The organism is Streptomyces sp. AA4 (assembly GCF_000158875.1).
Taxonomy (GTDB): domain Bacteria; phylum Actinomycetota; class Actinomycetes; order Mycobacteriales; family Pseudonocardiaceae; genus Amycolatopsis.
In genome coordinates this window covers 1,397,927-1,455,597 of sequence record NZ_GG657746.1, presented here as the reverse complement: position 1 = coordinate 1,455,597, position 57,671 = coordinate 1,397,927, and the positions used below count along the sequence as shown (strand labels likewise).

47 protein-coding genes and 1 riboswitch (2 of these 48 running past the window's edge) are annotated in these 57,671 nt (G+C 68.0%); of the genes, 16 read left to right on the top strand and 31 right to left on the bottom strand.

Annotated elements, in window-relative coordinates; translation table 11 throughout:
* Positions 1–767: the 5' portion of an HAD family hydrolase gene (locus tag SSMG_RS42950; RefSeq protein ID WP_009074062.1), read on the bottom strand. It extends 133 nt beyond the left edge of the window; only the first 767 of its 900 coding nucleotides appear in the window; the start codon lies at positions 765–767; the stop codon falls past the left edge of the window.
* Between the two features lie 1,275 nt (positions 768–2,042).
* On the opposite strand from SSMG_RS42950, the gene SSMG_RS06830 reads away from it, so the two are divergent.
* Positions 2,043–3,281 carry an FAD-dependent oxidoreductase gene (locus tag SSMG_RS06830; protein ID WP_037716719.1) on the top strand — a complete coding sequence of 413 codons (1,239 nt, stop codon included), beginning with the start codon at positions 2,043–2,045 and terminating at the stop codon, positions 3,279–3,281.
* A gap of 1,328 nt (positions 3,282–4,609) precedes the next feature.
* Here SSMG_RS06830 and SSMG_RS06825 read toward each other — a convergent pair.
* From SSMG_RS06825 to SSMG_RS06785, 9 genes are all read right to left on the bottom strand, one after another.
* Positions 4,610–5,380, bottom strand: coding sequence for a fumarylacetoacetate hydrolase family protein (locus SSMG_RS06825; RefSeq protein WP_009074058.1), 771 nt, complete (start codon positions 5,378–5,380; stop codon positions 4,610–4,612).
* Positions 5,381–5,645: 265 nt separating this feature from the next.
* Positions 5,646–7,307, bottom strand: a complete 1,662-nt coding sequence (cimA, locus tag SSMG_RS06820) for a citramalate synthase (protein ID WP_009074055.1) — start codon at positions 7,305–7,307, stop codon at positions 5,646–5,648.
* A gap of 210 nt (positions 7,308–7,517) precedes the next feature.
* Positions 7,518–8,498, bottom strand: a complete 981-nt coding sequence (locus tag SSMG_RS06815; RefSeq protein ID WP_234392805.1) for an ABC transporter substrate-binding protein — start codon at positions 8,496–8,498, stop codon at positions 7,518–7,520.
* A 16-nt stretch (positions 8,499–8,514) separates the two neighbouring features.
* On the bottom strand, positions 8,515–9,303 hold the full coding sequence (locus tag SSMG_RS06810; RefSeq protein WP_009074051.1) for an ABC transporter ATP-binding protein: 789 nt from the start codon (positions 9,301–9,303) through the stop codon (positions 8,515–8,517).
* Complete coding sequence (locus SSMG_RS06805) at positions 9,304–10,281, bottom strand: iron ABC transporter permease (RefSeq protein WP_286157028.1); 978 nt, start codon at positions 10,279–10,281, stop codon at positions 9,304–9,306. It lies immediately after the preceding gene.
* A gap of 1,381 nt (positions 10,282–11,662) precedes the next feature.
* Positions 11,663–11,742: riboswitch (cobalamin riboswitch) on the bottom strand.
* 31 nt (positions 11,743–11,773) lie between these two features.
* On the bottom strand, positions 11,774–12,814 hold the full coding sequence (locus SSMG_RS06800) for a 3-isopropylmalate dehydrogenase (protein WP_009074046.1): 1,041 nt from the start codon (positions 12,812–12,814) through the stop codon (positions 11,774–11,776).
* A 262-nt stretch (positions 12,815–13,076) separates the two neighbouring features.
* Positions 13,077–16,409 (bottom strand): S8 family serine peptidase, encoded by a 3,333-nt coding sequence (locus tag SSMG_RS06795; RefSeq protein ID WP_037712824.1) that lies wholly within the window; start codon positions 16,407–16,409, stop codon positions 13,077–13,079.
* Positions 16,410–16,659: 250 nt separating this feature from the next.
* A complete protein-coding gene (gene serA / locus SSMG_RS06790) occupies positions 16,660–18,258 on the bottom strand; it encodes a phosphoglycerate dehydrogenase (RefSeq protein WP_009074043.1) in 1,599 nt (532 codons plus the stop codon).
* An 80-nt stretch (positions 18,259–18,338) separates the two neighbouring features.
* Positions 18,339–18,938 (bottom strand): TetR/AcrR family transcriptional regulator, encoded by a 600-nt coding sequence (locus SSMG_RS06785; protein WP_037712819.1) that lies wholly within the window; start codon positions 18,936–18,938, stop codon positions 18,339–18,341.
* Between the two features lie 205 nt (positions 18,939–19,143).
* Between SSMG_RS06785 and SSMG_RS06780 the strand changes: the two genes are divergently transcribed.
* From SSMG_RS06780 to SSMG_RS46675, 4 genes are all read left to right on the top strand, one after another.
* Positions 19,144–19,977 (top strand): TIGR03620 family F420-dependent LLM class oxidoreductase, encoded by an 834-nt coding sequence (locus tag SSMG_RS06780; RefSeq protein ID WP_037712817.1) that lies wholly within the window; start codon positions 19,144–19,146, stop codon positions 19,975–19,977.
* Positions 19,978–20,353: 376 nt separating this feature from the next.
* Positions 20,354–20,980 (top strand): DUF1345 domain-containing protein, encoded by a 627-nt coding sequence (locus SSMG_RS06775; RefSeq protein ID WP_009074037.1) that lies wholly within the window; start codon positions 20,354–20,356, stop codon positions 20,978–20,980.
* 158 nt (positions 20,981–21,138) lie between these two features.
* Entirely contained in the window at positions 21,139–22,485 is a 1,347-nt protein-coding gene (locus SSMG_RS06770; RefSeq protein ID WP_009074035.1) for an ankyrin repeat domain-containing protein, read from the top strand.
* 43 nt (positions 22,486–22,528) lie between these two features.
* Positions 22,529–23,350, top strand: coding sequence for a nuclear transport factor 2 family protein (locus tag SSMG_RS46675; RefSeq protein WP_353611793.1), 822 nt, complete (start codon positions 22,529–22,531; stop codon positions 23,348–23,350).
* Between the two features lie 736 nt (positions 23,351–24,086).
* Here SSMG_RS46675 and SSMG_RS06760 read toward each other — a convergent pair.
* The 3 genes from SSMG_RS06760 to SSMG_RS46670 form a co-directional block, all read right to left on the bottom strand.
* Positions 24,087–25,115, bottom strand: a complete 1,029-nt coding sequence (locus SSMG_RS06760) for a MerR family transcriptional regulator (RefSeq protein WP_009074031.1) — start codon at positions 25,113–25,115, stop codon at positions 24,087–24,089.
* Positions 25,109–25,789 carry a HEAT repeat domain-containing protein gene (locus tag SSMG_RS06755; protein WP_009074029.1) on the bottom strand — a complete coding sequence of 227 codons (681 nt, stop codon included), beginning with the start codon at positions 25,787–25,789 and terminating at the stop codon, positions 25,109–25,111. Before SSMG_RS06755 ends, SSMG_RS06760 begins: the two co-directional genes overlap by 7 nt.
* A gap of 109 nt (positions 25,790–25,898) precedes the next feature.
* A complete protein-coding gene (locus tag SSMG_RS46670) occupies positions 25,899–26,438 on the bottom strand; it encodes a cupin domain-containing protein (protein WP_009074027.1) in 540 nt (179 codons plus the stop codon).
* A 105-nt stretch (positions 26,439–26,543) separates the two neighbouring features.
* Between SSMG_RS46670 and SSMG_RS06745 the strand changes: the two genes are divergently transcribed.
* Positions 26,544–27,104, top strand: coding sequence for a TetR/AcrR family transcriptional regulator (locus SSMG_RS06745; RefSeq protein WP_037712814.1), 561 nt, complete (start codon positions 26,544–26,546; stop codon positions 27,102–27,104).
* A gap of 221 nt (positions 27,105–27,325) precedes the next feature.
* Positions 27,326–28,150 carry a M55 family metallopeptidase gene (locus tag SSMG_RS06740; protein ID WP_078560720.1) on the top strand — a complete coding sequence of 275 codons (825 nt, stop codon included), beginning with the start codon at positions 27,326–27,328 and terminating at the stop codon, positions 28,148–28,150.
* Positions 28,151–28,325: 175 nt separating this feature from the next.
* On the opposite strand, the gene SSMG_RS06735 is transcribed toward SSMG_RS06740, so the two are convergent.
* The 4 genes from SSMG_RS06735 to SSMG_RS06720 form a co-directional block, all read right to left on the bottom strand.
* Positions 28,326–28,592 carry a DUF397 domain-containing protein gene (locus SSMG_RS06735; protein WP_009074021.1) on the bottom strand — a complete coding sequence of 89 codons (267 nt, stop codon included), beginning with the start codon at positions 28,590–28,592 and terminating at the stop codon, positions 28,326–28,328.
* Between the two features lie 112 nt (positions 28,593–28,704).
* Positions 28,705–29,718, bottom strand: coding sequence for a ketol-acid reductoisomerase (gene ilvC, locus SSMG_RS06730; RefSeq protein ID WP_009074019.1), 1,014 nt, complete (start codon positions 29,716–29,718; stop codon positions 28,705–28,707).
* 42 nt (positions 29,719–29,760) lie between these two features.
* Positions 29,761–30,267 carry an acetolactate synthase small subunit gene (gene ilvN / locus SSMG_RS06725; protein ID WP_009074017.1) on the bottom strand — a complete coding sequence of 169 codons (507 nt, stop codon included), beginning with the start codon at positions 30,265–30,267 and terminating at the stop codon, positions 29,761–29,763.
* The gene (locus SSMG_RS06720; RefSeq protein WP_009074015.1) at positions 30,264–32,150 is read right to left on the bottom strand and encodes an acetolactate synthase large subunit; all 1,887 of its coding nucleotides are present in this window, start codon (positions 32,148–32,150) and stop codon (positions 30,264–30,266) included. The genes ilvN and SSMG_RS06720 overlap by 4 nt, the downstream gene beginning before the upstream one ends.
* 324 nt (positions 32,151–32,474) lie before the next feature.
* Between SSMG_RS06720 and SSMG_RS06715 the strand changes: the two genes are divergently transcribed.
* Both SSMG_RS06715 and ilvD read left to right on the top strand, forming a co-directional pair.
* Positions 32,475–33,065 carry a PH domain-containing protein gene (locus tag SSMG_RS06715; protein ID WP_050788401.1) on the top strand — a complete coding sequence of 197 codons (591 nt, stop codon included), beginning with the start codon at positions 32,475–32,477 and terminating at the stop codon, positions 33,063–33,065.
* Positions 33,066–33,137: 72 nt separating this feature from the next.
* Complete coding sequence (gene ilvD, locus SSMG_RS06710) at positions 33,138–34,982, top strand: dihydroxy-acid dehydratase (protein WP_009074011.1); 1,845 nt, start codon at positions 33,138–33,140, stop codon at positions 34,980–34,982.
* A gap of 638 nt (positions 34,983–35,620) precedes the next feature.
* Here ilvD and SSMG_RS06705 read toward each other — a convergent pair.
* Together SSMG_RS06705 and SSMG_RS06700 are read right to left on the bottom strand one after the other, a co-directional pair.
* The gene (locus SSMG_RS06705) at positions 35,621–36,196 is read right to left on the bottom strand and encodes a DoxX family protein (RefSeq protein ID WP_009074008.1); all 576 of its coding nucleotides are present in this window, start codon (positions 36,194–36,196) and stop codon (positions 35,621–35,623) included.
* Positions 36,197–36,302: 106 nt separating this feature from the next.
* Positions 36,303–37,211: a 2-hydroxyacid dehydrogenase gene (locus tag SSMG_RS06700; protein WP_037716713.1), complete on the bottom strand. Its 909-nt coding sequence runs from the start codon at positions 37,209–37,211 to the stop codon at positions 36,303–36,305.
* Between SSMG_RS06700 and SSMG_RS06695 the strand changes: the two genes are divergently transcribed.
* The gene (locus SSMG_RS06695) at positions 37,210–38,478 is read left to right on the top strand and encodes a sorbosone dehydrogenase family protein (RefSeq protein WP_199785824.1); all 1,269 of its coding nucleotides are present in this window, start codon (positions 37,210–37,212) and stop codon (positions 38,476–38,478) included. The genes SSMG_RS06700 and SSMG_RS06695 overlap by 2 nt on opposite strands.
* A 661-nt stretch (positions 38,479–39,139) precedes the next feature.
* Here the strand turns inward: SSMG_RS06695 and SSMG_RS06690 are convergent.
* From SSMG_RS06690 to gatC, 4 genes are read right to left on the bottom strand one after another with little or no spacing between them, the layout of a single operon-like run.
* The gene (locus tag SSMG_RS06690) at positions 39,140–39,658 is read right to left on the bottom strand and encodes a hypothetical protein (RefSeq protein WP_009074002.1); all 519 of its coding nucleotides are present in this window, start codon (positions 39,656–39,658) and stop codon (positions 39,140–39,142) included.
* A complete protein-coding gene (gatB, locus tag SSMG_RS06685) occupies positions 39,659–41,164 on the bottom strand; it encodes an Asp-tRNA(Asn)/Glu-tRNA(Gln) amidotransferase subunit GatB (RefSeq protein WP_009074000.1) in 1,506 nt (501 codons plus the stop codon). It lies immediately after the preceding gene.
* The gene (gatA, locus tag SSMG_RS06680) at positions 41,161–42,678 is read right to left on the bottom strand and encodes an Asp-tRNA(Asn)/Glu-tRNA(Gln) amidotransferase subunit GatA (RefSeq protein ID WP_009073998.1); all 1,518 of its coding nucleotides are present in this window, start codon (positions 42,676–42,678) and stop codon (positions 41,161–41,163) included. The genes gatB and gatA overlap by 4 nt, the downstream gene beginning before the upstream one ends.
* The gene (gene gatC, locus SSMG_RS06675) at positions 42,675–42,974 is read right to left on the bottom strand and encodes an Asp-tRNA(Asn)/Glu-tRNA(Gln) amidotransferase subunit GatC (RefSeq protein ID WP_009073996.1); all 300 of its coding nucleotides are present in this window, start codon (positions 42,972–42,974) and stop codon (positions 42,675–42,677) included. The genes gatA and gatC overlap by 4 nt, the downstream gene beginning before the upstream one ends.
* 221 nt (positions 42,975–43,195) lie before the next feature.
* Between gatC and SSMG_RS06670 the strand changes: the two genes are divergently transcribed.
* Positions 43,196–43,849 carry an amino acid-binding protein gene (locus SSMG_RS06670; protein ID WP_037716711.1) on the top strand — a complete coding sequence of 218 codons (654 nt, stop codon included), beginning with the start codon at positions 43,196–43,198 and terminating at the stop codon, positions 43,847–43,849.
* Between the two features lie 246 nt (positions 43,850–44,095).
* Here SSMG_RS06670 and SSMG_RS42270 read toward each other — a convergent pair whose 3' ends face one another.
* From SSMG_RS42270 to SSMG_RS06645, 5 genes are all read right to left on the bottom strand, one after another.
* Entirely contained in the window at positions 44,096–44,491 is a 396-nt protein-coding gene (locus tag SSMG_RS42270; protein WP_009073992.1) for a PASTA domain-containing protein, read from the bottom strand.
* Between the two features lie 321 nt (positions 44,492–44,812).
* Positions 44,813–45,307, bottom strand: a complete 495-nt coding sequence (locus SSMG_RS06660) for a GNAT family N-acetyltransferase (RefSeq protein ID WP_009073990.1) — start codon at positions 45,305–45,307, stop codon at positions 44,813–44,815.
* On the bottom strand, positions 45,300–47,459 hold the full coding sequence (gene ligA / locus SSMG_RS06655) for an NAD-dependent DNA ligase LigA (RefSeq protein WP_037712809.1): 2,160 nt from the start codon (positions 47,457–47,459) through the stop codon (positions 45,300–45,302). Before ligA ends, SSMG_RS06660 begins: the two co-directional genes overlap by 8 nt.
* Positions 47,460–47,470: 11 nt before the next feature.
* Complete coding sequence (locus SSMG_RS06650; protein WP_009073986.1) at positions 47,471–48,181, bottom strand: hypothetical protein; 711 nt, start codon at positions 48,179–48,181, stop codon at positions 47,471–47,473.
* A gap of 73 nt (positions 48,182–48,254) precedes the next feature.
* Complete coding sequence (locus SSMG_RS06645; RefSeq protein ID WP_009073984.1) at positions 48,255–49,289, bottom strand: methionine synthase; 1,035 nt, start codon at positions 49,287–49,289, stop codon at positions 48,255–48,257.
* 374 nt (positions 49,290–49,663) lie between these two features.
* On the opposite strand from SSMG_RS06645, the gene SSMG_RS06640 reads away from it, so the two are divergent.
* From SSMG_RS06640 to SSMG_RS06625, 4 genes are all read left to right on the top strand, one after another.
* Positions 49,664–50,134: a hypothetical protein gene (locus SSMG_RS06640; RefSeq protein ID WP_199785823.1), complete on the top strand. Its 471-nt coding sequence runs from the start codon at positions 49,664–49,666 to the stop codon at positions 50,132–50,134.
* Between the two features lie 29 nt (positions 50,135–50,163).
* Complete coding sequence (locus SSMG_RS06635; protein ID WP_286156936.1) at positions 50,164–51,282, top strand: MBL fold metallo-hydrolase; 1,119 nt, start codon at positions 50,164–50,166, stop codon at positions 51,280–51,282.
* Between the two features lie 42 nt (positions 51,283–51,324).
* A complete protein-coding gene (locus SSMG_RS06630) occupies positions 51,325–51,777 on the top strand; it encodes a GNAT family N-acetyltransferase (RefSeq protein WP_037712803.1) in 453 nt (150 codons plus the stop codon).
* Positions 51,778–51,929: 152 nt separating this feature from the next.
* Positions 51,930–53,204 carry a DUF222 domain-containing protein gene (locus SSMG_RS06625; RefSeq protein ID WP_050788398.1) on the top strand — a complete coding sequence of 425 codons (1,275 nt, stop codon included), beginning with the start codon at positions 51,930–51,932 and terminating at the stop codon, positions 53,202–53,204.
* A 5-nt stretch (positions 53,205–53,209) separates the two neighbouring features.
* Here SSMG_RS06625 and mnmA read toward each other — a convergent pair whose 3' ends face one another.
* From mnmA to SSMG_RS06610, 3 genes are all read right to left on the bottom strand, one after another.
* Positions 53,210–54,304 (bottom strand): tRNA 2-thiouridine(34) synthase MnmA, encoded by a 1,095-nt coding sequence (gene mnmA, locus SSMG_RS06620; protein ID WP_037712797.1) that lies wholly within the window; start codon positions 54,302–54,304, stop codon positions 53,210–53,212.
* A 4-nt stretch (positions 54,305–54,308) separates the two neighbouring features.
* Positions 54,309–55,505 carry a cysteine desulfurase family protein gene (locus SSMG_RS06615; RefSeq protein WP_037712796.1) on the bottom strand — a complete coding sequence of 399 codons (1,197 nt, stop codon included), beginning with the start codon at positions 55,503–55,505 and terminating at the stop codon, positions 54,309–54,311.
* Positions 55,506–55,569: 64 nt separating this feature from the next.
* Complete coding sequence (locus SSMG_RS06610; RefSeq protein WP_009073972.1) at positions 55,570–56,934, bottom strand: MFS transporter; 1,365 nt, start codon at positions 56,932–56,934, stop codon at positions 55,570–55,572.
* A 420-nt stretch (positions 56,935–57,354) separates the two neighbouring features.
* Here SSMG_RS06610 and SSMG_RS06605 point away from each other — a divergent pair, with 420 nt between their 5' ends.
* Positions 57,355–57,671 carry the 5' portion of an NADP-dependent oxidoreductase gene (locus SSMG_RS06605; protein ID WP_009073970.1) on the top strand. The gene runs 589 nt beyond the window's last position, so 317 of the gene's 906 nt are visible here — the first part of the coding sequence; it begins with the start codon at positions 57,355–57,357; the stop codon falls past the right edge of the window.

Here is a 57,671-nt window from a genome sequence, read left to right as displayed (position 1 = left end):
GCGTACTCCGAAACCAGCAGCTCAGGAAGCTCGTCGAGCCCGGACACGGTGTGCACCCCGTCCGGAGCCCGCTCGCCGGTGCGGCTGGTCCCGTCGCGGTCGAGCCAGACCGCGCCGAGCCCGGCGTCGAACGCGCCGATCGCGTCGGTGTCGAGCTTGTCCCCGACGTGCACCGTGCGCTCCGGCGGGCACTCCAGCGCCAGGCAGACCGAGTGGAACATCACCGGATCGGGTTTCGCGACCCCGACCTCGCCCGCGATCGCGACGTGGTCGAAAAACGGCGCGAGCCCGAGCTCCGCGATTTTCCGCCGCTGATGAACCCCTGAGGCGTTCGTCACGGCGGCCAGGTGCAGCCCCGCGGCGCGCAGCCATTCCAGACAAGGAAGAACGTCGTCGAATAACCGCCAGGACCGCGCCAAAATCTCCAGCCGGCGCGCCTCGAACGCGCTCACTTGCGCGGAGTCCGCGGAGATCCCCAACTCGGCGAGGAAACATTCGGTGCGCCGGTGATGCATCACGTCGTAGCCCAGCTTCCCGGCGACGACCAGCGCGACGTGCTCCTCGGTGATCAAATCCCACAACGGCCAAAGATCGTCGCGCCCGGTGAGCGCATGCAAGGTACGGCGGATCGCGGCGGTGCAGTCGATCAACGTGTCGTCGATGTCGAGACAGACCAGGCTCAGCTCAGGAGGCGCCCACGGTTCACGACCGGCAGCGGCCGGCGGGGCAGTACGAGCACGCGACAGAGCGGCCGGGGCGAAATCCACCCCGTGAGGCTAGGGCACGCGCCGCGTTCGCAACGCGGCCAAAAAGGTGATTACCCCGAGCCCCTTGCCGCTGACCGGCTCTACTGCCGGTGCACAAAGTGTCCGCCCCGTGACGTTCACCACCGCCCCAGAGGGCCGAGCGGGTGAAAGACGCTTACTCCACGCTCGCCGCGAAAACTTGCCAATTCCGAACGATCTTCTCCGAGGCGCGTGCTGCCGTCCCCTCGCGCGGCCGTCGAGAAACCCCTTTCGCCACAACCCTTTCCCGCCTGTGGCCCTCTGTTCGGACCGTCCTCAAGCAACATCAACCACGCATAAGTTCCGCGGCCGAACTAACCGCCCGAAATCCTTTTCCGGAAAATGCCGCCACTCACCGCAGTTTCCGACCGGACGGCGGCGTCCGGTCATCCCCGCCCGAGATCCACATACGTGAACCACGCGCCATTACGCAAACTCCCCACATTCTGGTCCCGGCGAGGCAACATCAACTCCGCTGTCCGCACCAGCCAGCCGCTCTTTCCACTTCTTCCCGACGGCGGCCGCGCTCGCCAATCCCCGCCAGGATCGTGCGCGGGTAACCGCCTCATGAGCCGCCGTCGCTGTACGTCTCCTCCGGAGAAACCCCACTCGGGGCCCTTCCCTTCTGTTCACGCCTCACCCACCCTTTCCGACCTTTCCCTGCCCGCTTCCGCGGCTTCCCGTTCCGCCGCACCACCTTTTCTTCCCATGCCCTCCCCTGCCCCTTCCTTTTCCACGCCCCCTCGCTCGTCCGCTTCTGCCCGCCGCACCCGCCTCACTCGTCCGCTTCGTCCCACAGCACCCGCCTCGCTCATCCGCTTCCGCCCGCCGCACCCGCCTCACTCGTCCGCTTCGTCCCACAGCACCCGCCTCGCTCATCCGCTTCCGCCCGCCGCACCCGCCTCGCTCATCCGCTTCCGCCCGCCGCACCCGCCTGCCCGCTCCACTACTGCCACCCACCCCTTGGGCCACTTGCCAGTCCCCTGTGCCCCACATCGCTCTCCCGCCGCACCCCCTTCCCCGCCCCGCCTCACTCGCCCGCTTCTTCCGCCGCACCCGCCTGCCCGCTCCACTGCTGCCCACCGCCCCTTGGACCACTTGCCAGTCGCCTGCCCCACATCGCTCTCCCGCCGCATCCCCTTCCGCCCCCGCTCTGTCGGCAAAGAACCCACCACCCCATCGGCCGACTTGACGCACCCTCCGCCCGAGGTGCATCCTCACTGTTATTCAACAGCCGATGAATAAGGGGTGGGGAAGATGACCGAGCACACGGGCTGCGTCATCGTCGGCGGCGGACCAGCAGGCATGGTGGCGGGCTTGCTCCTGGCCCGAGCGGGCGTGGAAGTGACCGTCCTGGAAAAGCACGCGGACTTCCTCCGCGATTTCCGCGGCGACACCGTCCACCCGTCCACCCTCAGGCTCCTGGACGAACTGGGTCTCGGCGAAAAGTTCGAAGCCCTGCCGCACACCAAGGTGACCGCAGTCGGACTCCCGACCCCGGACGGCGGCTCGCTGACCCTCGCCGACATGTCGTTGCTGCACGTCCCCCGCCCCTACGTAGCGATGGTCCCCCAATGGGATTTCCTGGACCTGCTCGCCGAAACAGCGCAGAAGGAACCGACCTTCACCCTCCGCATGGAAACCGAAATGACCGGCCTCCTCCGCTCAGGCCGCAAAGTCACCGGTGTCCGCTACCGCACCGCGAACGGCGCCGAAGGCGAACTCAACGCAAACCTGGTCATCGCCGCCGACGGCCGCTGGTCCCTGGCCCGCCGCTCGGCCGGCCTGACCCCGCGCGAGTACTACACCCCGTTCGACGCTTGGTGGTTCCGTCTCTCCCGCAAGCCCGAAGAACAGGAAGCCTCCCTGGTGCCGAGGATGCGCAACCACCGCTTCGCGGTGCCGTTGCCGCGCAAGGGCTACTACCAGATCGCCTACCTCACGCCGAAAGGCAAAGACCTGAACGCCGCCGGCATCGAAAGCTTCCGCCGCGACGTCACCGAGGTCTGCCCGGAATTCGCCGACCGCGTCCACGAACTGAAGTCGATGGACGACGTCAAGTTCCTCAACGTCCGTCTCAACCGCCTGCACCGCTGGCACGTCGACGGCCTGCTGTGCATCGGAGACGCCGCCCACGCGATGTCCCCAGTCGGCGGCGTCGGAATCAACCTGGCAGTACAAGACGCCGTCGCCGCCGCGAGGCTACTGGCCGACCCGCTCCTCCGCGGCAAGCCGACCGAACAGGACCTCACCGCAGTCCGCCGCCGTCGCCTCCTGCCGACCGTCGCCGTCCAGGGCCTGCAGCGTCTTCTCCACCGCCGAGTAATGGGCCCAGTAATGACCGGCCACGCCGACGGTCCGCCGCCTCAATTGATCGCCCTGCTCAAGCGCTTCCCGAGCCTCGCCCGCGTCCCGGCCTACCTCATCGGCGTAGGCATCCGCCGCGAATCCGCCCCCGCCTTCGCCCGCCGCCCAGCAGAACCGGCCACCCGCTAACCCACCCCCAGGTCAGCCACCACCCGGCAACGCCAGCCCCCGAACCCACCCAACGCTCGCCCGTCGCCCACTGGCAAACACCCGCCGGTCGGCCACAACAATGCCGACGCGTCCTCGCCTCCTCGGCACCGCTCCATAGACCACCGACACAGCCGCCTCGCCGCTAAACGGCAACCGCAAGCCAGCTCCTCCCCCACGCGAACCGCTCATCCAGCGGCCGACGCCCCTCGCCACTGAACGGCAAAACTCCCGACCGCTCAGCACCCGGGCACCCAAACGCTCTAGCCCTTCACCGGCACGCCAAGGATCACTTCCGTCGAGCACCTTCGCAGTACCCGACCAGCACACTCCGCAGCATCGATGCACAGCTAAACGGAACTCATTCATTCGCCGCTGAACGGCAACACGACCAGCTCGCCAACCGCCCACCAGCGAGCCCCTCGCCACCGACCGGCAACAACACCGACCAGCCCAACCACCAGTCGCCCAGCCGCCCACGCGCCACTCCGCGGCAACGGCACCGACCGCTCACCAAACGAGCCTCAAAACCATTCGCCACTCAACGGCAACAGCCACCGCTGTCACCCACCCAAGCGGCAATCAGCTGTCGCCGCTCAACGGCGACAGTCACCCTGCCATCGCGCCCAAGCCGCAAACCCCTGTCGCCACTTAACGACAACAGCCATCCGCAGCCAACCCAAGCTGCAATCACTTCTCGCCACTCAACGGCAACGGCAGCCACGGCTTACCAACGCCAGGACAACTCGCTTCTCGCCACTAAGCGGCGACAGCAGCGTCAGCTCACCAACGCGAACACCAATCACCTTTCGCCACCAAGCGACGACACCGTCAACTCACCAACACAGACGCCAGTCGCCTCTCGCCACCAAGCGGCAAACAGCATCGCCAGCTCGCCAACAAGAAGGCCAAGCCTTCTTTCGCCACCCAGCGGCGACAGCACCAACGACTCGTCCCTCTCCGCCCAGCGGCGACAGCGCTGCCGACTCTTCTCTCGCCACCAACCGGCGAGGGTGCCGCCGACTCACCGACCAAAGCGCCAGCAACCATTCGCCGATAAACGGCAAGAGCCATCCACAGCCACCACACAAGCGGCAAGCACCTCTCGCCGCTCAACGGCAACGGCCCCGCCTACCCGCCAACCCAGACACGAGCCGCCAGCTCGCCACCAACCAGCAACAGCCCAAGCCACCGCCCCGGCCTCACCCCGACGGCCGAAAACAACCCCCGACCAGGGATTCGCCACTAAACGGCAACGCCCGAACCCACCCCCACCAAGCCACCGTCGCCGCAAAACGGCGACGGCCAGCTCAGAGGTCCTGCACCGGATTCGTCAGCGTCCCGATGCCGTCGATCGTGATGGACACCGACTGCCCGTCGACGATCGGCCCGACCCCCTCCGGCGTGCCGGTGAGGATCACGTCTCCGGGAAGGAGCGTCATCACGCGCGACACGAACTCGACCAGTTCGGGCACCTTGTGCACGAGGTCCGAAGTCCGGCCGTCCTGCTTCAGTTCGCCGTCGACCTCGCTGCGGAGCGCCAGGTCGGACGGGTCGATCGACGTCTCGATCCACGGACCGAGCGGGCAGAAGGTGTCGAACCCCTTCGCCCGGCCCCACTGGCCGTCAGACTTTTGCAGGTCACGCGCGCTCACGTCGTTGGCGACCGTGTAGCCGAGGATCGCGCTGGCCGCGCGCGCCGCGGGCACGTTCTTCACTGGCTGTCCGATGACGACTGCGAGTTCGCCCTCGAAATCGACGCGCCCGACGTCCGACGGACGGCGGATCGGAGCGTTCGGCCCGACCACCGTCGTGGACGGCTTGATGAACAGCATCGGCGCGGACGGCACCTCATTGCCGAACTCCGCCGCGTGCTTCGCGTAGTTCCGGCCGACGGCGATCACCTTCGACGGCAGGATCGGCGCGAGCAGCCGGACGTCGGCCAGCGGCCACCGCTTGCCGGTGAAGTTCGGCTGGCCGAACGGGTGTTCCGCGATCTCCAGGACCTGAGCATCGTCGCCGTCCCCCTCGATCGAAGCGAACGCGACACCACTGGGATGAGCAATACGAGCTAGACGCACCGCACCAGTCTACGTACCCGCACCGACAGTCGCGCACCCCGAGCGGGCGCGAGAGTCCCCCTCGCCCAATCCACGCGAACACGACACTTCGCACCAGCGGATGAGCAGCCGCGACCGCACCGGCGCGAAAGGACCCTTCACGCCAGCCAGATACGACCACGCACCACAGGAACGGCCTCATCGACACGATCGTGAGTCGCGATGTCCATCGCAGGAAGGACCACCAGGCGCGAATGTCCCAACCCAGCGCACCCGTAGGCGCGATTCACCCCACAGCAGCCACCCCCAGCTCAGACACTGACTGCCCAGACGCGACCGTCAGGCTTTTGTGGACCAACGCGTCGCACAACGCCAGCCAGCTCGCCTCGACGATGTTGCCGTGCACCCCCACCGTCGTCCATTCGTGTTCGCCGTCACTAGTTTCGAGAAGCACCCGCGTGACGGCGTCCGTACCCGGATTGGACGGCAGGATCCGCACCTTGTAATCAGCCAGCTCCACGCTGTCCAACCAGGACAGATACGGCGTCAACGCCTGGCGCAGCGCCGCATCAAGGGCGTGCACCGGGCCGTTCCCTTCCGCGGTCGCGATGACGCGCTCGCCCGCGACGTGCACCTTCACCGTCGCCTCGGAAACGACTTCGCCGTCCGAACGGTGGTCCAGGACCACCCGATAGGACTCGAGCTCGAACGGCGGCGGATCCGACTTTTCGCCGGAAACCTCCTCGACCTCGCGGCGCAGCAACAGCCCCAGCGACGCGTCGGCCGCTTCGAACGACCAGCCTTCCGATTCGAGTTCTTTCACCTTTCGCACCGCGTTCGTCAGCGCGTCGGGCCGGCCGGCAAGGTCGACCCCGAGTTCACGTCCCTTGAGCTCGAGGCTGGCCCTGCCGGCCATCTCCGTGACCAGTACTCGCATGCCGTTGCCGACGGAGGACGGATCGATGTGGTTGTACAACAACGGATCCACCTTGATCGCGCTCGCGTGCAGCCCCGCCTTGTGGGCGAAAGCGGACAACCCGACGTAAGCCTGGTGGGTGTCGGGTGCGAGGTTGGCGATTTCGGCTAAGGCATGGGAGACGCGAGTGAGCTCGGCGGCTCCTCCGGTCGGGAGGACGTCCATTCCGAGCTTGGTCACGAGGTTTCCCGCTACGGCGAACAGGTCGGCGTTGCCTGCCCGTTCCCCGTAGCCGTTCGCGGTGCACTGCACGTGCGTCGCGCCGGCCTGCACCGCGGCGACAGAGTTCGCCACAGCACAGGAAGTGTCATCCTGGCAATGGATTCCGAGTCGGAATCCGGTCTTTTCCTTGATCTCGCCTACGGTTTCAGCAAGTCCCAACGGCAGCTGCCCGCCGTTGGTGTCGCACAGCACGAGGACGTCCGCGCCAGCGTGCGCCGCTGCGTCGAGCACCCGCAGCGAGGTTTCGGGAGAGAAGGCGTAGCCGTCGAAAAAGTGTTCTGCGTCAAGAAAAACTCGACGACCTTCGCCGACGAGGAACGCGACCGTGTCCCGCACCATCGCGCATGCCTCGTCGACGTCCACCCGCAACGCCCGCTCGATGTGCCGTAAGTCCGATTTAGCCACCAAGGTGATGACCGGTGCCTCCGAATCCAACAGCGCACGGACCTGAGGATCCTTGTCGGCCGCAGTGCCTGCCTTGCGCGTGGACCCGAACGCGACGAGCGCGGCGTGCTTGAGCGGCAACTCTCCCTTTGCCGCGCGGGAAAAGAACTCCGTGTCCTTCGGCAGAGCACCCGGCCAGCCGCCCTCGATGAACCCGACACCCAGCTCGTCCAACAGCCGCGCGACGGCCAGCTTGTCCGTGACCGAGTAGGTGATTCCTTCGCGCTGAGCACCGTCGCGCAAAGTGGTGTCGTAGAGGTGGAAGGCATCGCCAAGCGGCGTGCCGGCGGGTTCCGTGCGGGTCACGGTGTTCTCCTTGTGGCGGGGCAGAACCTGGTCCAGGCAACAAAAAAACCTCCCGCATGGGTGCGAGAGGTTGCGCGCCGGTAGCTCTTGTGGAGCGTCTATCCGGCGCGCAAGGCAATAATGACGGAGATGGCGGTCATGTCGGCCATCATGCCACAGCTTCGCCCGGCTTCCAAGCGCCGGGCGAAGCGTCCCACCTTCTGAGAGCCGTCAGCCGGGCAGCTTCGCCAGGTAGCGGCCGAATTCTTCGACCGCTGCGGCATTTCTCGGCCCTTCCACCAAAGCGGCGTACGGCAGCGCGAAGAAGCGTCCTTCCTTCACGGCCGGGATGTCGCGCAGGCCGGGGCGCGAGCGAAGGAAGTTCTCCTTGTCGGCCACGCTGCCGACCTCGCCGCCGTAGTCGTTGATGAGGATAACGTCCGGCGCGCGCTGGATCACGGCTTCCCAGCTGACGCTGGTCCAGCTGTCGTTGAGGTCCGCGAAGATGTTGGCACCACCCGATTTGGTGATGATTTCGTCCGGGCCCGCGTTCCGTCCGGAGGTGAATGGCTGGTCACGGCCGTCGTCGTAGAGGAACACCTTGGGTTTCGGCCGCCCGGCCGGCACCGCGTCCGTGACAGCGGCGACCCGTGAGCGGTACTCTTCGATCAAACGTTCTGCACGATCACTGATCCCGAAGATCTTCCCCAGATTGCGCACATCTGTGTACAGCGCGTCGAGCGGTCGCATGATCCCCCGCTGCTTGCCATTGCCGTTGCGGCACGCTTCGGTGAGCAAGTAGCTGGAGATGCCCAGCTTCGCGAGGGAATCCGGGGTGAACCCGGTTGCCTCGGAGAAGCCGTAGTTCCAGCCCGCGAACACGAGGTCCGCTCCCGCGCCCTGCACCACCTCACGGTTGATCTTCTCCGCGAGCTTGGGCACCTTGGCGAAATCGGCTTTCCACGGCGACGAGGCCACGCCGCTGGACTGTCCTTTGTCGACCACGTAACCGGCCATCCGGTCGCCCAAGCCGAGCGCGAACATCAGCTCGGTGATGCCGATGTCATTCGTCACGACTCGAGAAGGAGGTTTGGACACGGTCAACGACGAACCGCAATTGGTCACCGTCACGGGATACCCGGCCGGAGCTGCTCCACCGTCCCTTTCGGACACGTGAGCGCCGCAGCCGGTGGCGACGAGGGCGACCGTCACGAGCAACGCGACTGTCCTACGCATGACTGTCCTCCTGGGATTCGAGCAGGTCGAACAACAACTGCGGACGCCCCGTAGCGGGATGCGGCACGACATGCCCGCGCACTCCGAACACGTCGGCGAGCAAAGCCGGGGTGAGCACCTCGGCCGGGGTTCCGCTCGCGACGAGGCGGCCGTGGTCGAGCACGTGCACCACGTCGCACACGGCAGCGGCCAGGTTCAGGTCGTGGAGCGCGGCCAGCACCGTCGGTCCGCTGGCACGAGCGAGCGCGAGGACTTCGAGCTGGTGCCTGATGTCGAGATGGTTGGTCGGCTCGTCGAGCACCAGGAGCCGGGGCTGCTGTGCGAGGGCACGCGCGATCAGCACGCGTTGCCGTTCGCCGCCGGACAAGGTGAGCACGCCTCGCTCGGCCAGGTGCGTCAGGCCGACTTGAGCCAGTGCGTCGGCGCACAGCCGGTGGTCGGCTGCGCTCATGCGGTCGAGCAGGCCGTGGTGCGGCAGGCGACCCATCGCCACCACCTCGGCGACGGTGAAGTCGAACTCCGCGTGCGATTCCTGCGCGACCGCGGCGATCGCGCGCGCCCGCTTTCGCGGTGCCATCCCGTCGACCGGCTGACCGTCGACCAACACGGCTCCGGCTGAGGGCTTGAGCACTTGATAGACGGCGCGCAGAGTCGTCGACTTTCCGCTGCCGTTCGGGCCGAGCAGTCCGACGAATTGGCCTTGCCGAGCTTCGAGGGTCACGTCGTCGACCAGCTTGCGACCGGCCGCGGTCACGCTGACGCCGTCGAGCGAGAGGTCCATTCACGCACCTCCGAACACGTAGGCGCGGCGACGCATCAAGAGCAGGAACGCCGGTACCCCGACCGCCGCGGTCAGCACCCCGATCGGCAACTCCTCAGGCGCGGCGAGCACTCGCGCCGCGACGTCCACCCACACCAGGAAAACCGCGCCGGCCAGCGGTGCCACGGCAAGCACCCGGCGGTGATCGGCACCGACGACCAGCCGCACCAGGTGCGGAAGGATCAACCCGACGAAGCCGATCGCTCCGCTCACCGCGACCAGAACCCCCGTCATGGCAGCGCAAACGATGAACAGGAGAACCCGCAGCTTCCCGACGTCGACGCCGAGAGTCGTCGCCGCTTCGTCGCCCATGGCGAGCGCGTTGAGCCGGCCGGCCAGCGCCAGCAAGAGCAAAATCCCGCCGGCCACCACGATCGCGGCGATCGGCAGCGTGCCCCAATTCGCGCCGGCGAGACTGCCGAGCAGCCAAAACAGCGCCGACCGCGCGGCTTCGCCGTTCGGCGCTTGAAAGACGATGACCGTGGTGATCGCGAAAAACCCGTAAGACAACGTCGTTCCGGTGAGCACCAGACGCAGCGGCGTAAGTCCTTGCCGCGTACGGGCGACGAGATAGACGATCAAAGTCGCGACGAGCGCGGCCACGAACGCCCCGACCGACAACGCGTAGATCCCGAGCGACGCGAAGACGCCGAACAACGTCACCGCGGTCGCCCCGACGGAAGCGCCGGAGGAAATCCCCAGCACATACGGCTCGGCGAGTGCGTTGCGCACCATCGCTTGAATCGCGACGCCGACAGTCGACAGCCCAGCGCCGACGACCACCGCCAGCAGAACGCGAGGAAGCCGGAGATCCCAGATGATCCGGTACTCCCCGACCTCGTCCGGGCCGATCGTCCCGCCGAACAGCCCAGCGCGGAGAAAGGCCCACGTGTGAGTGACCGGCACCGCCACCGTCCCGATCCCGACAGCGACGACGATCGACCCGAGCAACACGACCACGAGCCCGAGCAGCACCGGCGTCAACGGCCGTCTCCGCTGAACGGCAACGGCCCCGACCTGGGATTCGCCACTCAACGGCGACGCGTCCGGCTGGCCCTGCGCAGTGCCACTCCGCGGCGACGCGTGCGGCTGGTCCTGGAATTCGCCACCCAACGGCGATACATCCGACTCGCCCTGCGCGATGCCAACCCGCGACGACGCGACCCACCGGTTCTGGAATTCGCCATTCAGCGACGACACATCCGGCTGTGCCTGCGAGGCGCCACTCCGCGACGACGCGACTCGCTGGTCCTCGGCTTCGCCGTTCAACGGCAATACATCCGGCTGCTCTTGCAATCCTCCAACCCGCGACGATGCGTGCGGCCGGTCCTGGAATTCGCCACCCAACGGCGACGCGTCCGAGTGCCCCTGCGAAGTGCCACTCCGCGGCGACGCATGCCGCTGGTCCTGGAGTTCGCCACCCAACGGCGATACATCCGACTCGCCCCGCGCGATGCCAACCCGCGACGACGCGACCCGCCCGCCCTGGGACTCGCCACTCAACGGCGACGCATCCGGCTGGCCCGGCGCGGTCTCAACTCGCGGCGACGTGACCCGCTGGTTCTGGGATTCGCCGATCCGCGGCAACGCAACCCGCTGAGTCGGGGATTCGCCAGCCCGCGGCGAAACGTGCTCCTCGCTCGAGGATCGGTCATCCAACGGCGAGCCAACGCCTCCACCAGAGCCAGTCAGATCACGGCTCTCCGCGGACTCGGCCCGCAGCTCGTCGATCGGCGACTCGGTGCCGTGCACTGCGTTGCCGCGAGATGGCGAATCCACCTTCGCCGCAGAACCACCCGGTCGGAACGAGTCGCGCGTACCGCCGTCGCCAGGAGATGGCGAACCACCCTCGCCATCCAGTGGCGAATCGCCCGAAGCACCGTCCCCGCGAGCACCAGAACCAGCCGACCCGCTGTCGCCACCAGACGGCGAAACACCCGAACCGCCCTCAGCGCGCGAATCTAAATCGGCAGCCTCGCCATCGCCGCTCGGTGGCAAAAGATCCGAGTCACCACGAGAACTCGAACCACCCGACACGCCCTCGCCACTCAACGGCGAGAGGCAACCGCCTTCCAGAAGATCCGGCGAATCACGGTCGCTAGCAGGCGGCGAAACCCCACCAGAACCACCGTCGCCGAAAACCGGCGAAGCCCCGCCCACCGCGGAGCCAGGACGAGCAGAACGCCTTTCAGAAGAAGACACCACCGGCGACGACCCAATCGAGACATTGGGCCCGCAAAAGACGGCAGCCGCCGGCGGCGGGAGTGTCGTCTCCCGCAGACCACGACGGGAGGGGACGAGGTTCGAGGAACCTCCGCCGGTATCGGGCTCGCCTTCGGCTCCGGAGAAGGAGCCGAAGGCCTACCGTTGCGGGTCAGCGCCGGATTTCGACCGGCTTCCGCGGCGGGGGTCCGAAAGACTCAGGACGGGGTCAGCCGACCTGACGGACGTTGGACGAGACCAGTGCCGCGAGGCGGTCGCCGATCGCCTGGGTCGCGCCCGGGGACGACTGGTCGCGCGTGGCGAGATCGAACGCCACCGAGGCCTCGATGCGCCGCGCCGCTTCCTTCTGGCCGAGGTGGTCCAGCAGAAGCGACACCGACAGCACCGCGGCGGTCGGGTCGGCGAGGCCCTGGCCGGCGATGTCCGGCGCGCTGCCGTGCACCGGCTCGAACATGCTCGGGTTCCGGCGCGTGATGTCGAGGTTGCCGCTGGCCGCGAGGCCGATGCCGCCGGTCACCGCGGCCGCGAGGTCGGTGATGATGTCGCCGAACAGGTTGTCGGTGACGATCACGTCGAACCGCGACGGGTCGGTGACCAGGTGGATCGTGGCGGCGTCCACGTGCGAGTACGCGACGGTGACGTCCGGGTGCTCCAGCGAAACCTCTTCGACGATCCGCGACCACAGGGAACCGGCGTGCTCCAGCACGTTGGTCTTGTGCACGAGCGTGAGGTGCTTGCGCGGACGCTCCTCGGCGCGGTTGAACGCGTCCGCGACCACGCGCCGCACGCCGAAGGCCGTGTTGACGCTGACCTCGGTGGCGATCTCGTGCTCGGTGTCCTTGCGCAGCAGACCGCCGTTGCCCGCGTACGGGCCTTCGGTGCCTTCGCGCACCACGACCATGTCGACGTCCCCGGCGTCGGCCAGCGGGCCGCGCACCCCGGGGTACAGCCGCGCCGGGCGCAGGTTCACGTGGTGGTCCAGTTCGAACCGCAGCCGCAGCAGCAGGCCGCGCTCGAGAATTCCGCTGGGCACCGTCGGGTCGCCGACCGCGCCGAGCAGGATCGCGTCGTGCTGGCGCAGTTCGCCGAGCACCGACTCCGGGAGCAGCTCCCCGGTGGCGTGCCACCGCGAGGCGCCGAGGTCGTAGTTCGTGATCTCCGCCGCCGGTGCTACCTCACCGAGCACCTTGAGCGCCTCGGAGACCACCTCGGGCCCGATCCCGTCCCCTGGGATCACCGCGAGCCGCATCCACACACCTCCGTAGCCCAGGCCACCGGGCGCACCGATGGCCCATTCGCACAAAAACGCCAGCAGCAGAAGGTTACCGGCCGTAGACAACCTGCCGTAGCCGCACCACCCTTATGCCGCATCCTCCCACAGGGTGAGACACCCGTTCGGGCGAACGGAAACGGGGGCTTGCCCAGGCCGGACAGCCTGCGCAAGCCCCCGCGTCCCGCTATGCGGCCACTTCCGCGGCATACCTCAAGTTCCCCTCATCGGGTGAACCAGGTCAGCCGCGCGGGACCTCCGATTCGATCCGCACGACCGAGGCGCGCTGCCCGGCCGCGTTGTGGTGCTCGATCGCCAGGAGGCCCTTGGCCTTGTCCCCCGCGACGGCGGCCTTGTTGCGGTTGACCACCAGAGCCGTGCCCGGCTTGGCGACGTAGCCCAGCGCCGCGTCGCCGCCGCCCTGGACCGAGTACGCCGGTGCGAGCACGTCGAACGACAGCGGAGTGCTGACCTGGTCGATCAACCCGTTCGAGGTACCCGGCGCGACGTAGTACCCGGCGGTGCCGACCGTGTAGCTGATCCGGTGCGACGCCTCCTTCGGGTCGATCCCGAGCGCGGCGATGCTGACCGGCAGCACCATCACGTTCGAGTCGAACACGTTGGTGTCGACGTCGCCGAGCTGCCCGTTGATCGCCTGCAGGTCCACCGACGGGTTGCCCGGCTTGGTCAGCGACACCGTGTTGACGAGCAGCACGTCCGACCCCTTGGCCTTCGTCACGAAGGTTTCGAAGTCCGGTTTGCCGTCGCCGTTGGTGTCGATGTCCACGAACGGCACCGTGTTGCTGCCGAGGTTCGCGAAATCGCTCCAGGTCGTGATGCCGAACGCCAGCGTCGCGTTCTCCGGCTCCCCCTGCGCCTTGGCGAGCGGGGCCGTCGACGCCGCGCCGATGTAGCGCAGGTCGCCGCCCTTCGCGGTGCGGTTGAGGGTGCAGTCGGACGTGACGTGCGAGTCGCATTCCGGCAGCTGCGGCGATTCGGCCTGCAGTTCGAGCACGCTGATCAGCGAGCGGTACCGCTGGGAGCCGCTGCCCTGGTCGATTCCCTTGCCGCCGAGGTTCAGCACGGCCTGGTCGGCGTTCGCGTTGAAGCGCACGCCGCCCGGAGTGGTGATCGCCGAAACCGGCTTCGGCGCCGAGTACACGGCCACCCGCAGCGGAACGGTCGCGCCGTTCTTCGGGGTGAACGCGACGCGGCCCGAGGCGTCGGCCACGAACTGCCGGGCGAGCCCGGCCTGCGAAGCCGCCATGGTCGGGTCGAGAACCTTGCGCAGCGCCTTCGGGTCGGCGATCTTCAGCGTCACCTTCACCGTCGCGACCCCGCGCGGGTTCAGCTTCACCGAGTTCTTGTCCACTGTGTACTCAACGCCGGGCAGGCTGTTGACCGCCTCGTAGCCCACCGAGTACTCGGTCGCCTTGACGCCCTTGTTGACCACCTTGATCGTCTTGCTCAAGGTGACCGGGCCAGCCGCCTCGACGGTGCCGAACGTGACGCTCACCGCGCCCGGATCGTCCTGCACGTACGCGAGAACCTGGTTGTCCAACGCGGCTTTCGCGTCGATCCGGCCGGCCCCGACGCGCTGCGGACCGTAGGTGTGGCCAGCGCCGTCAGTGATGTCGTGCACCGCAGTGCCCACGACGTCGGCCTTGACCTCTTCGACGCTCCAGTCCGGGTGCGCCTGGCGGACCAGCGCCGTGATGCCCGACGTGTGCGGCGCGGCCATCGACGTGCCCGAAAGGACGGTACGCCCGTTGCCGCTGCCGCGGAACGCCGACGTGATCGTGTCTCCAGGAGCGGCGACGTCCGGCTTCACCGACGGACCGCGTCCGCCGCGCGAGGTGAACGAGCTGGGAGTGTCCACGATGGACTGATCGTAGGTCTGCAGCGCCGTCCGCCCGGCTCCGTACAGCCGCACGGTGAGCGTGCCCGCGGTCAGGCCCGCCCGCACGGCCTGGGTGGCCTTGCCGGTGAGCTGGAACATCGGAACGGCCGCGTTGCCCGCGATACCCGCGCCGAAATGCTCCACAGTGGACGAAAGCAGCACGCCCTTCGCACCCGCGGCCTGCGCGTTGTTGGCCCGCGCCGCGGAACCGCACGGACGGGTGGCGTCGTTGTCGTCCCACTCCAGCCACGCGATCTTGCCCGCGACCTTTGCCTTGTCCTCAGCCGAATAGGCGGCGCACCCGGCGTTGTTGGCCGCCGAGATCGGCACCACCGGCGCGGTGAGGTCGAGGGTGTCGTAGCCGGTGTACTCCTGGCTGTACTGGCCCGGCTGCTGTCCGGCGGTCGGGGCCTTGACCTCGATCGCGTCCCGCAGTTCGCCCGCGTCGCGGCTGCTGGCCACGGTGAGCGCTTCCGGGGTGTTGCCCGGCGAACCGGCGATGTCGTTGATGTCGCCGCCGTTGCCCGCCGAGATCACCGGCAGCACGTTGTTCTGCGCGAGCTTGCGCACGAACAGCGAGTCTGGGTCGTCCGGCGCGCCGAAGTCGCTGCCCAGCGACAGGTTCACGACGTCGAGGTGGTCGGTGAAGTCGCCGTCGCCGTCCGGGTCGAGCGCCCAGTCCAGCGCCTGCGAGGTGACGTTCGTGGAACCCTTGCAGCCGAACACCTTGATCGCGTAGAGCAGTGCCTTGGGCGCGGTGCCCGGGCCGATCCGCATGGCGTCGAGGGTCTTCTTGTTCAGCTTCTTGTAGTCGCCGGTGAACGTGCTGCCGTCGGCGTTCACGCCGAAGCCGCCGATCGTGCCCGCGACGTGCGTGCCGTGCTCGCCGCACGCGATCGGGTTGGGGTCCGGTTTCGGCGTCGGCGAACCGGTCTTGCCCGCCGAGTCGTAGTCGTCGCCGACGAGGTCGGTGCCGCCGACCACCTTGGCGTTCGGGAACAGCGGCGACGGCTTCGCGCGGTCGACCGCCTGGTACGCCTCGGGCGTGCCCGGGCCGCCGAAGTCGGCGTGGGTGTAGTCGATGCCGTCGTCGATCACGCCGACGCGGATGTTGTCGCCGAACTTGCCGGTTTTCTGCCAGCTGGCAAGCGTGTTGGTGAGCTGGTCGGCGCTGGCGTTGGTGCGGTTCTTCGGCACGACCGTGCGCACCGAGACGACATCCGGCCGTTCCGCCAGCTGGCGGATCTTGGCCGCGTCCGCGGTGACGACGGCGCCGGGCACCGCGTTGGCCGTCTGCGTGATCAGTTTCGTGCCCGCGTCCGCGGACCGCAGCTGTCCCACGACAGAGCTGACCGCGGCGGCGACGTCGGCCTTGGCCGCCTTCGCTGCCTGCTTGGCCTTCTCCTTGCCCTTGCCCTGCTCCTCCTTGAACGCGTCCACCGCGGGTTTCTTGGCCAGCTCGACGAACGCGGTGATCTGCCCCTGCGCCGCGCTCAGCCGGGGCGAAAGCTTGCCCTCGACCTTGCTCGTGTCGACCTTCGCCGGAGCGACCGGCTCGGCCAGCGGCGCGCCCTGCGCGGACGCCGCGGGAACGGCGACGGCCGCCGCCAGCACCACCGCGGAACCCACGACCACCGAGCGGGCAGCCCACCCGGGCAACCGGGTTCTGCTCATCAGTAACCCCTTCTCGAGGCCCGGATCACGAACCTGCCGACGCTCTCCATTCGCACCCCCGACGGTGAGCACCGGCGCCGCACCGTGCTGTCACGGCGCGTGGTTCAGCCTCGCGGCAAGAACCTAGCTGTCCGAAACCCCTACTTTCGTGCGGAAAAAGCTCCGTTACCCGAATGTTGCCGGTGCGGGCGAACGCAGAACGGCCCCCTCCCCGGGAGTCCGGGAAAGGGGCCGTTCCTGGCGATCTGGACTAGTTGAAGTCGACGGCGCGGATGGTGTGCGCGCCGACGGTCGCCCCGATCGGCTCGAGCACGTTGGCGTCCACGTGCCGGTCGACGCGCAGCAGCATGATCGAGTCGGAACCGTCGGTGCTCTGGCTGATCTGCGCGGCCTCGATGTTGATGCCCGCCTCGCCGAGCAGCGTGCCGACGCGGCCCATGACGCCGGGACGGTCCGGGTACTCGATCACGAGCACGTCGCCCTCGGCGCGGAGGTCGAAGTGCCTGCCCTTGATCTCGACGATCTTCTCGACCTCGTCCTTGCCGGTGACCGAACCGGAGACAGTGAGCGTCGCGCCGTCGCCGTGCACCGCGCGGAGCGTGACCAGGCTGCGGAACTTCGGGCTCTCCGATTCGGAAACCAGCTCGGCCTGCACGCCGAGTTCCTCGGCCAGCCGCGGCGCGTTGACGAAGGTGACCTGGTCCTCGACCACGCCCGCGAACAGCCCGCGCAGCGCCGCCAGCTTGAGCACCGCGGTGTCCTCGCTGGAGATCTCGCCCTTGACCTCGACGGTCAGCGACGTCGGCGCCTTCGGGTTCAGCGCGGTCAGCACCTGGCCGAGCTTCTGGGTGAGCGACAGGTACGGCCGCACGTGCTCGCCGACCGCGCCGCCGCCGGACACGTTCACCGCGTCCGGCACGAAGTCGCCGCGCAGCGCCAGCAGCACCGAACGCGCGACGTCCGTGCCCGCGCGGTCCTGCGCCTCGGCGGTGGACGCGCCGAGGTGCGGCGTGACGACGACGTTCGGCAGGTTGAACAGCGGGCTCTCGGTGGTCGGCTCGGTGACGAACACGTCGATGCCCGCGCCGCCGACGTGCCCGCTGCGCACCGCGTCGGCCAGCGCTTCCTCGACGATCAGACCGCCGCGCGCGGCGTTGACGATGATCACGCCCGGCTTGGTCTTCTTGAGCGCCTCGGCGTCGATGAGACCCTTGGTCTCCGGCGTCTTCGGCAGGTGGATGGAGATCGCGTCGGCGCGTTCCAGCAGCTCGTCGAGGGTGACCAGCTCGATGCCCAGCTGGCCGGCGCGCGCGGCCGAGACGTAGGGGTCGTACGCGATGAGCTTGGCCCCGAAAGCGGCGAGCCGCTGGGCGAACAGCTGGCCGATCTTGCCGAGCCCGACGACGCCGACCGTCTTGCCGTTGATCTCGACGCCGGAGAACGAGCTGCGCTTCCACTCGCCGCCGCGCAGGCTCTGGTCGGCGGCGGGAACGCGGCGGGCGACCGCGAGCAGCAGCGCGACCGCGTGCTCGGCGGCGGAGACGATGTTCGACGTCGGCGCGTTCACCACGAGCACGCCGCGCTCGGTGGCGGCCGGGACCTCGACGTTGTCCAGGCCGACGCCCGCGCGGGCGACGACCTTCAGCTGCGTGGTCGCCCCGAGCACCTCGGCGTCGACCTTGGTGGCGGATCGGACCAAGAGCGCGTCGGCGCTCTTCACCGCCTCGAGCAGAGCGGGACGGTCGGTGCCGTCCACGTGCCGGACCTCTACCTCTTCACCGAACACACTCAGCACGGAGGGCGCGAGCTTCTCCGCGATGAGGACTACGGGTTTGCTGGGCTTGGTCACGATGCGGCTCCCACTATCTGGTCACGAAATCGAGGACGCTCTCTCGCGGCGCACGTCGTTGTGCCCGGACTGGCGGGAGTTTAACGCGGTGCGCTGACAGCCCGCTGCCCCCGCTGTTCACTTGTTTGTAATCCGGTGAAGACAAGCGTCATCAGGCGCTCTGTACCGCCTTCTCCCGGAAGGTGGGATCCGGCCCAGGAAGCGCCGTGCAGCAACAAAAGCAGCTCCCGGACCGTCACGTCGGCACGGAAAACCCCGGCCGCCTGCGCCCTGTCCACCAGGTGGGACGCGGCTTCCCGCATCGCCTCGCAGGACGCGTGCAGCCGCGACTCCGGATCGTCGAACGCGTCGGCCAGCATTTCGGTAAGCCCGCGGTAAACGGCGGAGGTCTCGCCGAAGCCGATCAGCCAGGTGTACAGCCCGTCGAGCGGGTCTTCGGCGAGCAGCAGTTCGCGCGCCCTTTCCGCCTGGGTGTCGAACCGGTCCCGCAGCAGCGCCTCGATCAGGTCTCCCCTGGTCGGGAAGTGGCGATAAAGGGTGCCGATCCCGACGCCGGCGCTGCGGGCGACGTCTTCGAGCGAGGCGTCGACGCCGCGTTCGGCGAAGGCACGCCTCGCTTCGGCCAGCAGGCGTTCGTAGTTGCGGCGGGCGTCCGCGCGCATCGGCTTGGCGTCGGTCATCTCGGATCCGAGTTTATCCGGTGACAAATCGGAGGATACCTCCGTATAGCAACCGGAGGCAGCCTCTGCTTCTGGGGTGCGTCCTCAGTGGACGTATCGGCCTTGGCTGCGCCCGATCGACGCCGCACCCCGCGGCCAGGAACTTCTTGGAGCCTGTTGTGAATCAGTTCGCGAAGCGCACCGCCGACACCGAAGGCGGGGCGCGGTGACCGTCGGAATCTGGACTTTTTCCTTTGACGGCAAGGAAATCGGCGAAGTACGCGCCGCGGCCCGCGAGGTCGAGTCGCTGGGCTTCACCGCGCTGTGGTTCGGCGAATACCGCGGCCGGGAGGCGTTCACCCAGGCCGCATTGCTGCTCGAGGCCACTACGACGCTGCCGGTGGCGACAGGGATCGCCCGGTTTTCCGAACGATCAGCGGCGTCCGCCGAAGCCGCTGGACGCACGCTGTCAGAGGCGTACCCCGGACGGTTCACGCTGGGACTCGGCGGACATCGGCCCGGCGGCGGAGGCAGTGCGATGCAGGACTACCTCGACGCCATGGATGCGGCCGACCTGGACTTCGCTTCCGGTTCCCGGCCGCGTCGGCTCCTCGCCGCCCTCGGACCCAAAATGCTGAAGCTAGCGGCAGCCCAGACCGACGGCGCGCACACGTACTTCGTCCCTCCAGAGCACACCGCGCTCGCCCGGGAAACGATGGGACCCGACGCGTACCTCGCCGCCGAACAAGCCGTCGTCCTTGAGGCGGATCCGTTGCGCGCGCGGCAGATCGCTCGCGAACACGTCGCCGGCTACGTGCGCATGGCTCCACACCAACGGGCGAATCTGCGCCGCCTCGGCTACTCGGACGAAGATCTGGCCAACGGCGGCAGCGACCGGCTCGTCGACGCGATCGTGGCCTACCGCAGCGAACAGGAAGTCGCCGACCGAATCCGCGCCCACCTCGACGCCGGCGCGAACCACGTCTGCGTCCAGGTCCTCGGCACCGGACCGGAGATCCCGGTCGACGGCTGGCGTCGTCTCGCCCCGCTGGTTCTCTGATCGCCGACGGGTTCTCTTGAAGTCCCGGTGGGGGCTTTCACTAGCCTCTCCCGAAAGCCCCCACCCGGACCAGCTCCCGACCTCTCCGCCGCACCCGATTCGCCCGGCCGCCCCGCGCCCCGCCGAAGCCCACCCGGAGGCCGAAACCCCAGCTCACCACGGATTCGCCACTAAACGGCGAAACTGCTCATCCCCTGCATACGGGCACTTTCTCGTTCCACCCAGACCTTCCCACGCCTCCGCGTCTATCGCGGCAAACCCAGCGAGCACTTCCCCTGAACGGGCGACGCGGACGGAACCGTTTCGCCGTCCGGCGACCACAACCCGCTGTTATCTTCGCGGGACGCCTCGCCCGCGTTCGCCCCGGGAGCCGCCGGTGTTCACGAAGCTCGCCCTCGCCGTGTCGCGGTTGGTAGAACTGGTCTTGCTGGTACTGGGAATCGCCGCCCTCGTCCAGGACAACAACGTTCCCGTCCTTCTCTTCTGGGATCTGCTCGCGCTGATCTACCTCGGCATCCGGATCGCGCGAGTGTCCCGCAGCCGGAAAATCGACCACACCGACTCCCGATGGCTGAAAGGCGTGCTCGGCCGTCGGCTCGGGCTGCTGTTCACCCTGCTGACCAGCCTGGTCGGCGTCACCAGCGGGCTCTCGATCGTCTTGCCGGAAACGGCGGGCATCGACCCGACCGAGGCGAAAATCGTCGGCGTCCCCGCGGTCCTGCTGGCCTGGGCGATCCTGCACTTCGGCTACGCGGAACGCTACGCCCAGATGTATTACGACAGCCTCCCCACCCGACACTTCAGCTTCCCCGAAACCGAGCGTCCCACGCTGGCCGATTTCACCTATTTCGCCTTCACCATCGGGACGAGCTTCGCCGTCTCGGACGTCGAAACGCGCACGACGCCTATCCGTTCCCTCGTGCTCGCGCACAGCGTCCTGTCGTTCATGTACAACACCGCCACGCTCGGCATCGCGGTCAGCGTCATCACCGGCGGACATTGACCCTTCTGAGTTACAGTTGTCCTTGCGCGGCAGGGGCCGCGTCCTGTCCGCGGAAAGGGCTGAGCCCACCCCCGCACCACGAGTTGCAGAGCTTCTCCTTACTTCCCTGCCCGGTGCCGGCGGACCACGGGGCGCGCAAGGGAAGAAAGGACTCCCTGATGACGGCCTTGCCCGCCAACCCCGACCTCGGCCAGCTCCGCAAACAGGCCAAGGAACTCGCCCGCGCCGACTCGATCGCACTGTCGGAAGCGCAGTTCCGGCTCGCTCGCCGCTACGGATTCCCGAGCTGGCCGCAACTTCAGGCGTACGTCCGCCGAATCGCCGAGCACGGGCCGGACGTCCAGCACGCCTACCACCAGGACGTCGAGTACTACCACGACCGCGCCCTCGGCCTCCTCGCCTCAGCCGAAGACGGCACTCCCGACGCCCGCGCCGCCTTCGCCCGCCATAAACAACCGCTGACCCGCACCGGCGCGCTGACCGTCATCGCCAGGGAGCACGGCCTCCCGACGTGGCGGGCGTTGAAGGCCCACGTCGCGGATTTGCCGAAAAACGGCGAACCCTTCGCCCGGGCCTATCAACTGGTAGAAGCCCAAGACGTCGACGGTCTGACCGCACTGCTCGCCGATGCCCCGCACCTGGCCCACGCCCGAGGCACCAACGGGAACGATCTCCTCGGCATGGCCTCCGCGACCCATGACGAACGCCTCGTCCGCGTCCTGCTCGCTCACGGCGCCGATCCCGCACGAGCCAACGCACACGGTTGGACTGCCTTGCATCAAGCTGCTTACAGCAACTTACCATTGATCGCCGACATGTTGATCAACGCTGGCGCGCCCCTGGCCGTTTCCGGCCGCGGTGACGGCGGAACCCCGCTCATCGTGGCCTTGTTTTGGGGAAATCGCGCTGTTGCCGAAAACCTGGCAACGCACGAACGGTCTCCTCACAACCTGCGCGTCGCAGCCGGTCTCGGCGACGCCGCACTGCTGGATGAACTCGTCAGTCCAAAGGGGACTCTTTCTCCGGCAGCCGGCGCACACCGTGAGTTCTACCGTCCGCACAGCGGTTTTCCATCCTGGCAGCCAACAAACGACCCCAGGGAGATCCTCGACGAGTCCCTCGCCTGGGCCGCCCGCAACAACCAAGTAGCCGCACTCCGCACCCTGGCCGCGCGCGGCGCAAACCTGGACGCCGACGTCTACCGCGGCACCGCTCTTATCTGGGCAGCAACGTGTGGCCACTCAGCGGCAACAGAAACGCTGCTGTCACTCAGCGCGAACGTCAACCACGTCGGCACCTTCGGCGGCCCACGCCACGGCGTCGGCGTCACGGCATTGCACCTGGCCGCCCAGAGCAACCAACTGGACGTCATCGAAATCCTCGTAGCCGCCGGCGCCGACCTCACCGCCCGCGACGCCCTGTGGGACAGCACCCCCGAAGGCTGGGCGGAAGCGTGCGACAGCCCCGACGCCCAAGAACTGCTGCGCCGCCTCCGTCGCCACTAATCGGCAACTCTCCCGCGCTAGACAACCGGAGTCGGTAGTCCGTATCTTAACGGACTACCGACTCCGGTTACCCCGGCACCCTGCGGAGGCCCTCATTCACACGCCACGCGACCTGTTCGACCAGCTCTCCTCTGGAATCACCGACGGCCGCTTCGCCGACCTCGCCAAGCTCTACGCCGAATACACCGTCGTAGAGCACCCCACCGCAATACCCAGGCCCGGACGTTTGGAGGGCCGCGCCGCACTTCACGACCGTTTCGTCAGCGGCCTCGGCCAAACCCTCCATCTCAAGCGGCACGACGTGACCGTCCACGAAACCGCCGACCCCGAGGTCATCGTCGCCGAATACCAGTACACCGCCGAGTCACGGAAAACCGGCCAGACGACCGAAACGGCCAACATCCAAGTCCTCCACGCCCGCAACGGACTCCTCACCCACACCCGTGACTATCACGACTACCTGCGCCTGGCCGCCATCCAAAACGCGACCGCCGGCCTAGCCGAGGCGTACGCCCAAGCGCCCGCTTACGAACCTCGCCCCATCGCACCTCGCCCGGCCGGACTCTTCGCCGCGAACAGCCGCGAAGGCGTATTCCAACGAGTCGTCTTCGGCGTCGCCGACGGCCGCTGGTCCGAACTCCCCGACCTCTATGCGGCAAAAACCGATGTCCGACACCCGTTCCTGCCAGGTGTCCCCGTCCTCCGCACTCGAGACGACCTCCGCACCCACTTCGCCGCCGGTGCTGCACTCGCTCTCCACATCGAAGTGACAGACCTGGTGCTCCACCTGGGCACCGACCCAGAAGTCATCATCGGCGAGTCGACCTATGTAGGCGAAACCAGCGGCGGGTGCCGTTCCAGGTGAACAACATCTTCGCAATGCGCATCCGAGACGGAGAGATCGTCGAATCCCGCGACTACGGCGACCACCTCGCCCTTGCCGCAGCCACCGGCCGTCTACCGGAACTCATCGCCCGCGTCGCCGAATAGCAGCAACTCCTCCACGGTGTCGCCACCAAACGGCAACACCTCGGCCGCCGCTGGACCGGCGTCGCCGCTGAGCGGCAACAACTCGATGCCAGGCACCTTGACCGATCAGCAACACCCGCTCGCCGCTCACCGGCAAACCTCGCCGCCACGCACGTCGCCACTCATCGGCAACGACTGCCGTCGACTCCTTCGCCATTCAGCAGCAACTGCCGCCAGCACAGGCCACGCCGTTCAAAGGGCAGCACTCGTCAGCGCAGCATTAGCCGCTCAACGACAAGCACACGCCGTCACAGCCTCGCCGCTGAACGGCAAGCATCATCACTGCTCTCGCCACCGAACGGGAAACAACCCGCCCTCGCAGCTCTCGCTGCTCGGCCACGTCCCGCAACTCTCGCCGCTGGGCGGCGAATGCCCGCCCCGCGGTCTGGCGGCAACCCATCCCGACGGCTTTCACCGACCAACGGCAATTCATCCCGCAGGCCGCCATCCAACCGGCCACGCCCACTCTCCGCTGAACCGCAACGCACCCCGCAGCAACTTTCGCCATTAACTGGCAAATACCTCTGACCAGCACCGACACGCCAAATCTCCGCCAGCCAACCGCGCACGCCCTAGTCGCTTCCAGTGACCTCACCGGTGCCACCACGCTCTTCAACAACCTTCGCAAGAGCCGAAGCCACCAACGCCACAGCCGGATCCCCATCCCCCGCCAACCGCCGCAACGCTCCCTGCGCAAGGGTCCCCGGCATCTCCGCAAGCGCCTGCGTCAACCGGATCCGCACCGCGGAATCCGCAGGGTGCGCCGCCACCGCATCCATCAACGCGTCGACAATCCCGTCCACGTCCCCATCCGCCAACGCACCCAAAACCTCAGCCGCCTCGACGTCGTTTCGCCCTTCAACGACCATTTCGACAAGCGTCGGCACAGCCTCCTCGACACCACGCGCTCCCAATGCGAGCGCCGCATGCCGACGGACCACAGCGTCCGAGGCAGCGAGCGCGTCCATCAATACTGCAGTCGCCTCGTCGCCGGGCAACTCGATGAGCGCCAGAATCGCGCGTCGGCGGATGTCGGCATTCTCCGAGCGGAGACCGGACGCCACGTTCGCCACCATGTCGCCACCGGTCCGGGCGAGGGCCCATCGCAAGGCACCGGCGACGTTCGGATCGGATTCGGCGAGAACTGCTTTGGCCAAGACCTCAGCAGGGACCGGCACATCGTCGGCGGGGGCCAAAACGGCCTGCTGCCGACGCGCGGCACCAGGTGAATTGAGCCCGCGCAGCAACTCGACGATCCGCAAGGCACCCTCCCATCCGGAGGGTGCCGAGGCATCGACCGCACGGAGCCGGTCGAGCAGTTCCCGCTCCCGTTTCAGCCGGTCTTCGGTCCGCCGGATGAGGTCGCCGACCAGCTCCGCCGGTACGAAGGCGGGGTCCTCCAGCGCCCGGCCGATCTGCCGGAGCGACATCCCGAGAGACCGGAGGCTCTCCACGTGGAAGATCCGGCGGATGTCGTCGGCGGAGTACTCGCGATAGCCGCCCACGGTGCGGCCGGTCGGCCGCACCAGCCCGAGGGCGTCGTAATGCCGGAGCATCCGAGTGCTCACCCCCGAGCGGCGGGCGACCTCGCCGATCAGCACGCGGTTTCCTGAGCCCGCTCCGGACCGAGCGCGACGATCCGCTTCGCCTCGTCCACGGCTTGGTCGAAACCGGTGTCCGGGTCACGCAGTAGCCGCTCAGTGGCGACAGCGTGCGCCCGGACGGTCGGGTCGGTGCTCGTCAACGCGGCCTCCAGCGCCGGCTCGATCACGGGACCGAGCGCGACCAACGCCCGGCTGAGGCTGAGCTGCAGCGTTCGGTCGCCGCGGCCGAGTTGTGTCACCAGTTCTGCGGCCAGCCCGGCCTTGTCCTCGTCTGGCACGAGGACAACAGCCGCCCGCCAGGCGCTTCTCGCGACCTCGTCGTGGGCGTCGCGCAGCAACGATCGGGTGATCGCCGGCCACACGTCCCGGTCGCCGATTTTGGACAACGTGTGCAGCGACTGGCTCCTGGCCTGCGCCACCGGAGACCGCAACTCCGCGAGAAGCCGTGGCACCGTGTCCTCCGCCGGGAACCGGGTCAGCGCCCAGGTGAGCATGTCGCGCACGAAAAAGTCCGGCTCGATCGCGCACCGTGCGACGAGCGCCTCGACGAGGCCAGGGCCGTCCGGGTGCGTTCCGATCGTCAGCGCGACCTGCAGCCGCGTCGACGAGTCCCCGGAGCCCAACGCCTCGATCAGCCGCGTGAGCTGGGAATTCATCTGTGTCGAGTTCATCGGGATCACCTCCGCCGACCAGTGAAGACCTTGTCACGATGTCAATGTCAAACCCGGCGGGCAAAAGATCGGCAACAGGAGTCGTCGCCGCTCAGCGGCGAAAGCCGATCTACGCCCGATCCGCACCGACAGCGACGCCGACGATCGTGCACGGTTCGGTGCCATGGTTTCGCCAGGCGTGCCGCGTGCCGTTCTGGACGAGGACATCGCCTGCCCGCAAGATCGTCTGGTCCCCGTCGTCCAGCTCCAACGTGACCTCGCCCGACACGACCAGCACGTAATCGAGGCTGTCGGTGGTGTGCATGCCCGGTGCGTCGGGTTCCATCGCGCTGGCCGCGCCGGGTGCCTGCTGCTCCAGCTTCTCCCAAGCTGCTGGTAGGTCGACATCCGGCGACGGCGTCAGCTTGCCAGGCGCGATCGTGTTGATCATGAACCGCGAACCGTCCCTCGGCGGGTAGTGCGCCTCGGCGCGACGCGGCGAACCGTCGTCCGGGAACAACGGTCGCTCGTCCCGGCCCCACAGCCGGTAGATCGCGCAGCCAGGCATCAAATCGGAAGTGATCGGTTCGACGGCGCCGTCGGCGACCACGCGGGACTTGCCGTCGGAGTCGTGTCCGGTGACTACTCGGCGAACCTTCGTGTGTGTCATTTCGATCGCCCCTCAGTACGACAGCGTATGGATACTGATGCGTATCCATACGCCACCGTATCCAGCACGGGAGGAGCCGTCAATACGGTGACGTATCCTCCGCGCATGGTGAACGACTCCCCCCGGCTGTCCGCCCAGGACTGGACGCGGGCCGCGCTGAAGGCGATCGCAGACGGCGGGCTGGCCGCGGTCGCGGTCGAACCGCTCGCGCGGACGCTCGGCGTGACCAAGGGCAGCTTTTACGCGCACTTCCGCAACCGGGACGAGCTGATCACCGCGGCTCTCGCCGATTGGTGGCGAAACCACGGCGAGGCGGGACTCGCCGAGTACGCCGCGATCGCCGATCCGCGGCAACGGCTGCGCGAGCTGCTCACCGCCGTCGTGCGCGCCGTCCAGCCGTTAGCGCCGTCGGTGCACCTCAGCCTGCTCGGCGACCGCAACGACCCTCGGGTCAAGGAAGCAGTCAGCCGGGTCAATCAAGCCCGGCTGAACCTTCTGACCAACACTTACCGCGAACTCGGCCTCTCGCCGGACCAGGCGGCGAACCGGGCGCGTGTCGCTTACGCGGCCATCCTCGGGCTACAGCACCTGGCGCAAACCGAGGCGGATTCGCCGAGCCCCGACGCACTCGCGGACGCGGCGGCCGCGATCTTCCTGCCGTCCTGACGATCAACCCGCGCAGACCAATCGCGGCAGCCCTGGCCTCCCAGCGGCGAATCCGCCGATACAGGCCCCGGCCTCGCTAAGACAGATTCGCCATCAATCGGCTAATCCCTGGTCAACCAGGCATTCGCAGACCCGAGCGCCCACCCGCGCGAGCAAGGCGACCACCACCGGATCGCTCGATAAGGTGGCGTTCCTGGCCGCGCGCCGCCGAGGAAGGTGTGATGGAGATGCGGGTGCTCGTCTCGGTCGACATGGAGGGAATCGCCGGGGTGGTCCACGGCGAAGAGGTCATTCCCGGGCACAGCGAATACGAGCGCAACCGCAAGCTGCTCACCGCGGAGGCCAACGCCGCCGTTCGCGGGATCTACACCTACGACGCGGCCGCGCAGGTACAGGTCACCGAGGCGCACGCGAGCTTCCGGAACCTTCTGCCCGACCTGCTGGACCGACGTGTCGAGTTGCTCCGCGGCACACCCAAACCCGGCGGGATGATGGCGGGATTGGCCGAGGACACGGACGCTGTGCTGTTCATCGGCTATCACGGCAAGGCCGGCACGCCCCGTTCGGTCATGGCGCACACCATCTCCGGCGGAACCGTCGCGGACGTGCGCTGCAATGGCCGTTCCTTGGGCGAACTCGGCCTGAACACCGCGCTCGCGGCGCACTACGGCGCACCGCCCGTGCTGGTAAGCGGCGACGACACCGTGGCAACCGAGGCGGCCGAGGTAGCGCCGGGCATTCGCTCGATAGTGGTCAAACGCGCGCTGGGTGCTCTCTCGGCGGCGATGCTGCATCCCGATGAGGCATGTGACCGTATCGAGCACGCGGTGCCCGAAGCGCTGGCCGGTCGCGAGGACGTCCGTCCGCTGCGCTTCGACGGCCTGGTCCAGCTGGAAGTCCAGGTACATCGGCCCCGGATGACCGAACACGCGCTGCTGGTGCCGGGAATGGAACTCGCCGACGGCTGCACCCTGCGCTACCAGGCACCGGACTTCCCGACGGCCTATCAGGTCGTCGAACTCATCGCGACGCTCGGAGCCGTCTGATCCCGGCCAGCCGGACCCGTCCGCCAGGGCCGCCCCCACGAAGATGCACTCAAAGCAAGCCTCTGACCTGGGCAATCGCGCGCGGGCTTCGGATTCGCCACTAAACGGCAACAGCCGCCCACCAAGCAGATCAGGCCGATTCGCCAGTCAGAAAGCCCTCACGAAAAGCGGAGAACTACGACTCCCCCGGCAACTCGAACTCCCCGTCCCGAACCCCGCGCGTGAACGCGTCCCATTCCGAAGGCGTGAACACCAGCACCGCGCCGTCCGGGTCGGTCGGCTGCCGGATGGCCACGTAGGTCACCCCGTCCGAATGCGGGACGAACGCGTACTCCGCGCAATGCTCCAGGGTCACGCCCGCCGGTTCGGCGCGGATCCAGGTCGCGCCGGTCAGGTCGAGCTCGTGCCTGATGTGCGCCTTGTCGTCGGTCGGGCGGCTCATCGGCACAGCGTATCCGCCATTCAGCGGCAACGCCCTGGAACGAAAAGAAGACCCTGCCGTCCGGCGAACGGACGGCAGGGTCTTCTCCGGAGAACCGGTCAGGCCTGGAAAATCAGGCGGTCTCGGTGATCGGCCGGTCCACCCACGACATCAGGTCGCGCAGCTTCTTGCCGGTCTTCTCGATCGGGTGCTGGTTGCCCTGCTCCTCGAGCTTGGTGAAGTTCGGCCGGCCGGCCTCGTCCTCGGCGACCCACTCGCGGGCGAAGGTGCCGTCCTGGATCTCGCCCAGGATCTTCTTCATCTCCTCCTTGACGGCCGGCGAGATGACACGCGGGCCGCGGGTGAGGTCGCCGTACTCGGCGGTGTCGGAGATGGAGTAGCGCTGGCGCGCGATGCCGCCCTCGTACATGAGGTCGACGATCAGCTTCAGCTCGTGCAGCACCTCGAAGTAGGCGATCTCCGGGGCGTAACCGGCCTCGGTGAGCACCTCGAAACCGGTCTGCACCAGCGCGGACGCGCCACCGCAGAGAACGGCCTGCTCACCGAACAGGTCGGTCTCGGTCTCCTCGGTGAAGGTCGTCTTGATGACGCCGGCCCGCGCGCCGCCGATCGCCGCGGCGTAGGAGAGCGCGAGCGCCTGGGCGTTGCCCGAGGCGTCCTGCTCGACCGCGATCAGGCAGGGCACGCCCTTGCCGTCCACGAACTGGCGGCGGACCAGGTGGCCCGGGCCCTTCGGGGCGACCATCGCGACGTCGACGTTCGCCGGCGGCTTGATCAGGTCGTACCGGATGTTGAACCCGTGGCCGAAGAAGAGCGCGTCGCCGTCCTTGAGGTGCGGCGCGATGTGCTCCTCGTAGATGAAGCGCTGCTTGGTGTCCGGCGCGAGGATCATGATCACGTCGGCCTCGGCGGCCGCCTCGGCGACCGACAGCACGCGCAGGCCCTGCTCCTCGGCCTTCGCCCGGGACTTGGACCCCTCCTGCAGGCCGATCCGGACGTCGACGCCCGAGTCGCGCAGGCTGAGCGAGTGCGCGTGGCCCTGGCTGCCGTAGCCGATCACGGCGACCTTGCGACCCTGGATGATCGACAGGTCGGCGTCGTCGTCGTAGAAGATTTCCACTGCCATGGGGGGTACTACTTCCTTCCGTACTTACACGAAATCTGAGGTTCAGCGGGGAGAAGCGGCGGTGATCGAGCGGGCCCCGCGGCCCACCGCGACCATGCCGGACTGGACGAGTTCGCGGATGCCGTACGGCTCCAGCATCCGCAGCAGCGCGCCGATCTTGTCCGACGTCCCGGTCGCCTCGACGGTGAGCGCCTCCGGCGAGACGTCCACCACCTTGGCGCGGAAGAGCTGGACGGTCTCGAGGACCTGGCTGCGCACGGTGGCGTCGGCCCGGACTTTCACGAGCAGCAGTTCGCGCTGCACCGCGCTGCCGGCTTCCAGCTCGACGATCTTGATCACGTTCACCAGCTTGTTGAGCTGTTTGGTCACCTGTTCGAGCGGTAGCTCTTCAACGGCGACCACGATCGTCATCCGGGACACCTCGGGGTTCTCCGTGGGCCCGACAGCAAGGGACTCGATGTTGAAGCCGCGGCGGGAGAACAGTCCGGACACCCGGGCGAGCACACCGGGCTTGTTCTCGACCAGCACGCTCAGCGTGTGGACAGTCATGCTTGCTCTCCCTCCGCGGCCGCGGCCTCGGCGGCTTCCTGCGAAACCTCGTCGTCGTCGAACAGCGGCCGGATCCCGCGGACGGCCATGATCTCGTCGTTCCCGGTGCCCGCGGCGACCATCGGCCACACCTGGGCATCCTTCCCCACGACGAAATCGATCACGACGGGGCGGTCGTTGATTTCCATCGCGCGCCGGATCGTCGCGTCGACGTCCTCCTTGGCCTCGCAGCGCAGGCCCGCGCAGCCGAGCGCCTCGGCCAGCAGCGTGAAGTCCGGGATGCGGTGCTTGTGCGTGCCGAGGTCGGTGTTGGAGTACCGCTCGGAGTAGAACAGGTTCTGCCACTGGCGGACCATGCCGAGGTTGCCGTTGTTGATCACGGCGACCTTGATCGGCGCGCCCTCGATGGCGCACGTGGCGAGTTCCTGGTTGGTCATCTGGAAGCAGCCGTCGCCGTCGATCGCCCACACCTGGGTGTCCGGAAGGCCGAACTGCGCGCCCATCGCGGCCGGGACGGCGAAGCCCATGGTGCCGAGGCCGCCGGAGTTGATCCAGGTGCGCGGCTTCTCGTACTTCACGAACTGCGCGGCCCACATCTGGTGCTGCCCGACGCCCGCGGCGTACACCGCGTCCGGACCGACCAGCTCGCCGATCCGCTCGATGACGTACTGCGGCGACAGCGAACCGTCGTCGGGCCATTCGTAGCCGGCCGGGTAGTCCTCGCGCCACGAGTCGACCTGCGTCCACCAGTCGCTCAGGTCGGGACGGGCGCGCTCGAACTCGGTCTTCACCGCGTCGATCAGCTCGCCGATGATCTCCTTGCAGTCGCCGACGATCGGCACGTCCGCCTTGCGGTTCTTGGAGATCTCGGCCGGGTCGATATCCGCGTGGACGATCTTCGCGTCCGGCGCGAACGACGACAGCTGGCCGGTGACCCGGTCGTCGAACCGGGCGCCGAGCGCGACCAGCAAGTCGGCGCGCTGCATCGACGCGACCGCGGCGACGGACCCGTGCATGCCGGGCATGCCGACGTGCTGGCGGTGCGAGTCGGGGAACGCGCCGCGCGCCATCAGCGTGGTGGCGACCGGGATGCCGGTCAGCTCGGCGAGTTCGCGCAACTGCTCGGACGCCTCGGCCTTGATCACGCCGCCGCCGACGTACAGCACCGGCCGCTGGGCCTGCGCGATCAGCTTCGCGGCCTCGCGGACCTGCTTGCCGTGCGGCCGCAGCGTCGGGCGGTAGCCGGGCAGCCGGAGTTCGGGCGGCCAGGAGAACGAGGTCATCTCCTGCAGCACGTCCTTGGGGATGTCCACCAGCACCGGGCCCGGGCGTCCGGTCGCGGCCAGGTGGAACGCCTCGGCGATCGCCCGCGGGATCTCCGCCGGGTCGGTGACGAGGAAGTTGTGCTTGGTGATCGGCATGGTGATGCCGCAGATGTCGGCTTCCTGGAACGCGTCGGTGCCGATCAGGCTGCGCGACTGCTGCCCGGTGATGGCGACGACCGGGACCGAGTCCATGTTGGCGTCGGCCAGCGGGGTGACGAGGTTCGTGGCGCCCGGGCCGGACGTGGCCATGCAGACGCCGACCTTGCCGGTGGCCTGCGCGTACCCGGTGGCGGCGTGCCCCGCGCCCTGCTCGTGGCGGACGAGGACGTGCCGGACCTTCGTCGAGTCGAGCAACGGGTCGTAGGCGGGAAGGATGGTGCCACCCGGAATGCCGAACACGACCTCCGCGCCGACCGCCTCGAGCGAGCGGACGAGCGACTGCGCGCCGGTGACGCGCACCGGCGTACCCGCCGGCGGGGCGGGCTTCGGACGTGCTCCTGGGACACCGGGCGCGGTCGGCCCGGGCTTCGCGTCGCTGCGCGACGTGGCACTGGTCATCGGTTCTGCCTCGTGGGTTCTCGGTGTCACTCGTTCGGGTTGTCTGGGCCGTACTTCCGGTCGGGGAACCGGTTTCACGCAACAAAAAACCCTCGCCGACCGTAAGGTCGCACGAGGGTCGCGCGTCGACGCAGAGGACTCTTCCTAAGCGTCGGCGCGCTTGGGAAGTACGAGACCGGTCTGCGTAATCACGGCCCCGACGTTAGTCGCGCGCCCGGGCGAGTGTCAACTCTACGGGACAGCGGTTCCGCATCGTGGACGGCCAGTACTGCCCGCGCGCGACCCGGGCGCAGGCCGCCGCGAGCGTCGGTGCACCATTCCTTCGTGGCCAAGAAACAGCAGGACCAGCGTGCGGACGAGGGCCGGAAGGCCGTCTTCCGGATCCCGACCACGGCGTATCTCGCGATCGGTCTGCTGACCGTCTGTGTGACACCGATCGCACTGGGCGAGATCGGCGGATTCCAGTGGCTGTACGTCTTCCCGCTCGCGCTGTTCGTGTTCGTCGCGCGCACGCGCACCGTCGCGACCCGCGAAGGACTGCACGTCCGGACCGTCTTCGGCAACCGCGAACTGCCGTGGTCGTCGCTCAAGGGACTGGCGATCACGAACAAGGCCCGCGTGCGTGCGGTCCTCGGCGACGACACGCAAGTCAGCCTTCCCACGGTGCGGACGCGGCATCTTCCGGTACTGGCGCTGGTGAGCGAGGGCAAGATCAAGGACCCGTCGGGCGTGCTGAGCGACGAGGAGCTCACCGGGCAGAAACCGGCCGCCGAGACCGCGCCGGAGGCAGCTCCGGAATCCGCCGCGGAACCCGCTCCCGAGCCCGCTTCTGGCTCCGCCTCCGGGCCTGCTGAACCGGAGCCCTCCGCCGACGCGGGACGGACCGGCGGCGGCAACGGCGAACCAGCCGAGTAGAATTGGTAGGACCAGTTTGCGGAGCCGTAGTTCCCCTCCGCCTGGTTCAGCCTTCTGACCTGGGAGAATGCCGTGCCGCACCTCCGTTCCCGGACCACCACCCACGGTCGCAACGCGGCGGGCGCACGCTCGCTCTGGCGTGCGACCGGAATGACCGACAGCGATTTCGGCAAGCCGATCGTCGCGATCGCCAACTCCTACACCCAGTTCGTGCCCGGCCACGTGCATCTCAAGGACCTCGGCGAGATCGTCGCCGAGGCGGTGGCCGAGGCCGGCGGCATCGCGCGCGAGTTCCACACGATCGCGGTCGACGACGGCATCGCGATGGGCCACTCGGGCATGCTCTATTCGCTGCCGTCGCGCGAGATCATCGCGGACTCGGTGGAGTACATGGTCAACGCGCACCAGGCCGACGCGCTGGTGTGCATCTCCAACTGCGACAAGATCACGCCGGGCATGCTCAACGCCGCGATGCGGCTCAACATCCCGACCGTGTTCGTCTCCGGCGGCCCGATGGAGGCCGGCAAGGCGGTGGTCGTCGAGGGCGTCGCGCACGCCCCGACGGACCTGATCACCACCATCGCGGCGTCCGCGAACTCGGCGATCGACGAGGCCGGCCTGTCCGAGGTCGAGCGCTCCGCGTGTCCGACCTGCGGTTCGTGCTCCGGCATGTTCACCGCGAACTCGATGAACTGCCTCACCGAAGCGCTCGGATTGTCGTTGCCGGGCAACGGTTCCACGCTCGCGACGCACGCGGCCCGGCGCGAGCTGTTCTCCAACGCCGGCCGCACGGTGGTCGAACTGTGCAAGCGCTGGTACGGCTCCGACGACGAGTCGGCGCTGCCGCGGTCGATCGCCACGAAGAAGGCGTTCGAGAACGCGATGGCGCTCGACATGGCCATGGGCGGGTCGACGAACACCGTGCTGCACATCCTCGCCGCCGCGCAGGAGGGCGAGGTCGACTTCACGATCAGCGACATCGACGCGATCGGACGGCGGGTGCCGTGCCTGTCGAAGGTCGCGCCGAACTCCGACTACCACATGGAAGACGTCCACCGGGCCGGCGGAATCCCGGCGATCCTGGGCGAGCTGTACCGCGGCGGCCTGCTGAACACCGACGTGCACGCGGTCCACGCGCCGGACCTCGCGACGTGGCTGAACGAGTGGGACATCCGCGCCGAGTCGCCGTCGGAGAAGGCGCTGGAACTGTTCCGCGCCGCGCCGGGCGGGGTCCGGACGACGCAGGCGTTCTCGACGGAAAACCGCTGGTCGTCACTGGACACCGACGCCGCCGGCGGCTGCATCCGCGACGTCGAACACGCCTACACGAAGGACGGCGGCCTCGCGATCCTGCGCGGCAACCTGGCCGAGAACGGCGCCGTGATCAAGTCCGCGGGCATCGACGAGGACCTGTGGCACTTCCAGGGTCCGGCGCGGGTGCTGGAGAGCCAGGAGGAAGCCGTGTCGGCGATCCTCAAGAAGGAAATCCAGCCGGGCGAGGTGCTGGTCATCCGCTACGAGGGCCCGGCAGGCGGCCCCGGCATGCAGGAGATGCTGCACCCGACGGCGTTCCTCAAGGGTTCCGGCCTCGGCAAGAAATGCGCCCTGATCACCGACGGCCGCTTCTCCGGCGGCTCCTCGGGCATCTCGGTGGGCCACATCTCGCCGGAAGCCGCCGCGGGCGGCCTGATCGGCCTGGTGGAGAACGGCGACCAGATCGTTCTGGACGTCCACGAGCGCCGGCTCGAGCTGCTGGTCGAACCGGAGGTCCTGGCCGAACGGCGGGCCAAGATGGAGGCTTCGGAACGTCCGTGGCAGCCGAAGGACCGGGAGCGCCCGATCACCTCGGCGCTGCGGGCCTACGCCCGGATGGCCACCTCAGCCGACACCGGCGCGGTTCGGGACCCGAACCGCTGATCCTGCTTTCTGCTTTCTCCGGGAGGGGCCCGCGCTTAGTGCGCGGGCCCTTTTCGTGTCGTGACCAGTCCGGTTTGGACCGCTGACACCCTCAACCGCTACTGCCGGACCCGCCGTCGACACGATTCGCCGCCCAACGGCCAACAGTCACCGCGGCCAGCCCGAGTCCCCCGAGCCACTGCGTTCGCCGCCCAACGGCGAACGCTCCCCTCCCCACCCCGAAATCCTGATCGACGCGAATCGCCATTCAACGGCAACCAGCTACTCCGGCCAGCCCGGCTCCTCCGGTCGAGCAACATTCGCCACCGAACGGCGAACGCTCCCTCCCGATCGACCCGAGTCACCGCTCAATGGCGAACAGGCATCCCGGCCGGACCCCAGACTCCGGCCGACGCGAATAGCCATCGAACGGCCACCAGTCGACCACCCACGCCACGCCAAACCAGCCGCGAAACCCTCGGCTACCATCGCCGCTCACGAGCCGAGCCAGCAGGCAACCAGCCCGGATTTCCGCTCTGACCGGGCATTCGCCACTAAACGGCAACACCTCGACGACCTGGTCAGTGACCGGAAGCCCAGCCCAGGCAACCGTCGGCTACAGCCGCCTCCACCGAGTCAACGACGCAGGCCCGCCCAGATCAACGGGTCAGAACGATGACCACCACAGACGCAGCCGCGGCCAGCAGCAACGAGATGAGCCCCAGCGGCAACGGCCGCTTACGCCACGGCGTGTTCCGCTCCAGCGAGATGGTGCCCGCTCCGGTGAAGATCAGCGTCAACGCGCACAGGCCCAGGAGCATCTCGTACTCCCAGCCCTGACCGATGCCCTGGAAGAAACCGCCGTGGAACTTCGCGTAGACGATGTTCGCGGCCACCCCCAGCAGCCCCGCCGCGGCGAGCGGCGTGAAGAGGCCGACGATCACCAGCGCACTGCCCGCGACCTCGGTGACGCCGGTGATCCAGGACAGCAGCGTCGTCTGCTTGTGGTACCCGAACATCTCGAGCACGTGCGCGAAGCCGCCGACGCCCGGCCCGCCGAAAGCGCCGAACAAATGCTGCAGGCCGTGCGCACCCATGATCACGCCAAGCCCCAGGCGCAAGACGAGCAGGCCGAAGCCGAGACCGCCCTGCCGCGGTTCGTCGTAGTCGTTGCCGGCAGAGTCCTCGACACCGGACAGCACGCTGGTCTGGTAGTCGTCCCCTTGAGTGGTCACGCGGCGAAGATTAGGGGATTCAGCCGTGCCCCGCGAGCGAGCACGCCGAGGTCAGGGGCACTTTCAGGGTTAACCCTGAGTGCCGGGCCGACATCCGGGAAAAGGATCAGTATTCGCCGCGCACGAGATTGCCAGGTAGCTCTCCGCCAGCGTACCGGGCGATTTCCACCGCAGCCACCAAATAAGCCCGCCGCCGGACGCCCCGCACCGCTCCGGCCACGTGCGGCGTCAACACGAAACCGGGCGCTGTCCACAACGGATGGTCCGCTGGCAACGGTTCGGGATCGGTCACGTCGAGCGCGGCGCGAAGCCGTCCCGCGGCGAGTTCCGCCGCCAGCGCGTCGGTGACCACAACCGGCCCTTGAGCGGCATTGACCAGCACCGCGCCATCACGCATCGCGGCGAGAAAACCGGCGTCGACCATGCCTCGCGTCCGCGACGTGAGGGGGACCATCATGACCACCACATCGTGGTGCGGCAACAGTTCCGGCAACTCGTCGACACCGTGTACGCCCTCGCGCGCCGACATCCCGACCATCGTGCAGCGGACGTCGAACGGCTCCAACCGCCGCCGCAACTGCCGCCCGACGTCCCCAGCCCCGACGATCAGCACCCGCTGCCCCTGCAAGGTGTCGGACGGCAGCTGCTCCCAGCGTCCGGCCCGTTGCGCCGCCGCGTAGACGTCCAGATTTCGGTACATCGACAGCAAGACGCCGACGACCCACTCCGCCATGCTGCCGCTGTGCGCACCGCGGCAGGTGGACAGCAGAACGCCATCCGGCACGCGGCCGACCCAGTCTTCCGCTCCGGCGGTCAGGAGCTGCACCAGCTTGAGATTCGGCAGATCGCTCCAGATGTCGTCGTCCGCCGAATCCATGGCCGGGACGAGCACCTCGGCTTTCGCAGCCTCCGGCGGCAGCGGACGGCCCCATTCGTAGCGCACCGCGTGGACGAGGGGGATTTCGGACAGCACAGCGACGCCCTCGTCGTCCGGGACCAGCACGGTGACTGTCATGATCACCACGGTAGCCACTTACCAGTGGCTCACGCCGCGCCACCTAGGCTGGGGCATCATGCGTACCCGATTCCGGTGGTCGGCGCCGCTGGCCCTCCTCGCCTGCGGCGGCCTCGTGCTTTCCGGCTGCGCCCGGTTCGACGACACCGCCGCCGGCCAGACGTTCACCCCCGCGCCGGTGCCGAGTCCCGAATCTCCGCCGCACATCCAGGAGCACGGTGACGGCCCCGGCAGCGGTCCCCACACCGGTCCCGCGCAAGCGCCGCCTTCACCGGTTCCGCCTCCGCAGGGCTGCAAGGACTTCGACAAGGCCGTCATCGCCACCTGTCTGGACACAGTCGCCGCCGTCGCCGGACTTCCCGGCGAGGGATCCGCCCCCGCCGCTCTCGCCGGTGAACGGAAAACCGGCCGGGTCATGCTGGCCAGCTCCGGGCACGACGCGACGTCGTTCGCGCAACTGGACGTCCAAGCCGACGGCGACGGCGGGCTCACCAGCCTGGCGCTGTCGCCGAGCTACGTCGAGGATCAACTGGTCTTCGCATATGTCACCACGGCCTCAGACAACCGTGTCGTGCGCTTCGCGAAGGGCCAGGCTCCGAAGCCGGTGCTGACCGGCATCCCGAAGGGCGCGACCGGCAACCGCGGCGCGCTGGCCAGCGACGGAAGCGGTTCGCTGCTCGTCGCGACCGGCGACGCGGGCAACCCCGCCGCGGCCGCGGATCCGAACTCCCTGGCAGGCAAGGTCCTCCGCATCGACGTGTCCGGAAAACCGGCGACCGGCAATCCCACGCCTGGATCCGCCGTCTACGCGTCGGGCCTGCACTCCCCCGGCGGCATCTGCCGTTCGTCCGACGGGAAGCGCGCGTGGGTGACCGACCACCCGGCCAGCGGCCCGGACGCCGTGTACCGACTGCAGTCCGGACAGCCGCTCAGCGCCCCCGCGTGGACCTGGCCGGACAGGCCCTCCCTAGGCGGCTGCGTCGATTTCGTCGACGCTAACGGCATTCTCGGCATCGCGTCGTCCACCGGGCTGCAGAACGTGCCGGTCAACAAGGACGGTGCCGTCACCGGCAAGCCGACGGTCACCCTCGACGGCAAAAGCAAGGCCGCCACGACCTACGGCCGGCTCTCGGCCATGAGCATGATCAACCCGCAACTGGCCGTCGCCGGGACCGTCAACAAGGACGGCGGCAAACCAGTCTCCAGCGACGACCGCGTGGTCCTGATCGTGGTGAGCGACACAGGCGGCGGTCCGGGCAAGGACTGACTCCCGGCGAGCCCCCGGCTGGGCCTTCTCCAGGCCCCGGAACGCCGGTTGACCTGCGGTTAGCCGTTTAGCGGCGACAGCTGATCGCAGCTGATCCGGTCACCGCGGCTGTTTGCGTTCCGCCTCGCCGGGGCTGGCCGTCCAGGCGCTCCCCGCCAGTGTCAAGCTGAACGGAGTTTCGCCGTTCAGCGGCGACAATCACTCGCCATCCGTCGGCACCGACGCGGCACCGCCCCAGAGCGACATCCCCACCGCATCACCCCGCATCGACCCCCGACACCGGCTGCGGCACCATCGTCGTCACCATTCACCTTCTGGGAGCACCGTCGCCATCCCATTTGCCGCCCGGCGGCGAATCTCACTAGCGATGACGGCTCGCCTCGTCGCAGTGGCCGCTCGACGGCAAGTGCGTTAAGAGCTGTCGCTCAACCGGGCACGCCCAGTCGCCGCCCAACGGCGAACCGCCGAGACCGGACCTCGGCTTAGGGCACGTAGTCGCCACTCAGCGGCAAACCCGACCAGCGCCACCTCGCAACCGGGGACACCCCTCGCCACCCAGCGGCGAATCCGGCCCAAGCCTGCTCACCAACGAGGTCCACTCGCCGTAGCCACTGAGCGGCAAATCCGCCAGAAGCCCAGCCAGAAACGCCCGCGTCGCCGTTCAGCGGCGACGACGCGGAGCCCGACTCTCCGCCCGAGCCGCCCGGATGTCCACGATCGCCATCACGACCGACCCGACCGCGAACGCCATCCCCAGATACCGCCCGAGCCCGCCGGAGATCGACACGCCCGCAGCGTCCAGGAACGCCCGCTGGTCACTGTCGAACACCCAGTCCAGCGTCGTCCAGCCGATCACCATCAGCAACACCGTAACCAGGCCGCCCACCAGCCACAGCTGCGGCAGCCCGCTCACCCGTGCCTTCGTGACCTGCCCGAACAACACCACGGCAAGCCCCACCACGGCCAGGAGCAGCGGCGGGCCCCACGAGAAGAGATCCGAATTCCACGCCGTCCGCACGACGTCGCTGTGCGGCAACGTACGGAACGCGTCACGGACGTCGGAAGTAGCGGTATCCGCGGACAACACGGTCCAGGGCAGAGCTGTCGACCCGACCGCGAGCAGCCCGGCCGCCAGGCCGAGCCACTCGCGCCAGGTGGCGCGTCGGAGCGAGAAAGCCACTCAGGAACCGACGCGCTCGATGATCAGTTCGCGCACCCGCTTGGCGTCGGCCTGGCCCTTGGTCGCCTTCATGACCGCGCCGACGATCGCGCCCGCCGCGGCGACCTTGCCGCCGCGGATCTTGTCGGCGATGTCCGGCTGCGCGGCCAAGGCTTCATCGACAGCGGTGAGCAGCGCCGAATCGTCGGAGACGACCTTCAGACCGCGCTTCTCGACGACCTCGCGCGGCGAGCCCTCGCCCGCGAGAACGCCCTGCACGACCTCCTTGGCGAGCTTGTTCGTCAGCTCGCCGGAGGACACGAGCCCGATCACCTCGGCGACCTGCGCCGGCGTGATCGCCAGTTCGGCCAGCTCGACCTCGCGCGCGTTCGCTTCCTGCGCCAGCGTGTTGACCCACCAGCCGCGCGCCTCGTCCGGCGTCGCGCCAGCCTCGACCGTCGCAGCGACGAGATCGACGGCACCGACGTTCAGCAGGTCGCGCAGCGCTTCGTCGGAGAGCTTCCACTCTTCCTGGATCCGCTTGCGCCGCTCCCACGGCATCTCCGGCAGCGTCGCGCGCAGTTCCTCGACCCATTCGCGCGAGGGCGCGATCGGCACGAGGTCGGGCTCCGGGAAGTACCGGTAGTCCTCCGCGGTTTCCTTGGCGCGCCCGGACGACGTGGTGCCGTCGGCCTCCTGGAAGTGCCGCGTCTCCTGCCGGATCGACCCGCCCTCGGCGAGGATCGCCGCCTGGCGCGTCATTTCGTACCGCACCGCGCGCTCGACACTGCGCAGGGAGTTGACGTTCTTCGTCTCCGTGCGGGTGCCGAATTCGGTCGCGTCCTTGGCCATCAGCGAGACGTTCGCGTCGCAGCGGAGCGACCCCTGGTCCATGCGGACGTCGGACACGTCGAGCGCCCGCAGCAGGTCGCGCAGCGCGGTGACGTACGCGCGCGCCACCTCGGGCGCCCGCTCGCCGGTGCCGGTGATCGGCTTGGTGACGATCTCGATCAGCGGCACCCCAGCGCGGTTGTAGTCGAGCAGCGAGTGCTCGGCGCCGTGGATCCGACCGGTCGCGCCGCCGATGTGCAGCGACTTGCCGGTGTCCTCCTCCATGTGCGCGCGCTCGATCTCGACGCGCACGACCTCGCCGTCGTCCAGCGTCACGTCGAGGTAGCCGTTGAATGCGATCGGCTCGTCGTACTGCGACGTCTGGAAGTTCTTCGGCATGTCCGGGTAGAAGTAGTTCTTCCGGGCAAACCGGCACCACTCCGCGATCTCGCAGTTGAGCGCGAGACCGATCCGGATCGCGCCCTCGACCGCCTTGCCGTTGACGACCGGCAGCGAACCGGGCAGGCCGAGACAGGTCGGGCACGTCTTGGTGTTCGGCTCGCCGCCGAACTCGTTGACGCAGCCGCAGAACATCTTCGTGTTCGTGCTGAGCTCCACGTGGACCTCGAGCCCGAGTACGGGGTCGAACCGCTCGACGACCTCGGCGTAGTCCATCAACTCGGCCACGGCAGTCACTTCGTTCCTCCCAGCTCCGGAACCTGGTGCACGAGCGAGCCGCCGGCAGCGGCGTCGCGCGCGGCCTCGTACGCGGCGCCGACGCGGTACAGCCGGTCGTCGGCGAGCGCCGGGGCCATGATCTGCAGGCCGACCGGCAGCCCGTCCTCGTCGGACAGTCCGCTCGGGACGCTCATGGCGGCGTTGCCCGCGAGGTTCGACGGGATGGTGCACAGGTCGGCGAGGTACATCGCCATCGGGTCGTCCACGCGCTCGCCGAGCTTGAACGCCGTGGTGGGCGTCGTCGGCGACACGAGCACGTCGACCTTCTCGAAGGCCTGCGTGAAGTCGCGCGTGATGAGCGTGCGCACCTTCTGCGCGGAGCCGTAGTACGCGTCGTAGTAGCCCGACGAAAGCGCGTACGTGCCGAGCATGATGCGACGCTTCACTTCAGCGCCGAAGCCCTTCTCGCGCGTCAGCGACATGACTTCTTCGGCGCTGTGTTCGCCGTCGTCCGAGACGCGCAGGCCGTACCGCATCGCGTCGAAGCGCGCGAGGTTCGACGACGCTTCGCTCGGCGCGATCAGGTAGTACGCAGGCAGCGCGTACGTGAAGTGCGGGCACGAGACCTCGACCACTTCGGCGCCGAGCGCGCGAAGCTGCTCCACAGCAGCCTCGAACGACCGCAGCACACCTGTCTGGTAACCGTCGCCGCCGAACTCCTTCACGACGCCGACGCGTACGCCGGACAAGTCGCCCTTCGCGCCTTCGCGCGCCGCGGCGACAACCGGAGGCACCGGTGCGTTGATGGACGTCGAGTCCATCGGGTCGTAGCCAGCGATCGCTTCGTGCAGCAGTGCGGCGTCAAGCACCGTACGCGCGCACGGCCCGGCCTGGTCGAGCGAAGACGAGAACGCCACCAGCCCGTAGCGCGACACTCCGCCGTACGTCGGCTTCACGCCCACAGTGCCGGTTACGGCACCGGGCTGACGGATCGAGCCGCCAGTGTCCGTACCGATCGCGAGAGCGGCCTCGAACGCCGAAATCGCCGCAGAGGAACCGCCGCCCGAACCGCCCGGGATGCGCGCGTGGTCCCACGGGTTGTGCGTCGGGCCGTACGCCGAGTTCTCCGTCGACGAGCCCATCGCGAACTCGTCCATGTTGGTCTTGCCGAGGATCACGACACCGGCTTCGCGCAGCTTGCGCGTGACAGTCGCGTCGTACGGCGGCAGCCAGCCTTCGAGCGTGCGAGACCCGCAGGTCGTCGGCACGCCCTTGGTGGTCAGCACGTCCTTCAGCGCCAACGGGACGCCCGCCAGCGGCGACGCCGGCTGCTCCCCCGCGGCCAGCTGCTCGTCGACGGCCTTGGCCGCGCCGAGCGCGCCTTCGGTGTCGACGTGCAGGAACGCGTGCACGTGGTCGTCCACCGCGGCGATGCGGTCCAGGTGCGCCTGCGCGACCTCGACGGCGGACACCTCGCGTGCGTGGATCTTCGCCGCCAGCTCGGCGGCGGTCAGCTTGACGAGTTCGCTCACTGTTCTTCTCCCAGGATCCGCGGCACCCGGAACCGGCCGTCCTCGGCGGCCGGCGCGGCGGCCAGCGCGTCCTGCTGCTCGAGGCTGGGCCGGACGGTGTCCTCGCGGAAGACGTTCGTCAGCGGCACGGCGTGCGAGGTCGGCGGGACGTCCTCCGCGGCGACTTCGCTGACCTTCGCCACCGAGTCCAGGATCTGGTCGAGCTGGCCGGCGAAAACGTCCAGCTCGTCGTCGGTCACGGCCAGCCTGGCCAGCCTGGCGAGGTGTGCGACCTCGTCTCGGGAAATGTTGGGCACGCGGGTGACTCCCGGGGTGTGCTGTGCGGGTGCTCTCGGAAGCTGCAAGTCTATGGTGACGGCGTCGGACGGTTCGACCGGGTTATCGGGCCGCGGGCGCCGGGCAGGGCGTCCCGCTTGCCGGACAGCGGGCCCCAGCGGGTACCCGGTCTGTCACAATCGGCGCCCGGCAAGCGCGTCCCACGACAAGGCTGGGACGCCTGAGGCGAGAGGGGCGCGTGGTGTCGTTCCTGATCCGGGTCCAGCTACCGGACTCCCCCGGCACGCTCGGCGCGGTCGCGACCGCGCTCGGCACCGTCGGGGCGGACATCCTGAGCGTGGACGTGGTGGAACGCGGCGGCGGGCTCGCGATCGACGACCTGGTGGTCGAACTCCCGTCGGGCCGGCTCCCGGACGCGCTGATCACCGCGGCCGAGAGCGTGGAAGGCGTCGAGGTCGACGCGGTGCGGCCGTACGCGGGCATTCTCGACACCCATCGCGAGCTGGAGCTGGTCGAGGAGATCGCCGCGCAGCCGAAAGCCGGGCTGGATTTGCTCGCCGAAGGTGTGCCGAAAATCATTCGCGCCGGGTGGGCGGTGATCGTCGAGCACGCGGAATCGGGCCCTCGTCGCCTGGCTTCGTCGAGTGCGGCCCCGGAGAACCCGTTCACGGACCTGCCGTGGCTGCCGCTGGAACGCGCGACGGTCCTGGACGGCGAGGATTCCTGGGTTCCGGAGACCTGGAAGGAACTCGGCACCGAACTGGCCGCTACCCCGCTCGGCAAGCCGGGGAAAGCGATGCTCGTCGCGCGGCCGGGCGGGCCCAATTTCCGGGCCGCGGAGGTCGCTCGGCTGGCGCATTTCGCCGGGATCGTCGCGGTGGTTCTGGACGGGTGACCCAAGGCTTGGGTCAGCTGTCCTGATGCGTTCGAGACGGCTGTTCCGAGCGGCCTGGCCGGTCTTGCCGGTAAATGGCGAATCAGCGAGTCGAACGCCGTAGCCGGCAGGGGTTCAAGAGCTGACGCGTCCCTTTGCACTCGGGTTCCATCGCCAGCGGCTGTCCTCAAGTGCAGACAAATCTCCCTCATGACGGTGACATTGCCCCGCCCGCCCACGGCTACCGCGGGCACGCCACGGCGGCAATCAGCACTTGTCGGCGTAGAGGGTGATGACCGCACCAGCAGCGACCACGGTTCCCGGCTTGGGATCCTGCCCGGTCTGACACCAATTCCGGTCGATGATCATCATCCGCTTCTTCCCGGACGAATCGACCTCACGCAGGTTGTACAACCCAGCCGCCTGCATGGCGTCCTGCGCGTCCTGATGGTTCATACCAGACACATCAGGGACTTTGATCGTCGCTGGCTGCGCGGCGCTGACCGGCACGCTGACGGTCGCTGTCGCAGACTCGACCGCGGTCACGGTCTCGGTTGAGATCGTCGTTGTTGTGCCGCCAGGCTGCGGGGCTGTGTTGCAAGCAACGGCGAGAAACGCGGCAACGCCAACGACTGGAACAGCAGCTTGCACGAACTTCGCCATGGTCACGCTTCCTCGGTATGAGTCGGTACTTCACACGTGACAGCTTGAGTCGAAGCCAGACATCCACCCGTTACAACCCATAGCCGGTCGAAGCACGCCAAACAGACCCGCCGCGCACCACTATCCACCAGCGAAGACCGCGCACCCTGGTTCCGGGCCGACGCTCACCACCATGGCCGTCAGGGCACCCGCCAGTGCCCGACGAGAGCCGGGACGAGGTCTGTCAAGCCGTCGCCGTTCAGCGGCAAATACCGGCGGCGAACCCCGCCCAAGACTTTCGCCAAAAAACGGCAAAAGCCCCTGACCTGCGAGAACGAGACGTCAGAAGCCGTACTCGTAGGCGATCAGGCTGACCCCAGGATGCGGGTGCCAGTCCCGCCCCGGCAACCGACGGAACCCGATCCGCTCGTAGAGCCGGTGCGCCTTCCGCATCACGTCGAGGCTGCTCAGCACCACCCGGTCGACGCCAAGCTCCCGGCCGCGCGCCAGCACCGCTTGGGTAAGCGCCTCCCCGATTCCTCGCCCGCGCGCCGCCTCCGCGACCGCCAGCATGCGGAACTCCAACTCCCCCGGCTGGGATATCTCGGACAGCTTGCTCCCCGGCTGCACAATCGCGACCGATCCCAAGACCTGTCCCTCCGGATCGACTGCGACCAGCAGTTCGGCATGCTCCGCCCGCCCAGAGACGTCGCGAAGTTTCGCCTCGTACGCGGCGTCAGTCTCGAAGAATCCCTCGATCCGGTAAGCCTCGACGGTCACCTCGCCGACCGCGTCGAATTCCTCCCGCCGCGCCGGGCGGATCTCCACCTCACTCATCGCCGCCCTCAGCTTCCTCGTCCGCACCGGTGTCGAGCGCCAGTTCCGCAGCCGCCTCCGGGCCGCGCTCCAGCAACGCGCGGAACCCGTTCTCGTCCAGGACCGGCACCTTCAGCTGCACGGCCTTGTCGTACTTCGAACCCGGAGCGTCGCCCACCACGACGAACGACGTCTTCTTCGACACCGATCCCGCGGCCTTGCCACCGCGCGCCATGATGGCTTCTTTCGCTTCGTCACGGGAAAACCCGTCGAGCGACCCGGTCACCACGATCGACAGGCCCTCGAGATTCCGCGGGATGGACTCGTCGCGCTCTTCCTCCATCCGAACCCCGGCCCGTCGCCATTTTTCGACGATCTCCCGGTGCCAATCGACCTCGAACCATTCCTGAACGGCGTGCGCGATGGTCGGACCGACGCCGTCGACGTCCGCGAGTTCCTCCTCGGTCGTGTCCTCAATCCGTTGCAGCGAACCGAATTCGCGCGCGAGCGCCTGCGCCGCGGTCGGCCCGACGTGCCGGATCGACAGGGCGACGATCACTTTCCACAGCGGACGGTCCTTCGCCGAATCGAGGTTCACCAGCAGTTTCCGCGCGTTCGCCGACAGGTCGCCCGCCTTGGTGCGGAACAACTCCACCTCGGCGAGCGACTCCTCGTTGAGATCGAATACGTCGCCCTCGTCGGCGACTACCCTGGCGTCGAGCAGCGCGACCGCCGCCTCGTACCCGAGCACTTCGATGTCGAACGCACCGCGCCCGGCGAGATGGAACAGCCGTTCCCGCAACTGCGCGGGGCAAAACTGACTGTTCGGGCAGCGGATGTCCTTGTCGCCTTCCTTTTGATAGGCGAGTTTCGTGCCGCATTCCGGACATTCGGTGGGCATCACGAATTCACGCTCGTCGCCGGTCCGCGCGTCGACGACGGGACCAAGCACCTCGGGAATCACTTCGCCGGCCTTGCGGATCACGATCCGGTCGCCGATCAGCACACCCTTGCGCTTGACCTCTTCCTGGTTGTGCAGCGTCGCCCGCGCGACCGTCGAGCCCGCGACCTTCACCGGTTCGGTGACAGCGAACGGCGTGACCCTTCCGGTGCGTCCCACGCCGACCTGGATGTCGAGCAGCATCGTGATCGCTTCTTCCGGCGGATATTTGTAGGCGATGGCCCACCGCGGCGCGCGCGACGTAGTGCCGAGGCGACGCTGCAAGGCGACCTGGTCAACCTTGATCACCACGCCGTCGATCTCGTGCTCGGCGTCGTGCCGATGTTCACCCCAGTAGGCGATGTGCTCGGTGAGTTCCTTGCCTGTGCGCAGGACACGCGTGTACGGCGACACCGGCAGCCCCCACGCCGCCAACGCGTCGTAGGCATGCGACTGCGTGACCGGCTCGAAGCCGTCGCGCTTGCCGAGGCCGTGACAGATCAGCCGCAGCCTGCGTTCCCTGGTGATTTTCGGGTCTTTCTGCCGCAACGACCCGGCCGCCGTGTTGCGCGGGTTCGCGTACGGAAGCTTGCCCGCCTCGACCATTTTCGCATTCAACTCGAGGAAGTCCTCGACGCGGAAGTAGACCTCGCCACGCACCTCGACAAGCTTCGGCACCGGGAACTCGTCGGTGCCGGTGAGCCGGTCCGGCACCTGGTCGAGGGTGCGGATGTTGAGCGTGACGTCCTCGCCCGTGCGCCCGTCGCCGCGGGTGAGACCCCTGGTGAGCTTGCCGTTTTCGTAGAGCAGGTTGATGGCCAAGCCGTCGATCTTCAGCTCGGCCAGGTACTCCGCGGACCCGATTTCCTTCTCGACGCGCTCGACCCACGCGAGGAACTCCTCGGCGGTGAACACGTTGTCCAGGCTCAGCATGCGCTCGAGGTGGTCGTGCGCGGTGAATTCGGTGGAGAACGTGCCGCCGACGTTCTGGGTCGGCGAATCCGGCGTGACCAGCGCCGGGTACTCGTCCTCGATCTTCTGGAGGTCACCGAGGAGCGCGTCGAACTGGCCGTCGGAGATGATCGGCGAGTCCAGCACGTAGTACCGGAACTGATGGCCGCGGATCTCCTCGGCGAGCGCGCCGTGCCGCTCGCGCACGTCGGCCGGCACATCGGTCACGTCCTGGGCGGCCTCCACGGCCACCGGGTCTTGGGGAAGGTCGGTGCTGCTCACGGATGGTGAGCCTAGCCGGAGGCACCGACACTTTCGTCCGGTTGCTCCGGCAGTCCGTGCACAAGGTCCCGGAACTCCAGGAGATCGATCGTGCCCTCCGGCGCGGCCTCGGCGGTCTCGACCCGGCGCAGCCGCTCGGCGGCCAGACGTTCGCCGAGCGTCGCGTCGAGCGGCAGGAACGTCATCGTGGTGCGCGAAGCCTCGTCCAGGTCCGCGAACGCCGGGTGATGAACAGCGACGTCGACCACGCCGTCGTCCACCTGCGCGACCACCCGGACGTCGGCCAGGGAGATGCGGTGCTCGCCCAGGTTCACCGTCACCTCAGTCGGGTCCGGGACCGGAGGCACCGAATCGTGGTACTCCCAGATGGCGTCGTCCGGCGGTCCAGCCGCTTTCCACGCGTCGGTGTACGGGCGCAGCTCCGGGTCTTCCTGGCCGCTGACGACCAGCGCGTAGATCGCGGTCCGGCCGCGTTCGAGCGAGAAGTGCAGTCGCGGGTGCAGCGTCTCGACCAGCACGCACAGGTCGTGCTCGACACGGTGCGGCTCGCCCTCGCCCAGCGCGGCACTGACCTCGGGCAGAAGGTCGTACCACCCTTGCCAGAACGCAGCTGCCGCGGCGACAGCGTCGGACGGCACCTGCTGCTCCGGCCATGGCGTGCGGGGATCGGGCGGCGCGGCTTCGGTGTCGGCTTCCGAGCGGCGACGACGGAACAAACGCATGATTCGGAATTTCCCCCGGTTGCTTCTCTTCACCAGCCACGGTACGCGCCACGGCAGCAGCGCGTCCGCGGAATCACCAGTTCTCAGGCGGCTCCACGAACCCTTTGCCCAGGTCGCGACTAAGAGCGAGCGCGCGGCGCATCCACTGGTTCGTGGCACCGGCAAGACCGCACGCGGGCGTCGGAACCGCACGCTCAGCCAAGATTGAACGGTTGAACCCCAGCCGGTCCACGAGTTTGAGCGCGGGTGCCGCGAGGTCCTTAAGCCCCGGAGCAGTCACCGGGTCCGTGGCCGGTACAAGGCCTAGGAAGAACGAAATACCGCTGTCCCAGGCCTCGCCGATCTCGTCCAAAAGCTCGGCCGACGCACCGGCCAGCATGCTGATGTCGAACGCGATCGCCCCAGCGCCCGCGGCACGGAAGAGAGCGATCGGCGGCCGTGGAGCGCAACAGTGGACGATGACCGGCTGACCGGTCATCGTGCCGATCCGTTCGATTGTCGTCGCAAGCAACTCCCGAACCTCCGGCTCAGGCACCGCGGGGACGTTGCCGTATCCCGACGGAGTCGGCAGTTTTCCGGCGAGAACAGCGGGCAACGACGGCTCGTCTAGCTGCACGACGACCGGCGCATCAGTCCTCGCGGTCAGCTCCGCGACGTGCTGAGAAAGCCCGTCGAGCAGCGAGGAGGTGAAGTCCCGCAACGCCCCGCGGTCGGTGAGCACCCGATGTCCGCGGGCAAGCTCGACCCCCGCACCGAGCGTCCAAGGTCCGGCGATCTGGGTCTTGAGAACGGCCGGCGCGCCGGTGTTCTCGCGGGCGGCTTGGACGGCGTCCAGGTCCCACTGGAGCAGGTCACGCCCACGACGGTGATCGTGGCCGGGCCGCCCGGCGACGCGATAACCGCTGGGCACGACCTCGATCGCGAGGTCCACGAGCAACGCCGCGGTCCGGCCGACCAGGTCGGCGCCGACGCCGCGAGCCGGCAATTCGGGCACGTACGGGAAGCCGGGAAGTTCTCCGAACACCACGGCAGCGGCCTCGACGGGATCGGTCCCCGGCATGGACCCGATTCCTGTCGCCGCGCCCGCGGGCCAAGGTCGTTCAGTCACAGGCCGGATTGTCGCGGAACGGGCAGCCGCCGTCCGCACCGCCCCTGCGGACAAGCTTCACCCGACCGCGCGGCAATAGCCGGACATTCGCCGCATATCCCTTTGCCTGCACCGAATTCGCGGTCACCGCGTTAGTCTGGATCGTCATGACCAGCTCCGCCCCGCCACCGCCCGGCAAAACACCCGGTGACGCATCCGCCCGGGAGCCGCGGCGGGGCAGCATGCCCGGAATACCGGGCCGCCGGGCTTCTAGCCGCTCTTTTGAGCGGACCCTTTTCACTGAGCCGGTCCTTTACGTCAGCCGGGACGTTCAGCCGACCGCCGCTGACCAGGAATACGGCGTCTTCGATCGCCACGGCCTCCGAATCGGCGGGGTGGCCGTCACTACGCCCCGTTTTCTGCGCAGGGTCATTCAGCTTCTGCGGAAATCCGACCAGTACGTCAGCTGCAGGTTCGAGGTCCGCGACGCGAACCAAAGCACTGTCCTCAAGGTAGAGAAGCCCTCGAAGGACCCGCTGGCCCGCTTCGTGGTCACCCGTGCGGACGGGACGCCGATCGGCGAGATCATCCCGACCGACGCGGGCCGCGTCCGGTTCACGCTGCGCGCCGACGGCCGGACGATCGCGACTGTCGTCGCCACTGGCAGGCAACGGTGGGAAGTCACGGTCGAGGATCCGGCCGGCACCGAGGTCGCCCGCGTCGACGACCCGTCGCCGGAGTTCTCGCCGATCAGCGGCAACGCCTGTCTCGTCGAGGTCCCGCTGCAGGTCCCCGAGCCGCTGGCCAGCATGCTCGTCGCGACAACGTTGACTATCGACATCGCCCTCACCGCGGACCGCAGCTGATCACGTGACCGGTGTCTCAGTCCAGCCAGGTGGACAGCGACCGGAATACGGCCCAATGTAAGGAAAGTCCGGGACGCCGAGGTCCCGCCTGGACGGAGGTCGCCGTGGAGCCGTTGCCCGAAGGCAGTAACTCGAACTGGGCCGATCCCGGGGTCTACGAAGTGGCCGCGGGCGTCTACCGGATCCCCTTGCCGTTGCCGCACGACGCTCTGCGCGCAGTCAACGTCTACGCCGTCACCGACGGCACGAACCTCGTTCTCGTCGACTCTGGGTGGGCGCTCACCGAATCTCGCCAATTACTGGCCGACGCGCTCAAGGCGATCGACGCCGAGCTCGGCGATGTCCGCGAGTTCCTCATCACCCATGTCCACCGCGACCACTACACGCAGGCAGTCGCGCTTCGGCGCGAGTTCGGCAACCGGATCGCCCTCGGCAAGCTCGAGCAGCCTTCCCTCGACGCGAGCGCCAACCCGGACCAGTTCCCCATGCAAGCCCAGCTCGACCTCCTTCGCCTCAGCGGCGGGCAAGAAGTCCTGACTGCGCTCAGCAAGCTGTTCGGTTCGGAACCTCGCCACACCGAGGCGAATCTCTGGGAAGAGCCGGACGAATGGCTGACGCCTGGCCGACGAGCGGTGCTGCCCGACCGCGAGTTCGACGTGGTCCACACCCCAGGCCACACCAATGGCCATGTGGTTTTCGTCGACGGCTCAGCCGACCTGTTGTTCTCCGGCGACCACGTGCTCCCGCACATCACTCCGTCGATCGGCTTCCAGCCTGTTCCGGCTGAGTTGCCGCTGAACGACTATCTCGACTCCCTCCGCCTGGTTCGCGGCATGCCGGACCGGCGCATGTTGCCGGCGCACGGCCCAGTCACCGACAGCGTGCACGCCCGCATCGACGAACTTCTCGAGCACCACCGGCAACGTCTCGAAACGATGGCGGCTCAGATCGAAGCCGGAGCAAGCACCGCTTTCGAAGCCGCCAACCGCCTCGGCTGGACGCGCCGTGGCCGCAAACTGTCCGAAATGGACGCGTTCAATCAGATGCTCGCTGTCCTGGAGACCGGCGCACACCTGGATCTGCTGGTCTCGCAGAACAAGCTCGCAGCCGAGAACATCGACGGCATTCGCCGCTACAAGACCACGTAGCGGCAACCGTCCAGCACTCGCCCAATGGAATACTGATCCGCCGTGCCTCCTATCACTGTGAGACAAGCTCGCGCCGACGACGTCGAAGCAATCGTCCAGATGCTTGCGGACGACCAATTGGGAGCCACCCGCGACTCGCCGGCCGACCTCGAGCCCTACCTGCGAGCTTTCAAAGCCATCGCCGCAGACCCAAATCAGCTACTAGTCGTCGCGACGTCAAACGACCGGCCAGTAGCCACGCTTCAGCTGACGATCATCCCCGGCCTCGCACGGCGTGGAGCCCTTCGCGGGCAAATCGAAGCTGTGCGCGTACACCGCGATCACCGCGGCTCAGGCATGGGCGCGCAACTCGTGCAGTGGGCCATCGACGAATCGCGGCGACGCGGCTGCGGCCTGGTCCAACTCACCTCGGACACGACAAGGACGGCAGCGCACCGCTTCTACGAACGACTGGGCTTCGTCGCGAGTCACACGGGTTTCAAGCTGCATCTCTGATCACCTCCTCCACACAGCTTCAGCCGTCCGTGCGCTCAGCCATCAGGCTTTCACCGTGCCAGAGTCGTCACGCAAATGACAAGCGATTGCACGATGGGTCCCCTCGCGCAATTTAGCTGACTGTACTCGAATAATTGCGTATCGTGACGATCATGAGCAACGCAACCACACCGGCGGAGCACGCCGATCAGACCCACAACACTACCGAAACCGCAGACCTGGCCTTCCTGCTTCGCGCCATGCACGCGAACCTCAGCCTCTTCGATCGCCTGCAACCAGACCAGTTGATGACGGCGGTGAAGGACGCGAACCGCCAGATCGCCCGCTTGCAGGCGCTGCAGCTGCATTGCATGGCAGGCATGCGAAGACGAAGATCAGACCCGCACGAGCTCGCGTGCGAGTTCGCGATCGCCTTGCGTATCACCGATACCCGAGCAGGCGCGATGCTCGCCGCCGCTGAAGCTCTCGCTCAACGACTGCCCCGAACCTTCCGTCTGATGGATCAGGGCAAGTTCGACCTCTATCGCGCCATGAAGGTCACTGACGGCACCAGCCACCTGTCCGACCGCCATGCACGAATGGTCGACTACCTGCTCGAACACCGATTGGAGGACAAGAACCCGACTCAAGTCCGCAAGGCAACCGCTTACGCCGCAACGAAAATCGACCCAGAAGGTGCGATGAACCGGCTGGCTCAGCGGAAATCCGAACGTCGCGTCAACCTGCAGCACCAGAGCGAAGGCATCTCGCGGCTCACCGTCGACAACCTCTCGGCGGACAAAGCCGCAGCGGCCTACCTGCGTGTCGACAAGATCGCGCGAGCGCTCAAGACCGGCAACGAGAAGCGAACTCTCGACCAGCTACGCGCTGACGTCGCGATCGATCTGCTGCTCAGCGGCAAGGGCGGCGTTGCGGAGCAAACCGAGGTGTACCTCTATGTCGATCTGAAGACATACCTGGGCCTCAACGACAATCCCGCGGAACTGGCCGGCCACGGCCACATCCCAGCCGAACTCGCCCGCCACATCGCTACTGGTCCCGACACGACCGTCCGGCGGGTCATCACCGATCCGTTGACCGGACAGGTGATCGAGGTCGGCAAGTTCCGGTATCGGCCGAGCATCGACGTCGAAGAGTTCGTGCGGGTGCGCGACCGCGAATGCCGACAGCCTGGCTGCCCGCGGCCCGCGCACAACTGCCTGACTGAAACGACCGGTTCTGGTCCCGAGGATGCGGACTCGACGCTGAGCTACTGCTTGCGACACCGCCGCCTCAAGAATCGAGCCGACTGGAGCTACGAGGTCATGCCGGACGGGAAACTGATCGTCACGACACCGACGGGCGAGAAGGCTGAAAGCGCGCCTCCGCCCTTGCACGACCCCCAACCCACGCCGGAACACCCTGAGGAGGAACGCCTAGGCGCATAAGGAGATCAGCGCGTGCCGGAGATCTTGGCGCTGCCTAGCACGAGGTCGCCCGCCTGGTCGTCTCGCCGATAAAGGACAACTACCTGGCCAGGTGCCACACCGCGCAACGACTCGCGCAGCTGGATGGAGACTCGTCCGTCTTCATCCACTTCGGCGACCGCGTCGGCGATGCCTCCGTGCGCGCGAACCTGGACGGTGCATTCGGTCGGACCGTCCAATGCCCGTCCGCTCGGCCAGATCGCCCGGTCCGCGTCGATGGCCTGGACTCCAAGGTCGGCCGACGACCCGACCTTCACCGTGCCCGAAACAGGCTCGAGCGAAAGGACATACCGCGGTCGCCCGTCAGCGGCCGGCGCATCGATACCGAGGCCCTTCCGCTGGCCCACGGTGAATCCGTGTACGCCGGTGTGACGCCCGAGCACTGCACCGGTTTCGGCGTCGACGAGTTCGCCGGGACGCTCGCCGAGTCGCTTCTCCAAGAACTTCTTGGTGTCGCCGTCCGGGATGAAGCAGATGTCGTGGCTGTCCGGCTTCCGCGCGACCGAAAGACCGCGCTGCTCCGCCTCGGCGCGCACGTCCGACTTCCAGGAGTCGCCCAGCGGAAACATCGCGTGACGCAACTGTTCCGGCTGCAGCGAAGCCAGGACGTACGACTGGTCCTTGCCCTCGTCCGCGCTCCGGCGCAGTTCCAACTCGCCGTCAACGGTCGCGAGGCGCGCATAGTGGCCGGTCGCGACAGCGTCGAAACCAAGAGCGAGTGCCTTCTCGAGCAGGGCCTCGAACTTGATCTTCTCGTTGCAAGTCACGCAAGGGTTCGGCGTGCGACCGGCGGCGTACTCACCGACGAAGGTCTCAACTACCTCTTCGGTGAAGCGCTCCGCGAAATCCCAAATGTAGAACGGGATGCCGAGGATATCCGCGGCCCGGCGAGCGTCGTGGGAATCTTCGATGGTGCAGCAGCCGCGGGAACCTGTCCGCAGCGTGCCAGGTTGAGCCGAGAGCGCCAGGTGCACTCCGACGACGTCGTGGCCGGCGTCCACTGCGCGCGCAGCGGCGACGGCCGAGTCGACTCCTCCGCTCATTGCGGCCAATACCCGCATTGCTTTACACCTCTTGCTTCTGCGTCTGCTTGCGCATGCCGGCGAGGCCGGCCTGTCGGGCACGGGTGACGACGCCACCGATCTCGCGCGCCAGGGTGTGCACGTCGTCCAGTGTCGACGTGTGGCCAAGCGAAAATCGGAGCGAACCGCGAGCCGCGGCGGCGTCTGCTCCCATCGCCAGGAGGACGTGGCTTGGCTGCGCGACACCCGCCGTGCATGCCGAGCCGGTCGAGCACTCGATGCCTTTGGCGTCCAAGAGCATCAGCAGGCTGTCGCCCGCGCAGCCGGGGAAAGTGAAGTGAGCGTGGCTCGGCAAGCGCTCGCCGTCACGGCCATTGAGAATCGCGTCCGGGACCTCGCGCTGGACCGCGGCGACTAGCTCGTCGCGCAGCTTCGCAACCCGGTCGGCATACTCCGCGCGACCGCTGATCGCCGCCTGCACCGCAGCGGCGAAGCCGGCTATCGCCGGGACGTCGAGAGTGCCCGAGCGAACACTGCGTTCCTGGCCGCCGCCGTGGAGGACAGGGACGCACGAAGTATCGCGATCGAGGAGAAGGGCACCGACGCCATAGGGGCCGCCGAGCTTGTGGCCGGTGAGCGTGAGCGCGGCTGCTCCGGAGGCGGTGAAGTCGACAGGCACCGCACCGACCGCCTGGACGGCGTCGGTGTGCAGCGGAACCCCGTATTCGTTGCAGACCTCAGCGAGCGCGGCGACCGGATTGACAGTGCCGACCTCGTTGTTCGCCCACATCACCGTCGCCAGGGCGACAGTCTCCGGTGCCGCATCAATCGCGGCGCGGAGCGTTTCCGGCGACACCCGGCCCTGGTCGTCGACTTCGAGCCAGGTGATCTCGGCGTCCGAGTGCTGCTCCAGCCACTCGACAGTGTCGAGAACTGCGTGATGCTCGACCGTGCTGCACAGGATGCGACGCCGAGCCGAGTCCTCGCCGTGACGGGCCCAGAAAATGCCCTTGACCGCGAGGTTGTCACTCTCCGTACCGCCGCCGGTGAAGATAACCTCCGATGGGCGCGCACCCAAAGCGGCGGCGATCACCTCGCGAGCTTCCTCGACGGCCCGCCGAGCTCGGCGGCCCGAAGAATGCAGCGCAGAGGCGTTGCCCACGGTGGACAAAGCCTCAGTCATCGCCGCAATGGCTTCGGGCAGCATCGGAGTCGTTGCCGCATGGTCGAGATAGGTCATCGCTCTATCAGGGTAGACCGATGCGGCCTGTGACGAAGCTCGCCCCGGGCCGCGGAGTGGCACGTCACACCTGTTTCGGCCACCTGCTCGTGAGGAATACGCCGAGCAAAGCCAGCAGGACTAGGGCGATACTGAGCAGTCCCATCGCGGCCGAAGGCTGGGCGGCGGATGCGACGGCGGCCAGGAGCACCCCGCCGAGACCGATGAGCAGCGCCGATCCGACCCAGTCGGCGAGTTGCATGGCAGACGTGTTGAATCCCCGTTCCCCTTCCGGCGAGTAGCGCAGAAGGAGGACGGAGATAGCGGGCATCGCGATTCCCATCCCGGCCCCGCCGACCGCGCAGACCGCGAAGGCCACCCAAGCCGGGAACCACGATTGGGCGACAAAGCCGAAGCCGACCAGGCCAAACGCGACGAGCGCGAAGCCAGTGCGCAGCGATGCCTCGCGGGACCAGTCGAGGAACCGGCCTTGGAGGGCTGAAGCGGCGGACCAGCCGAGCGCGGTAATGGTCAGCGGCAGACCAGCCAGCGCGGGGCTGTAACCGTGGACGGCGGTCATGGTCAGTGGCAGGTACGCCTCCATGCCTGCATATGCACCGGCGATCAAGGCCCGGGAGGCGACCACCGTGGGCAAACCGGGACGAGAGGTCATGGTTCCCGCTGGCAGGAGTGTGCGCAGTGCGACGGCCAGCGCGACGAGACCCAAGGCTCCGTACGCGACCGCAGCAGGCGATGGGTGCTGCGCGGCCCAGCTCAAGGCGGCGACTCCGAGCGCAACGACAACAGCAGCGATAACGCCTGCGCGACGTCCGGCGGGCAGCGGCACGTGGGCAGGCAAACGGCGAGTGACCTTGTAGAGGAGAACGATGCCGATCCCGACCAGCGGGAGCAGTCCGAGGAAGACCCATCGCCAGCCCACGGTCACGGTCACCAAACCGGCGACGGACGGGCCGATGACCGCCGGGAGCACCCAAGCGGCGGCGTTGGCCGCATAGATGACGGGGCGTTCGCGGTCGGTGAACGTCAGGGCGATCAGAAGGGAGACCGACACCAGCAAAAATCCCGATCCGAAACCCTGCAGCGCACGACCGACCAAGAGCATCGGCATCGTTGTGGCGATACCCGCAACGGCTAGTCCCGCGGCGAACAGCGCCGGTCCCACCAGGAGTGCCGGTGCTGGGCCGCGACGGTCGCCTAGCCGTCCGGACAACACTGTGGCGACGACGCTGGCCACCAGGAACGTGGTGAACGGCCAGGAGTAGAGCGCGAGACCGTGAAGTTCGGCGACCAGTGTCGGCATCGCGGTGGCGACGCCCATGTTTTCGAAGGCCACCAGCGTGACCACAAGCAGCAGGCCGACGGTGACAAGACGATGTTCTCGACTCCAGAGGACGCTTTTTCGAGGCTGCGCTTCGACGGTCTGGCTCATGATCGCGAGCTTGCAACCTCCAGCACTCTGGAGGTCAAGTCGCCAGTCGACCTTTGGGGGTGAGAAGTGGGGCCGCAGCGCAAAAGGGTGGTATCCGCGGCCACGGGTTGACGTTCGGCGGCTTAGGTCGGCTCCGCGGAAGCCTGTGGCTGCTATGGCGGGACAGACGAGGGGCGCCCGGCACAGGGAGTCGATGACGCCGGGTAGCTAGCAACGCTGCGGCGGTCACCTAAACCGATGGATCAGGTGCTCATGGGGCGACAGGGCGGCGCTGTCTGGGTCACGACGTCGGGGTGGTCGAGCGCGCCAAGAGGGCGGTGTTGCCGTTGACTGGCGAATCGAGCGTGCGGCTTCGGAATGAGCCGGACGCTGGTTGGCTTAAGTAGGACGTACAGCGACCGAAGGAGAGTGTGAACCGAGATGCGAGCCATCACTTTCGCCGAGTACGGCGGGCCTGAAGTGCTGCAACTGAACGAACTTCCGGCACCGGAACCTGGCCCGGGGCAGGTCCGGGTCGCAGTCCGGCGCGCAGGGGTCAACCCGATCGACTGGAAGATTCGTTCTGGGGCGATGGCCGGCGGCGCGCCGCTCGAAGCTCCGCAGATTCCAGGGCTGGAGATCGCCGGGGTGGTCGACGCGGTGGGTGACGACGCTGAATTCAGCGTCGGAGACGAGGTATTCGGCTGGTCAGCGACGGGTGGGTACGCGGAGTTCGCGCTCGGCGGAGCGATCGTTCG

What these genes read in the sequence shown, in the direction of transcription:
- SSMG_RS06810 (WP_009074051.1), bottom strand. Translation starts at nt 9,303, where the DNA reads ATGGACCTCTCGCTCGACGGCGTCAGCGTGACCGCGGCCGGTCGCAAG.
- SSMG_RS06660 (WP_009073990.1), bottom strand. Translation starts at nt 45,307, where the DNA reads ATGAGTGAGGTGGAGATCCGCCCGGCGCGGCGGGAGGAATTCGACGCG.
- SSMG_RS06720 (WP_009074015.1), bottom strand. Translation starts at nt 32,150, where the DNA reads ATGACCAGTGCCACGTCGCGCAGCGACGCGAAGCCCGGGCCGACCGCG.
- SSMG_RS06830 (WP_037716719.1), top strand. Translation starts at nt 2,043, where the DNA reads ATGACCGAGCACACGGGCTGCGTCATCGTCGGCGGCGGACCAGCAGGC.
- SSMG_RS06610 (WP_009073972.1), bottom strand. Translation starts at nt 56,934, where the DNA reads ATGAGCCAGACCGTCGAAGCGCAGCCTCGAAAAAGCGTCCTCTGGAGT.
- SSMG_RS06650 (WP_009073986.1), bottom strand. Translation starts at nt 48,181, where the DNA reads ATGCGTTTGTTCCGTCGTCGCCGCTCGGAAGCCGACACCGAAGCCGCG.
- SSMG_RS06735 (WP_009074021.1), bottom strand. Translation starts at nt 28,592, where the DNA reads ATGAGCCGCCCGACCGACGACAAGGCGCACATCAGGCACGAGCTCGAC.
- SSMG_RS46670 (WP_009074027.1), bottom strand. Translation starts at nt 26,438, where the DNA reads ATGACACACACGAAGGTTCGCCGAGTAGTCACCGGACACGACTCCGAC.
- SSMG_RS06770 (WP_009074035.1), top strand. Translation starts at nt 21,139, where the DNA reads ATGACGGCCTTGCCCGCCAACCCCGACCTCGGCCAGCTCCGCAAACAG.
- SSMG_RS06785 (WP_037712819.1), bottom strand. Translation starts at nt 18,938, where the DNA reads ATGACCGACGCCAAGCCGATGCGCGCGGACGCCCGCCGCAACTACGAA.
- SSMG_RS06755 (WP_009074029.1), bottom strand. Translation starts at nt 25,789, where the DNA reads ATGAACTCGACACAGATGAATTCCCAGCTCACGCGGCTGATCGAGGCG.
- SSMG_RS06740 (WP_078560720.1), top strand. Translation starts at nt 27,326, where the DNA reads ATGGAGATGCGGGTGCTCGTCTCGGTCGACATGGAGGGAATCGCCGGG.
- SSMG_RS42270 (WP_009073992.1), bottom strand. Translation starts at nt 44,491, where the DNA reads ATGGCGAAGTTCGTGCAAGCTGCTGTTCCAGTCGTTGGCGTTGCCGCG.
- SSMG_RS06745 (WP_037712814.1), top strand. Translation starts at nt 26,544, where the DNA reads ATGGTGAACGACTCCCCCCGGCTGTCCGCCCAGGACTGGACGCGGGCC.
- SSMG_RS06700 (WP_037716713.1), bottom strand. Translation starts at nt 37,211, where the DNA reads ATGACAGTCACCGTGCTGGTCCCGGACGACGAGGGCGTCGCTGTGCTG.
- SSMG_RS06795 (WP_037712824.1), bottom strand. Translation starts at nt 16,409, where the DNA reads ATGAGCAGAACCCGGTTGCCCGGGTGGGCTGCCCGCTCGGTGGTCGTG.
- ilvN (WP_009074017.1), bottom strand. Translation starts at nt 30,267, where the DNA reads ATGACTGTCCACACGCTGAGCGTGCTGGTCGAGAACAAGCCCGGTGTG.
- ilvC (WP_009074019.1), bottom strand. Translation starts at nt 29,718, where the DNA reads ATGGCAGTGGAAATCTTCTACGACGACGACGCCGACCTGTCGATCATC.
- SSMG_RS06800 (WP_009074046.1), bottom strand. Translation starts at nt 12,814, where the DNA reads ATGCGGCTCGCGGTGATCCCAGGGGACGGGATCGGGCCCGAGGTGGTC.
- SSMG_RS06695 (WP_199785824.1), top strand. Translation starts at nt 37,210, where the DNA reads ATGATCACCACGGTAGCCACTTACCAGTGGCTCACGCCGCGCCACCTA.
- SSMG_RS06615 (WP_037712796.1), bottom strand. Translation starts at nt 55,505, where the DNA reads ATGACCTATCTCGACCATGCGGCAACGACTCCGATGCTGCCCGAAGCC.
- mnmA (WP_037712797.1), bottom strand. Translation starts at nt 54,304, where the DNA reads ATGCGGGTATTGGCCGCAATGAGCGGAGGAGTCGACTCGGCCGTCGCC.
- SSMG_RS06625 (WP_050788398.1), top strand. Translation starts at nt 51,930, where the DNA reads ATGAGCAACGCAACCACACCGGCGGAGCACGCCGATCAGACCCACAAC.